Annotated in this window: 60 protein-coding genes and 1 pseudogene (2 of these 61 cut by a window edge); 36 read left to right on the top strand and 25 right to left on the bottom strand. The window is 48.1% G+C overall.

Going from position 1 to position 55388, the window contains the following annotated elements; genetic code table 11:
* The 5 genes from ACPUC7_RS06220 to ACPUC7_RS06200 all read left to right on the top strand — a co-directional run.
* Positions 1–1310: the 3' portion of a ParB family protein gene (locus ACPUC7_RS06220; protein WP_494922176.1), read on the top strand. The gene continues 217 nt to the left of window position 1, outside the view; the window shows 1310 of its 1527 coding nt (coding positions 218–1527); the start codon falls outside the window, past its left edge; it ends in the stop codon at positions 1308–1310.
* A gap of 48 nt (positions 1311–1358) precedes the next feature.
* Positions 1359–1943: a DUF2857 domain-containing protein gene (locus ACPUC7_RS06215; protein WP_091003683.1), complete on the top strand. Its 585-nt coding sequence runs from the start codon at positions 1359–1361 to the stop codon at positions 1941–1943.
* Positions 1940–2194: a ParE family toxin-like protein gene (locus tag ACPUC7_RS06210; RefSeq protein ID WP_154181861.1), complete on the top strand. Its 255-nt coding sequence runs from the start codon at positions 1940–1942 to the stop codon at positions 2192–2194. Before ACPUC7_RS06215 ends, ACPUC7_RS06210 begins: the two co-directional genes overlap by 4 nt.
* A 90-nt stretch (positions 2195–2284) precedes the next feature.
* On the top strand, positions 2285–3469 hold the full coding sequence (locus ACPUC7_RS06205) for an STY4528 family pathogenicity island replication protein (protein WP_494922385.1): 1185 nt from the start codon (positions 2285–2287) through the stop codon (positions 3467–3469).
* A 100-nt stretch (positions 3470–3569) separates the two neighbouring features.
* On the top strand, positions 3570–4262 hold the full coding sequence (locus ACPUC7_RS06200) for a PFL_4669 family integrating conjugative element protein (RefSeq protein WP_494922175.1): 693 nt from the start codon (positions 3570–3572) through the stop codon (positions 4260–4262).
* Between the two features lie 106 nt (positions 4263–4368).
* Here the strand turns inward: ACPUC7_RS06200 and ACPUC7_RS06195 are convergent, their stop codons facing one another.
* On the bottom strand, positions 4369–5883 hold the full coding sequence (locus ACPUC7_RS06195) for an SIR2 family NAD-dependent protein deacylase (protein ID WP_494922174.1): 1515 nt from the start codon (positions 5881–5883) through the stop codon (positions 4369–4371).
* 488 nt (positions 5884–6371) lie between these two features.
* The gene (locus ACPUC7_RS06190) at positions 6372–6662 is read right to left on the bottom strand and encodes a hypothetical protein (RefSeq protein WP_494922173.1); all 291 of its coding nucleotides are present in this window, start codon (positions 6660–6662) and stop codon (positions 6372–6374) included.
* Between the two features lie 26 nt (positions 6663–6688).
* Between ACPUC7_RS06190 and ACPUC7_RS06185 the strand changes: the two genes are divergently transcribed.
* Positions 6689–7180, top strand: coding sequence for an STY4534 family ICE replication protein (locus tag ACPUC7_RS06185; RefSeq protein WP_494922172.1), 492 nt, complete (start codon positions 6689–6691; stop codon positions 7178–7180).
* Between the two features lie 24 nt (positions 7181–7204).
* Here ACPUC7_RS06185 and ACPUC7_RS06180 read toward each other — a convergent pair whose 3' ends face one another.
* The 3 genes from ACPUC7_RS06180 to ACPUC7_RS06170 are packed head-to-tail and all read right to left on the bottom strand — an operon-like array spanning position 7205 to position 10889.
* On the bottom strand, positions 7205–9187 hold the full coding sequence (locus ACPUC7_RS06180) for an exonuclease SbcC (protein ID WP_494922171.1): 1983 nt from the start codon (positions 9185–9187) through the stop codon (positions 7205–7207).
* A complete protein-coding gene (locus tag ACPUC7_RS06175; protein ID WP_494922170.1) occupies positions 9184–9690 on the bottom strand; it encodes an ABC-three component system middle component 4 in 507 nt (168 codons plus the stop codon). The genes ACPUC7_RS06180 and ACPUC7_RS06175 overlap by 4 nt, the downstream gene beginning before the upstream one ends.
* Positions 9687–10889, bottom strand: coding sequence for an ABC-three component system protein (locus ACPUC7_RS06170; RefSeq protein ID WP_494922169.1), 1203 nt, complete (start codon positions 10887–10889; stop codon positions 9687–9689). Before ACPUC7_RS06170 ends, ACPUC7_RS06175 begins: the two co-directional genes overlap by 4 nt.
* Positions 10890–11218: 329 nt before the next feature.
* Between ACPUC7_RS06170 and ACPUC7_RS06165 the strand changes: the two genes are divergently transcribed.
* The 5 genes from ACPUC7_RS06165 (at position 11219) to ACPUC7_RS06145 (ending at position 16089) form a co-directional block, all read left to right on the top strand.
* Positions 11219–11965 carry a TIGR03759 family integrating conjugative element protein gene (locus ACPUC7_RS06165; protein WP_494922168.1) on the top strand — a complete coding sequence of 249 codons (747 nt, stop codon included), beginning with the start codon at positions 11219–11221 and terminating at the stop codon, positions 11963–11965.
* Positions 11944–12579, top strand: a complete 636-nt coding sequence (locus ACPUC7_RS06160) for a transglycosylase SLT domain-containing protein (RefSeq protein WP_494922167.1) — start codon at positions 11944–11946, stop codon at positions 12577–12579. Before ACPUC7_RS06165 ends, ACPUC7_RS06160 begins: the two co-directional genes overlap by 22 nt.
* On the top strand, positions 12576–13082 hold the full coding sequence (locus ACPUC7_RS06155; RefSeq protein WP_494922166.1) for an integrating conjugative element protein: 507 nt from the start codon (positions 12576–12578) through the stop codon (positions 13080–13082). Before ACPUC7_RS06160 ends, ACPUC7_RS06155 begins: the two co-directional genes overlap by 4 nt.
* Positions 13083–13243: 161 nt before the next feature.
* Positions 13244–15328, top strand: a complete 2085-nt coding sequence (gene traD, locus ACPUC7_RS06150; protein ID WP_494922165.1) for a type IV conjugative transfer system coupling protein TraD — start codon at positions 13244–13246, stop codon at positions 15326–15328.
* The gene (locus ACPUC7_RS06145) at positions 15328–16089 is read left to right on the top strand and encodes a TIGR03747 family integrating conjugative element membrane protein (RefSeq protein ID WP_494922384.1); all 762 of its coding nucleotides are present in this window, start codon (positions 15328–15330) and stop codon (positions 16087–16089) included. The genes traD and ACPUC7_RS06145 overlap by 1 nt, the downstream gene beginning before the upstream one ends.
* 250 nt (positions 16090–16339) lie before the next feature.
* Here ACPUC7_RS06145 and ACPUC7_RS06140 read toward each other — a convergent pair.
* Positions 16340–17352 (bottom strand): annotated as a pseudogene (locus tag ACPUC7_RS06140) (IS110 family RNA-guided transposase).
* 225 nt (positions 17353–17577) lie between these two features.
* Positions 17578–18498 (bottom strand): NmrA family NAD(P)-binding protein, encoded by a 921-nt coding sequence (locus ACPUC7_RS06135; protein WP_494922164.1) that lies wholly within the window; start codon positions 18496–18498, stop codon positions 17578–17580.
* Between the two features lie 90 nt (positions 18499–18588).
* On the opposite strand from ACPUC7_RS06135, the gene ACPUC7_RS06130 reads away from it, so the two are divergent.
* Positions 18589–19131 carry a TetR/AcrR family transcriptional regulator gene (locus ACPUC7_RS06130; protein ID WP_494922163.1) on the top strand — a complete coding sequence of 181 codons (543 nt, stop codon included), beginning with the start codon at positions 18589–18591 and terminating at the stop codon, positions 19129–19131.
* Positions 19132–19485: 354 nt separating this feature from the next.
* Here ACPUC7_RS06130 and ACPUC7_RS06125 read toward each other — a convergent pair whose 3' ends face one another.
* Both ACPUC7_RS06125 and ACPUC7_RS06120 read right to left on the bottom strand, forming a co-directional pair.
* Positions 19486–19815 carry a hypothetical protein gene (locus tag ACPUC7_RS06125; RefSeq protein ID WP_494922162.1) on the bottom strand — a complete coding sequence of 110 codons (330 nt, stop codon included), beginning with the start codon at positions 19813–19815 and terminating at the stop codon, positions 19486–19488.
* Positions 19816–20023: 208 nt separating this feature from the next.
* Positions 20024–20545, bottom strand: a complete 522-nt coding sequence (locus ACPUC7_RS06120; protein WP_494922161.1) for a type 1 glutamine amidotransferase domain-containing protein — start codon at positions 20543–20545, stop codon at positions 20024–20026.
* Between the two features lie 256 nt (positions 20546–20801).
* Here ACPUC7_RS06120 and ACPUC7_RS06115 point away from each other — a divergent pair, with 256 nt between their 5' ends.
* On the top strand, positions 20802–21194 hold the full coding sequence (locus tag ACPUC7_RS06115) for a YgiW/YdeI family stress tolerance OB fold protein (RefSeq protein WP_494922160.1): 393 nt from the start codon (positions 20802–20804) through the stop codon (positions 21192–21194).
* Positions 21195–21528: 334 nt separating this feature from the next.
* On the opposite strand, the gene ACPUC7_RS06110 is transcribed toward ACPUC7_RS06115, so the two are convergent.
* On the bottom strand, positions 21529–22569 hold the full coding sequence (locus ACPUC7_RS06110; RefSeq protein ID WP_494922159.1) for a CAP-Gly protein: 1041 nt from the start codon (positions 22567–22569) through the stop codon (positions 21529–21531).
* Between the two features lie 559 nt (positions 22570–23128).
* On the opposite strand from ACPUC7_RS06110, the gene ACPUC7_RS06105 reads away from it, so the two are divergent.
* Positions 23129–23404 carry a biofilm development regulator YmgB/AriR family protein gene (locus ACPUC7_RS06105; RefSeq protein ID WP_494922158.1) on the top strand — a complete coding sequence of 92 codons (276 nt, stop codon included), beginning with the start codon at positions 23129–23131 and terminating at the stop codon, positions 23402–23404.
* A 433-nt stretch (positions 23405–23837) separates the two neighbouring features.
* On the opposite strand, the gene ACPUC7_RS06100 is transcribed toward ACPUC7_RS06105, so the two are convergent.
* Both ACPUC7_RS06100 and ACPUC7_RS06095 read right to left on the bottom strand, forming a co-directional pair.
* Positions 23838–24047, bottom strand: coding sequence for a CsbD family protein (locus ACPUC7_RS06100; protein ID WP_494922157.1), 210 nt, complete (start codon positions 24045–24047; stop codon positions 23838–23840).
* 283 nt (positions 24048–24330) lie between these two features.
* Positions 24331–24636 carry a hypothetical protein gene (locus tag ACPUC7_RS06095; protein ID WP_494922156.1) on the bottom strand — a complete coding sequence of 102 codons (306 nt, stop codon included), beginning with the start codon at positions 24634–24636 and terminating at the stop codon, positions 24331–24333.
* Positions 24637–25219: 583 nt separating this feature from the next.
* On the opposite strand from ACPUC7_RS06095, the gene ACPUC7_RS06090 reads away from it, so the two are divergent.
* Entirely contained in the window at positions 25220–26380 is a 1161-nt protein-coding gene (locus ACPUC7_RS06090) for a diguanylate phosphodiesterase (RefSeq protein ID WP_494922383.1), read from the top strand.
* Between the two features lie 96 nt (positions 26381–26476).
* On the opposite strand, the gene ACPUC7_RS06085 is transcribed toward ACPUC7_RS06090, so the two are convergent.
* Positions 26477–26785 (bottom strand): hypothetical protein, encoded by a 309-nt coding sequence (locus ACPUC7_RS06085; protein ID WP_494922155.1) that lies wholly within the window; start codon positions 26783–26785, stop codon positions 26477–26479.
* A 171-nt stretch (positions 26786–26956) separates the two neighbouring features.
* On the opposite strand from ACPUC7_RS06085, the gene ACPUC7_RS06080 reads away from it, so the two are divergent.
* From ACPUC7_RS06080 to ACPUC7_RS06065, 4 genes are all read left to right on the top strand, one after another.
* Positions 26957–27196 carry a hypothetical protein gene (locus ACPUC7_RS06080; RefSeq protein ID WP_494922154.1) on the top strand — a complete coding sequence of 80 codons (240 nt, stop codon included), beginning with the start codon at positions 26957–26959 and terminating at the stop codon, positions 27194–27196.
* Positions 27197–27248: 52 nt separating this feature from the next.
* Positions 27249–27419 (top strand): hypothetical protein, encoded by a 171-nt coding sequence (locus ACPUC7_RS06075; RefSeq protein ID WP_494922153.1) that lies wholly within the window; start codon positions 27249–27251, stop codon positions 27417–27419.
* 37 nt (positions 27420–27456) lie between these two features.
* On the top strand, positions 27457–27711 hold the full coding sequence (locus ACPUC7_RS06070) for a hypothetical protein (RefSeq protein WP_494922152.1): 255 nt from the start codon (positions 27457–27459) through the stop codon (positions 27709–27711).
* Positions 27712–27795: 84 nt separating this feature from the next.
* Positions 27796–27993, top strand: a complete 198-nt coding sequence (locus ACPUC7_RS06065; protein ID WP_494922151.1) for a hypothetical protein — start codon at positions 27796–27798, stop codon at positions 27991–27993.
* 307 nt (positions 27994–28300) lie between these two features.
* On the opposite strand, the gene ACPUC7_RS06060 is transcribed toward ACPUC7_RS06065, so the two are convergent.
* The 3 genes from ACPUC7_RS06060 to ACPUC7_RS06050 form a co-directional block, all read right to left on the bottom strand.
* On the bottom strand, positions 28301–28579 hold the full coding sequence (locus ACPUC7_RS06060; RefSeq protein ID WP_494922150.1) for a hypothetical protein: 279 nt from the start codon (positions 28577–28579) through the stop codon (positions 28301–28303).
* Between the two features lie 67 nt (positions 28580–28646).
* Positions 28647–28889, bottom strand: coding sequence for a regulatory protein YcgZ (gene ycgZ, locus ACPUC7_RS06055; RefSeq protein WP_494922149.1), 243 nt, complete (start codon positions 28887–28889; stop codon positions 28647–28649).
* A gap of 348 nt (positions 28890–29237) precedes the next feature.
* Positions 29238–29420 (bottom strand): con-10 family general stress protein, encoded by a 183-nt coding sequence (locus ACPUC7_RS06050; protein ID WP_494922148.1) that lies wholly within the window; start codon positions 29418–29420, stop codon positions 29238–29240.
* 384 nt (positions 29421–29804) lie between these two features.
* On the opposite strand from ACPUC7_RS06050, the gene ACPUC7_RS06045 reads away from it, so the two are divergent.
* A complete protein-coding gene (locus tag ACPUC7_RS06045) occupies positions 29805–30005 on the top strand; it encodes a biofilm development regulator YmgB/AriR family protein (protein WP_494922147.1) in 201 nt (66 codons plus the stop codon).
* A 198-nt stretch (positions 30006–30203) separates the two neighbouring features.
* Here the strand turns inward: ACPUC7_RS06045 and ACPUC7_RS06040 are convergent, their stop codons facing one another.
* Positions 30204–30533 carry a hypothetical protein gene (locus tag ACPUC7_RS06040; RefSeq protein WP_494922146.1) on the bottom strand — a complete coding sequence of 110 codons (330 nt, stop codon included), beginning with the start codon at positions 30531–30533 and terminating at the stop codon, positions 30204–30206.
* A gap of 501 nt (positions 30534–31034) precedes the next feature.
* Here ACPUC7_RS06040 and ycgZ (ACPUC7_RS06035) point away from each other — a divergent pair.
* The 3 genes from ycgZ (ACPUC7_RS06035) (at position 31035) to ACPUC7_RS06025 (ending at position 31933) form a co-directional block, all read left to right on the top strand.
* Positions 31035–31289 (top strand): regulatory protein YcgZ, encoded by a 255-nt coding sequence (ycgZ, locus tag ACPUC7_RS06035; protein WP_494922145.1) that lies wholly within the window; start codon positions 31035–31037, stop codon positions 31287–31289.
* 39 nt (positions 31290–31328) lie between these two features.
* Positions 31329–31613, top strand: coding sequence for a biofilm development regulator YmgB/AriR family protein (locus tag ACPUC7_RS06030; protein ID WP_494922144.1), 285 nt, complete (start codon positions 31329–31331; stop codon positions 31611–31613).
* 68 nt (positions 31614–31681) lie between these two features.
* A complete protein-coding gene (locus ACPUC7_RS06025; RefSeq protein WP_494922143.1) occupies positions 31682–31933 on the top strand; it encodes a biofilm/acid-resistance regulator YmgB/AriR in 252 nt (83 codons plus the stop codon).
* A gap of 285 nt (positions 31934–32218) precedes the next feature.
* Here ACPUC7_RS06025 and ACPUC7_RS06020 read toward each other — a convergent pair whose 3' ends face one another.
* From ACPUC7_RS06020 to ACPUC7_RS06000, 5 genes are all read right to left on the bottom strand, one after another.
* Entirely contained in the window at positions 32219–32422 is a 204-nt protein-coding gene (locus tag ACPUC7_RS06020) for a hypothetical protein (protein WP_494922142.1), read from the bottom strand.
* Between the two features lie 1212 nt (positions 32423–33634).
* Complete coding sequence (locus tag ACPUC7_RS06015; protein WP_494922141.1) at positions 33635–34969, bottom strand: MFS transporter; 1335 nt, start codon at positions 34967–34969, stop codon at positions 33635–33637.
* Between the two features lie 52 nt (positions 34970–35021).
* A complete protein-coding gene (gene denD / locus ACPUC7_RS06010; RefSeq protein WP_494922140.1) occupies positions 35022–35996 on the bottom strand; it encodes a D-erythronate dehydrogenase in 975 nt (324 codons plus the stop codon).
* Between the two features lie 17 nt (positions 35997–36013).
* Complete coding sequence (locus tag ACPUC7_RS06005) at positions 36014–36805, bottom strand: shikimate dehydrogenase family protein (protein WP_494922139.1); 792 nt, start codon at positions 36803–36805, stop codon at positions 36014–36016.
* Positions 36798–38417: an acyl CoA:acetate/3-ketoacid CoA transferase gene (locus tag ACPUC7_RS06000; RefSeq protein WP_494922138.1), complete on the bottom strand. Its 1620-nt coding sequence runs from the start codon at positions 38415–38417 to the stop codon at positions 36798–36800. The genes ACPUC7_RS06005 and ACPUC7_RS06000 overlap by 8 nt, the downstream gene beginning before the upstream one ends.
* Before the next feature lie 255 nt (positions 38418–38672).
* Between ACPUC7_RS06000 and ACPUC7_RS05995 the strand changes: the two genes are divergently transcribed.
* The 4 genes from ACPUC7_RS05995 (at position 38673) to ACPUC7_RS05980 (ending at position 41821) form a co-directional block, all read left to right on the top strand.
* Positions 38673–39128: a MaoC/PaaZ C-terminal domain-containing protein gene (locus ACPUC7_RS05995; protein WP_494922137.1), complete on the top strand. Its 456-nt coding sequence runs from the start codon at positions 38673–38675 to the stop codon at positions 39126–39128.
* 70 nt (positions 39129–39198) lie between these two features.
* Positions 39199–40290 (top strand): LacI family DNA-binding transcriptional regulator, encoded by a 1092-nt coding sequence (locus tag ACPUC7_RS05990; protein WP_494922136.1) that lies wholly within the window; start codon positions 39199–39201, stop codon positions 40288–40290.
* 54 nt (positions 40291–40344) lie between these two features.
* Positions 40345–41274, top strand: coding sequence for a dihydrodipicolinate synthase family protein (locus tag ACPUC7_RS05985; protein WP_494922135.1), 930 nt, complete (start codon positions 40345–40347; stop codon positions 41272–41274).
* Between the two features lie 382 nt (positions 41275–41656).
* A complete protein-coding gene (locus ACPUC7_RS05980; RefSeq protein WP_494922134.1) occupies positions 41657–41821 on the top strand; it encodes a hypothetical protein in 165 nt (54 codons plus the stop codon).
* 242 nt (positions 41822–42063) lie between these two features.
* On the opposite strand, the gene ACPUC7_RS05975 is transcribed toward ACPUC7_RS05980, so the two are convergent.
* From ACPUC7_RS05975 to ACPUC7_RS05965, 3 genes are all read right to left on the bottom strand, one after another.
* Positions 42064–43581, bottom strand: coding sequence for a recombinase family protein (locus ACPUC7_RS05975; RefSeq protein ID WP_494922133.1), 1518 nt, complete (start codon positions 43579–43581; stop codon positions 42064–42066).
* Between the two features lie 327 nt (positions 43582–43908).
* A complete protein-coding gene (locus ACPUC7_RS05970) occupies positions 43909–45651 on the bottom strand; it encodes a UvrD-helicase domain-containing protein (RefSeq protein ID WP_494922132.1) in 1743 nt (580 codons plus the stop codon).
* Positions 45648–47762 carry an ATP-dependent nuclease gene (locus ACPUC7_RS05965; RefSeq protein WP_494922131.1) on the bottom strand — a complete coding sequence of 705 codons (2115 nt, stop codon included), beginning with the start codon at positions 47760–47762 and terminating at the stop codon, positions 45648–45650. Before ACPUC7_RS05965 ends, ACPUC7_RS05970 begins: the two co-directional genes overlap by 4 nt.
* 100 nt (positions 47763–47862) lie before the next feature.
* On the opposite strand from ACPUC7_RS05965, the gene ACPUC7_RS05960 reads away from it, so the two are divergent.
* The 9 genes in view from ACPUC7_RS05960 to ACPUC7_RS05920 are tightly spaced (at most 46 nt apart) and all read left to right on the top strand, a layout consistent with a single transcriptional unit that may run on beyond the window.
* Entirely contained in the window at positions 47863–48207 is a 345-nt protein-coding gene (locus ACPUC7_RS05960) for an integrative conjugative element protein, RAQPRD family (protein ID WP_494922130.1), read from the top strand.
* A complete protein-coding gene (locus ACPUC7_RS05955; RefSeq protein WP_008107119.1) occupies positions 48198–48440 on the top strand; it encodes a TIGR03758 family integrating conjugative element protein in 243 nt (80 codons plus the stop codon). Before ACPUC7_RS05960 ends, ACPUC7_RS05955 begins: the two co-directional genes overlap by 10 nt.
* A 46-nt stretch (positions 48441–48486) precedes the next feature.
* A complete protein-coding gene (locus ACPUC7_RS05950; RefSeq protein WP_494922129.1) occupies positions 48487–48864 on the top strand; it encodes a TIGR03745 family integrating conjugative element membrane protein in 378 nt (125 codons plus the stop codon).
* A gap of 10 nt (positions 48865–48874) precedes the next feature.
* Positions 48875–49237 carry a TIGR03750 family conjugal transfer protein gene (locus ACPUC7_RS05945; RefSeq protein ID WP_200538992.1) on the top strand — a complete coding sequence of 121 codons (363 nt, stop codon included), beginning with the start codon at positions 48875–48877 and terminating at the stop codon, positions 49235–49237.
* Positions 49234–49890, top strand: coding sequence for a PFL_4703 family integrating conjugative element protein (locus tag ACPUC7_RS05940; protein WP_494922128.1), 657 nt, complete (start codon positions 49234–49236; stop codon positions 49888–49890). The genes ACPUC7_RS05945 and ACPUC7_RS05940 overlap by 4 nt, the downstream gene beginning before the upstream one ends.
* Positions 49890–50753 carry a TIGR03749 family integrating conjugative element protein gene (locus ACPUC7_RS05935; RefSeq protein ID WP_494922127.1) on the top strand — a complete coding sequence of 288 codons (864 nt, stop codon included), beginning with the start codon at positions 49890–49892 and terminating at the stop codon, positions 50751–50753. Before ACPUC7_RS05940 ends, ACPUC7_RS05935 begins: the two co-directional genes overlap by 1 nt.
* Positions 50743–52233: a TIGR03752 family integrating conjugative element protein gene (locus ACPUC7_RS05930; RefSeq protein ID WP_494922126.1), complete on the top strand. Its 1491-nt coding sequence runs from the start codon at positions 50743–50745 to the stop codon at positions 52231–52233. The genes ACPUC7_RS05935 and ACPUC7_RS05930 overlap by 11 nt, the downstream gene beginning before the upstream one ends.
* Positions 52234–52244: 11 nt before the next feature.
* Entirely contained in the window at positions 52245–52658 is a 414-nt protein-coding gene (locus ACPUC7_RS05925) for a TIGR03751 family conjugal transfer lipoprotein (RefSeq protein ID WP_494922125.1), read from the top strand.
* Positions 52658–55388: the 5' portion of a conjugative transfer ATPase gene (locus tag ACPUC7_RS05920; RefSeq protein ID WP_494922124.1), read on the top strand. The gene runs 74 nt beyond the window's last position; 2731 of the gene's 2805 nt are visible here — the first part of the coding sequence; it begins with the start codon at positions 52658–52660; its stop codon lies off the right edge, out of view. The genes ACPUC7_RS05925 and ACPUC7_RS05920 overlap by 1 nt, the downstream gene beginning before the upstream one ends.

Below are 55388 nucleotides of genomic sequence, written 5' to 3'. Positions count from 1 at the left end.
GCGGCCTCGATACCGTGCCGAAAGTCACGCTCGATCCCGACAATCCCGGCTCTTACATTTTCAGTGACGGCGGCAACACGCGTTACCAGGCGCTGAGTGAGCTGTGGGCAGAGACGCATAGCGAACATTTCTACCGCGTGCATTGCCTGTTCAAACCGTGGCCTGGTCGCATCAAATGCGTGATTGGCCATCTGGCTGAAAACGAGCTGCGCGGCGAGCTGAGCTTTATCGAGAAAGCGATCGGCATCCGCAACGCCCGCCAAATCATTGAAGATGAATCGGGCAAAGCGGTTTCCCTGCGCGAGCTGGCCACGGCGCTAACCGAGCAAGGCTATCCGGTTAGTTACTCCAGTCTGAGCCGGATGGACAGCTGCGTCCGTCATCTCTATCCACATTTACCGGCGCTGCTGGAATCCGGTCTTGGCCGCCCGCAGATCAACGCCTTGTTGGTGCTTCGCAGCGATGCCGAGAAATTATGGAATCACTACGCGGCTGAAGCCAAACCGGAAGTGACGTTTGAAAACGTGATGACCAAAGTGTGCCCGCATTTCAATTCGCCGGAGAGCTGGTCGTTAGAGATGTTCCGCGACGAGTTTATAGGCGAACTGGTCATCGCGTTGCCGCATCCATCGCTGAACTATGACCGCTGGCTGATTGAGCTTGATCCCAGTGAGCAAAACCGTCGCCAGCTGTTTGGCGAACCTGAACCGGTTGCGCCGCAGCTGCAGCAGAAGAACCAGCAGCCTGAACCGGAAACAGCACCGCGCGCGCCTTCGCCGGTTCGCAAGCCAACGCCACCACCAACCACACCAGGTGTTGCCACTGGCAACACTTCCGAACCGAATTCCACTGTTGCCACTGGCAACACCTCCGAGCCGGATTCTACTGTTGCCACTGGCAACACATCTGGCGCGGTTTCTACTGTTGCCAGTGGCAACACTCAATCAGCTGCACCGGATTTCTGGTCTATCCCCACTCTGCAGGATGACGCCGATCACCTGCGCAATATCGCCTTTCGCCTTGCCTTTGAGCTGGCCGATTCGGATAGCGATGGCGAAGCCGTCATACCGGATAACAGTGCTGACTCGGCGGGCTATCGCATTGATGAAGAGCTCAGCGCCTCGCCGATTTCATGCCTGCTTTCCTCACTGGCAGGCGGCGCATGCGATGAGGACTTACCGGACCTGATGCGCGAGCTGCTGATTGGCAGCAGCGATGCCGAACCGCGCTTTGATGATGCCTTGACCCAAACCTTCATGAAGTTAATCCGCTCGTTGCGGCGGCTGCGTGAGCTGCAGCGCCAGAGCTGAGCGGCATGTTTAGTCGATTGAGATTACTGAAAACCGGAGATCACGATGATGAGTAACAGCTTGTCTCAGGCCACCAACGGCCTGCTTACCCAGTTAGTGATGGAACTCAAGTCAGGCTACATCCGCCGCTGCGAAGCGCTGGGTTTGATGCCAGAGGAAATGCAGATGCTTCATGGCCTCACCATTGAAGATCTGCACTACCTGATGAACAGCCCGGTGTCGGTGCTGACCTTCCGCATTCACCACGAAAACCTGTCGCTGATGTTGCAGCAGGCACGACGCGAGCAAAGACGCCTGCAGCGCATCGATCGCGCGCTGGCGCTCAACGGCTCTATCGAGTTGATGCAGCACTACTTCGGCCTTTCCACGGTGGAAGTCGCCGCGCGCCGCCGCATGGCAGGTATTGAGGTGCGTAAGGGGCGTGGCGTGGTACTTAACGATGAAGACAATGCCGAGATCTGGCGCAAGTGGCAGAAAGCCAGCATTGACGATCCTGACAGCGCCGATGGCCTCGACGTGATGATGCTATGCGCTGAGCAGATGGATTTGTCACTGACCGCTATCTGGCACGCCGTACATGGCTGGCACAGCAACAAAAAGCCAGAGCCCGCAGCAATGCGGAAGATGGCATGAGCCAACGCAACCAGACGCTGACTGATGGACTTGTCGCGCCGGTCAACGTGCCAGAGCCTTACCGCCGCAAAGCGGTAAGGCAACTGACGCTGTTCCGGTGTGGCAAGAACAACTTCACGCGCATCAAAGCGAATGGCGCGGACTATCTCAAAATCGACATTGGCCTGTTCTGGCGGCTACTGAGTAAAAACAGCGGCAAAGACTGGGAACTGATGACGCATGAGAGATACAGCAAGGCGATCTGGAAATAGCGAGTGTTGTCACTCTGTATCCCACGCGGGGTGCAGCAATAACAGCATTCACCCGATGGCACGTAGCGATCGGTGGCAAAAGGAAATGACATGAATCTCCCCTCTGACAGCTTAATCGCTTTCACGATGGAAAAAATGCAGGCGCGCCTGGCGGAAAAATCCAGTGACGATGGCGTCTCGCAGTTGCGCAGCGGTTTGCTGTATCTCGGCAATGTACAGGATGCGTACCCGCGTCAGCTGCTGCTTGATACGCGGCTCTCACCGCTCGATAAAATGGCGTGGATGATGATCAGGCTGTACGCACAGCAGAATCACGGCGCAGTATTTCCCAGCTATGACGAGCTGCAGCTGCAGCTTGCTTCCCCGCACAAAGGCAAGGCGTCGCGTGAGACGGTCAGCCGCGTATTGCTGATGTTACGACTCACTGGCTGGCTCAGCCTGTGCAAGCGCGTTCGCGACGATCAGGGACGCGTACGCGGCAATATCTATGCGCAACACGACGAACCGCTAACCTGCTGTGACGCCGAAATCATGGACCCGGCATGGCTCGATACCGTCGCTGAAGCATGCCGCAGCAGCAATAAAACCATCAAGCAAACCGCATTGCAGGTGCTGGATGAAATCAAAAATGACCCGCAGATGCGTCACTGTAAAAGTCATATCAGTCAGATAGAAAACCGCCTGGGCAAGCCACAAACGCCGCAGGAAATGGCCATAACCAGGAAGCTCTCTTCCCCGGATTCGGTTTCCGAACCGGGTATAAAAACGCCGAGTTCGGAAGCCGAACCCAGCATACCGGCGCATTCAAATTCACTGAGTTCGGTTTCCGAACCCTCGCTGATACCAAGGCTTCGGCCCGGAGTTCGGAATCCGAACGGTAACGTACGTTGTTTTACACAAGGTGTGAAAAAAAACACGTATACACCGGCTGTGCCAACATCGGAAATCATCCCCGAACGCCACCGGCAGCGCTTCAGCCAGAAAGATATTGCCATGCTGGAGCAGCGACTGGCTGCTTTGCCCGCTGAACAGTCACAGCAACTGCTTCACCAACTTGGCCATAATCTCGATGCCGGTTCAATCCAGAACCCAACCGGCTGGCTACTGACGATCATCAAAAAAGCGAGAACCGGTCAGTTCACCCACGTTGCTAATTCGCCGTATGTCACTGCACCGGCCAAACAGGCACATCCTGAACCAACGACGAGATCTGCTAGCTCCGCTGCTGACATTGCCGGGATTGTGCAATCGATAAGGCAGCGGCTGAACAGCTAGCGAGCCAGATAACTGGCATTTGTGTGAATGGTTTTACGATAGATGTTGCCTCAACGCTCCTGAAAACTGGCGAAGCATCATCAACTATATGGAGTGGGAAATGGCTGAAGAAAAGAACGAAACCGATACGGCCAAAGCAGGCGCGTTACGCTCCTCTTTGACCATTGAACTGCACTCGCATTATGCGATTCGACTATGGGAAGGCCGCAAACGCCAACCTGATGACCTGCGTGAACGCGGCAGACCACAAATACTCAGCATGCCGCGTGTGATTCAGCGCGCCGGTTTGATGAGCCGTGACGCTGAAGGCGACAATCCTTTTGCAGATATGGCGCTGTTGAAGCTGGAAAACGCGCTGGATTTGGCGACCACAGAGATACAGAAGTTAGTGGATGAGCTGGAGGCGACGCTCAAAGCTATCCCCGCTCGGATCTCATTGACGGATGTGTCCTCGGTGTCGCCGCTCAATATTGGCGTGTTCAGTCGCACGCCGCTGGGTTATCGCTGCGTATGGCTGCTGGTTGGCTACGATCAACTGGCGATGAAGGTGTTTCAGGCATCCCATTACGGCCTGATCAGCGGCAAAGAGCGCGATGAAATGCTCAGTAATGGCGGCCATCTGGTGCGCAAAGTGTATGGCGTCGCGCAGCATTACCGTTCGTTCGCCGTAACGCGCGCCGACCTAGAGCAGAAGACGGCGATTGCCAGCGAAGCCGTCAAGTTGCTGGGCGACGTTGATCTGGAGGTGATGACGGGAAAAGTGCTCTCAACTTTTTCACCTAAGAAGTATTAAATTCATTATGCATTCAAAGTTAAAAATTGTTATTGATAGGATTGCATGATTTATTAACCATTTCAAAAAAATGCCACACCAGATAATACTGATGTGGCCATTGAAATTAACTCAATAAATCATCAATCCTTCTTTTCTGTATATCATTTATATCTTTGGCTTTTTTTAACTCCAAAAGCCATCTTTTATCGGTTGACCTGTAAGATAAATCCCCATCACTTTCCAGTCGATGGATTATATCTCCGATTTCATTGTTACTAAGCCAATCAATTCTTTTTTCAAATATACTCCAAGTTGCCCAACACTTTCCTATCTCTGAAGGAGATGACCAACGTAGAATGCCGATAATATGGTCTAATTTTTCATTATAAGGTTTACTATCTTTTACAGGATGCAACTTCAATATATTTTCAAATGGTATAGCAGCATAATTGAAATCCCATACCCCACTAGTCTTTGTACACATTTTTAAAACAGCGTCATAAAATGCTAGTCTTGTATGCTCGTCAGGATATCCATGCTCATTAATAATTGTTATTATAATCCCTACAAGTGAATCAAGCTCCCTATATGGAATTATATTGTCGGGTGACAACAACTTCCCATCAAAATTCATGTAAAGTATCGGGTTGTTCATTATTTCAACAATGGCTTTAATTAAAGCATCGCTCGACTCTTTCTTTTTGAATTGCGCTTTCAGATCTTCAGCAGGGTATTTTTTTCCTTTAACCACAGTACCCATAATTACTTTTAATTTATCAATGATACTCTCATGCTCGAGTTCAAACCGACTTGGTGTATCTTTGAATTTTTTATACTCCTCTGCTAAATCATGCAGAAAATCCTCGATTGAGGATTTAATCAGATGTATATTTTTTGTTTTAAATAAATACTTGGTTTCGTTGAATACTTCATCCTCAACTTCAGAGTGAATAACCATAAATGCAGGGGGGCTGTTATCACCTAAATGAGCTAGCGCCTCTTCATATAAAAATCCAATATTTGGATCTGATAAACTATATCCAATAAAAATTGGAGACATTTCTGAAAATAGCGTATAAATCTTTCTATTTAAATATGTATCTTCACGTTGGAACGAAAAATATTGGCTTTGAGATACCACAATAGATTCAGGCTTCCCCATGTCACCATGAATTTTGAAGATATTCCTCCCTTTAGTAGAAACTTTAGGAAATGGATCCTTCCTTATTATTTTATTGGGAATATAGTCAAAGATCTCCTCAAGCACAGAGTCCCAATTAGTCGTTACAATCACATTTGGAGTAAATAACTTAAATCTTTTAAGCCACTTTGGCTCTTTATAGGTAGTACGTAAATCTGAAATAGATTGAGCAATCAATGAATTAAAATGATACTCATCTAGCCCTGATTCACTTCTTGAATATGAGAGAAGTAATTCTGCAGCACGTAGCGGTTGAGTAGTATTTAATTTGAATGGGTATTTAATTTTTTTTCCAACTTCATCTAAAACACTTCCCCATGACGGATAGCCAAAGTTATATGAAAACCCAGAACCTATCCATAAGAAATAACTTTTAGAGAAAATAGATGAAAGTAAACTCTTTTTTTTATCAGCTGGTAATTGTTCTAAACAACTCATGCCGTACAATCCTTAATTAAAATTATTGAAACCTAAAGCATAGCCATGTGCTTTAAATTAATTAAATCAACCACCTAGATTAGGTTTGGGAGTCGTAAGAAGTAGTTTGTAATGGTAGCTTTATAAAGACAACCATAACGTACATTTAGCACAATGGATTGTCCACTGTCAGTTTCATTTTTAAAGCAAGATTATTTCATTGTTTTTTGAAAACTTTAAACCCTGTTTCCTATCTGATAATGTTAACAGGCTTCGATGTAGCACCCCGTGACTGCGGGATGGTTGGATGTCTTTTACGGGGACAGAAAATCATCAGTCCGGCAGGCAAATCACCGCACATCCGATTTGGTCTGTAAGGCGCACGCCCTCCGTGAAAACCGCGCCGGAGCTTCAACTCCCGGAGTAACGAATACACCACCGGTCTGCGTGCAGGCCCTGAGCGCTGGCAATTGCTGGCGCTTTTTTATTTTCATCTCCGCAAAACTACTTTATCGCTGACGTCCGCTTTTAGCGGCAGGACACTGGAACGGCATTATTGTTGTTGTCTCAACAACCAGCCAATGTTTCAGCAGCCTGAGAGAAACGCTTACGCGGTTGCCATCTAAAACTTCATGACCTGAGAGAAGTGCTGCTTTTGCAGTGGTCGATCCGCTCAACCTCTTAATGCGGATATCACCTGTGAGATGAGGTTCTTTGTACTGACCAGCCAGCGCGGCATAGCTATCCGCGCTTCCTGACGGAAAGCATTTATCCGTCAGGGATGAATGTTTCTCCGTCACTATTTCCCACTCCTGGAGTAAACATCATGACTGCTACCACTACCAATAACGCTGCAAACAACGCCAATACGACATCTACCAAAGCTGAATACTTCAATCTCAACATCAAGGGCCTGGGTTATCTGAGCAACATTCGCAGAATTGAAACCCTCACTGGCAGTTTCCTCTGCGTAGTGATTAATGCGCTGAGCGGCCCCACTGACAACCCTACCTATGTGCGCTTTGATGCCACAGTCGCCGGTAAGGAAGCAACGGATCTTATAAGCCGTTGCCAGAAAGCCGTTGATGAGGACCAGAAAGTGCTGCTTGGGTTTACTCTCAGTAACCTAACGTCTGACATTTTCACGCTCAACAAAGGTGATCATGCAGGCGAACAGCGGGTTAGCCTGAAAGCCAGATTGATTAAGGTCGATTGGATCAAGATTGGTCAGGTGATGGTTTATAAAGCGGAGAAATCAGAATCATCCCCGCCCAAAGTTGATAACGACCAAAAGACCTATGCTAAGAACTCTTTCTAAACTAAAGCCCCTTTGGGGCTTTTTCTAGGCATCACCATAATTAATGTCGTCAATAAGACCAACAGGCAAATCATTTTCTTTTTTAGAGCTATAATGAGCAACTGTGATTGTCTTAAGCCTTTCCGATAAAGAGTCCGGCACATCATTGTCAACGACAATAATTTGACATGGACACTTTTTCTTCTCTGCATAATTGCATATTTCGATTAAGGAGTTATAAATATTTTCATATTTTTCCGGATCTGACACCCCCTCTTGTACATCATCTCTTAAATCCGTATGCTCGACATATTTATCCTTGAGGTTTTTCCCCAAATATTTACCAATTGTATCAAGCAAAAGAAATCTTGGATGATTCACCTCGTTATCAACTGAACTTTTCAATATGGATGACATGTGGCCAATTGTAATGATGGTTCTTAAACCACCAGAGGTAATATTAAAGTACTCCCTACCTCTAACAATTGGAGAGAAATGTTTATTGTTTATTCCTATTTCCTTTCTATTTTTTATTTTGACATTTGTTAGAAACCCCATTAATTCATCAGCTAAGTATGATAAGACACCATCAATGCTAGGGGCTTTCTCTCTTAACAACTCAAGTTTGTCAGTAATGGTGGAAATATTATCAGATATTGTATTTTGCTTTGATAAAAGATCTTGTTGATGATTTCTAACCCTTAGACTTGCAACTAAACTTTCTCTTTTTTTACTAACTGAAGTCATTTCTTTCAATAAGGAGTCACGTTGAGTTAGGTAAGGAGTAACAAACCCAGCTGTTTCCGTATCAATCATTTCACTTACTTTTAGCAAATCCACCTCAAGTTTAGCCTTAGCTATCAAAAGCTCTTTTTGCTCACCGGATAACGAATAAATGAGTTCCTCTAAGGATTTCTCCCTTTTTATGAGAGACATTAACTCTTCATCCAGAGCTTCAGATTTAGACTTAACATAACCGCCATCGGTTGACTCAAGAATAATTAAATTATCACAAACTGGACAATTACATTTAACATTTTTTAATAAACCTATTTTTTTATTGGCTAAATGTATGGCTTTAATCTTTTCAATGTCATTAGAGTAGTCATTACGCAAACGCAAATACTGCTCTCTCTTTCGCTCAAGATCATCAATGGACTTTAAAGTGACTTTTAGCTTTAAATTAAATTCAGAATGATAAGTCTTTAGTTCTTTATAATTATCAGAATTTGCCAACATATTGGCATTTATTGAATCCAATTCATGTCTTATGGATTCATGTAAAACATCACATTCCTCTATTGCATCATCTAATGAAGGAATACTTTCGTACCCTGTTTCCCTTAAGAACTCAGAGACATTTTCATATTTCTTCTTTAATGACTGAAGCTCTGATCTTTTTGCGGAAAGCAGCATTTCAACATCAGAAATGTCAGTATCGAGAACATTATACATATATTTGAAAACTTCTTTAGTATACGTATATTTTGCCCAATCACCTAAGCCAAGTAAGTTTTTACTGCCCATGTCATCTTGATTTACGTAGGCGAATTTCATAATATTTCTAAAACTTAACCTTCGAAACTGACTGTTAGCCTGTGTTGGCGAAACCTTGAGGTTTAGTCTAGGGAAATCAAGAGCGTCCATTAGGAAGTCAGAAAAAATCCCATCTGGAGCAGAACTAGCTGAGAAGTTAGGTGAATATTTTCTTGATATAAAGCTTTCACGCTTTTCAAAACCACATTGATAAACCTCAATATAATCTAATGGTTTAAATATATCTCGGACAATAGTGTATGGAGTATCATTAATAATAACTTCAAGGGCTGCATACGAAACAGAGGATATCATTTCGTCAGCGAGTTCTATTTTACTTGATCCAAGTAGATAGTTGATGAATTCGAGTATGCTGGATTTACCTGTATCAGAGTCACCATGAATAATATTCAATCCATTTTCGAATTTAACCTCGTAATTTTTTCTAATACCAACAAGGATTAATCTTTCAATTCTCAAATATGATTTCATTTTGACACCTTGAAAACTTCATTTAAAAGTGAGTTTAACTTCCCAGATGTAAGTGATTTTATTTTATCTATGTTTTTCGCTAGTTTATTTATTTTCAAGAAGAATTCGCCATCTAACTCTTGATAAATTCCCTCTCCGTATTCAGTCAATGAAAAAAATGATACACCGTCAACTTTTGAAACATTCAACATTCCAAGCAAGGCTAATTTTTTTAGCAAAGACTTTACCTTCATAGAATCAAAAAGCATATCAACATTTAATGATAAGCTTTTCATTGTAAATGTCTCTTCCATAGCAATAGGAGCTGATTTTTTTCCTGTCAAGAGTAGGATGTCTTCTAGCTTTGATGGATTCTTTATTAAATACATAAATATTTGTATTTTATTTTTATCCAGCAAAAAAACGCCATTTTTATTTTTACTTAGCGTAGATAGAATGATAATTAAAATAGCTATATTAAGATTCACCTCTTCATCTAGAGGAATAAATGGCAATGCGTTCATTTTTCTTCCTTAAGAACTCCAAGTGAATCAATAGATGTGTCTGGAGACCATATTATGTCTTTATCAAGTTTGTTCGCTAATTGATGAAGCATTCCCTTTTTATGAACGCTGTCTAGCGTTTCCAACAAAGAAATCAACTTGCCTCTATCTTCATCCTCAATTCTTTTATTGACCGAAGCTAATAAATGGTTTGCTGAACTCTGGTTAGCTATGGAATTATGGTATTGTGTTTGATAGATTTCTCTTATTTTTCGGTACAAGCCACTTAAAATTTCACGATCACGATCGCTTGTGAAAACGTTTCTTGCCAGTTCCGCATTGTAATAATATTCTTTCGCATGATTAGCAATATCACTGTGTACATCTGCCAATATCATTTTTAGTACAAAAAATTCCTTATCGTACTGTTTTTCATCTTTGAACTCATTTTCCGATAATAACAGGCTCGATTTCTTATTAATATCTAAGGCAAATCTTTTAACTAAAAGATAAACATTTGCATCCCTATCTTGAGGTTTGCAAATTGATATATGATCTTCTTGAACTGCTATCGATTCTTTAGCTGATACTTGAACAGGAATGGCACTTTGTTTAACAACATAAGTATCATAGCTTCCATATAAGTATTTTGTTTCAGGTAGCTTCACTAAAGCCGCCCAGCGGCGATTCAATAAGTCTGTTTCTTTACTAAAAACACTTAAATCTCCGAGTTGCACATTAGATGAAATCATACTGCCCCATGAGGCTACTTCAGCTCCCGAATGAGGAACTGCGAGAGATACGAAACCCGAAATGTTTGGCTTAATATCTCTTTCAATCATTTTTAGAATACATGACTTAGCTATTAAACCGCCCATACTATGCGCAACAAATATGACGTTGTGATATTGAGATAAGTTTATTTGACACTCAGCAACCAATAACTCAGATAACTCGTCTACAGGAAGGTTTATTTCTTTTTTTGTGATTGATTTAAACATCCTTGCAAAAAGGTTCCGGGCTTTCCCATAGGTATTTGTGAAGTTTGTAAAATACTCACAACAAGCTATGTCAAATGAATTCCCCAAATCTTCATCTTCCGCAAGCAAATTAGGGAAAGAAATCACATCATTATAATTCCATGTACTACTTCCACCTTTCAATCCATGTATGAATACTATCGCGTTCTTTGCGTTATCTTTTTTTATCCATTCAATCATTTTAATTAATTCCCTTTTTAGAGTGAAGTTTGTTTTAGTGGGTTTCTCACCATTTTCTAATCTTATGGAAAAGTAATCAATTGAAATTTTTTTACACTTATGCAAAAGAGGCAAATTATAATAAAATCAACAATATATGCCAAAGCCCCTAATGCAAGCCCAATGATAACCATGCTGGAAACTTAACATTTACGTGCTGTTTTAGTGCTTTTAATGAATATTACTTTGAACGTCGCTTTAATTTTTTAGTTAAGATTTTGATTATTGATAACGATTTAAACTTTCTAGTTAGATAATCCAATGGTGTTTTTTTTACCAAAGGAGAATTTATGAAGCACAATAGTGAAAACCAAAAAAACAAGAAGTACATGTACAATTTTATTTTCACGTTTCTCACTTTGTTGATAATACCTAAGACCTCTTTTTCCAATGAAATAACTAGCCAGTTAAACTCCAGTGTAAAATTAACAAACCCTGAAGAAATCGGTACTGAACATAGCTCTACATTGGATTTGAGTAAAGTTGAACTCGGAAGACTTGAGTATTTGAAGAGAGGATTGCGAGGTATTCAATCACCCAATTTAGATCCGATTAGTGTTTTAGGAATTGAAGCCCGCAACGACGCCGAGCGCCGCCATTACGCAGAACTGTGGGTAAAACAGGAGTACGAGCGCACCGAAAAAGAGCTCAAATTCCAGCGCGAAGTTGATGCGGCCTGGAAGCGCTTAATGCCCAACATGCTACCGGTCAACACGGGTAACGCAGCAGGCATCGCACATGACTCAGGCGGTCGCTTAGCGCTGTTCGTGCGCGAAGCAGATTGCCAGCGTTGCGATGCCCGACTCTCCGCCGTTCTCGCCGATAAACGTCCCGTTGATATCTATCTTGTCGATAGTGAAGGCAGTGATCAGAAACTCCGTAACTGGGCGCAGCAGCACCGCATTCCCGCCGAGCTAGTCCGCGAGCGCCGTATCACCCTGAACCACGACGCAGGCCGCTGGATGCGCTATGGCAATGGCATCATGCCGGTTCTTCTCCAGCAGGGGGAAAGTGGATGGCATATCGCAGCATTCTAACCGCTGCTTTGTTGTTGAGTGCCGCCAGTTCTGTGGCGTCAACCAGCATGCAAAGCGTGCCACTGGGTTATCAGAAAGTCGCGCTGCAGCATGGCGTTCCTGCTGAATCACTTTACTCACTGGCGCTGGCTGAATCATCGCGTAAGCTGCCACACGGCACGCGCCCTTGGCCCTGGACAATCAACGTCGCGGGTAAAGGCTACCGTTATGAAAGCCGACAAGCGGCCTGGCAGGCGCTGCAGCAGTTTATGAAAAGCCATCCGCTAAAGAGAATCGATGTCGGTATCGCGCAGGTCAATCTCGGCTGGAATGGCCATCGCTTCAGCTCAACGTGGGATGCGTTTGATCCTTATATCAACCTGAACGCAGCGGCGCGCATTCTTCGCGAGTGCTGGGAACGCAGCCCCGGCAGTTGGTTAAAAGCGGCTGGCTGCTATCACCATCCGGCTGGCGGCAAACCGGCTGCGCGCTATCGGCAAATTGTCAGCGAAAAGTTGGCCTCCCTCTCGCCTGCTCAACCTCGTCCAATCACAACACAGGCACCCGCCAATATCGCGAGTAACAAAATACCTTCAACCGAAATCATCTGGACAGAACCCCGGAGGCAGCAATGAACAAATTGATGCTGGCTGGCGCGATCGTCGCGTTGCCATTTCTCTCGCATGCAGAACTCAACGTTATCGCAGATCTCGGCGGTCAATCGGCAGCGCCGTTCTATGAAGGAATTAACGCTGAGCCTCAGCCGCAACAGCCATCAATCCAACCTGATTACAGTGAAGGTTCAGTGTTGCCAGTGGCAACACCTGAACTCACTCCCGGCATCATTGAGCCGCGCGCGCTGAAACTGCCAGGAATTGGTGCCCTGTTTCTGGTAGGCGATGATGCTCAATCGCAAGAATGGCTATCGCGAAACGCTGAACTGCTCAGCCATCGTGGTGCGGTTGGGATGGTGGTAAACGTAAGCAGCTCGGCATCCTTGCAGCAGCTGCGCCAGATTGCGCCCGCTCTGCAGCTCGCACCGGTATCAGGTAGCGATTTGGCGCGCCGCCTAAAGTTGGAACATTACCCGGTGCTGATCACCGAGCATGCTCTGAGCCAGCAGGTTTCAGCTCAGTGATGGGATTCGCCGGATTGCATGGAATGCCCCATGCAGCGCTGATGCTCCTTCCACTGTTCTTCATCCTTTCTATGGCCCTGCTGCGTGCTTACTGGTGCTGGCACAATCTGCATCACTCGGCACTCAACAGGTCTGAATCCTGCCAAAAGTGAGTCACTGCTATGAGCGATCGCTATGTTATTGAAGCGCTACTACGTCCTGCAGTTGAGTTCAACACCACGCTGGTAGCCGCCACCGCCAGCTATGTTTGCGTTGCAGCGCCCTGGGCTGTCGCGCTGTCGCCATCGGTTAGTTATGTCACCGCGACCGGCTTTGCGGTACTGGCCGCCGTTCGTGCCCGCCAGGGATTCCAGGTGATCAGATATCGCAGAAACCTCCGCCGCTTGCCGCGCTATGTCATGACCAGTCGCCAGGTGCCAGTAAGTAATCACCGGCTGTTCCTGGGGAAAGGTTTTCTGTGGCAGCAAAAACACACTCAGCGCCTGCTCGATACGCGGCGGCCAGAAGTAGAAAAGTATGTTCAATCAGCGAAGCTCTATCAGTACGCGCGCAGGCTTGAACGCGCGAGCGAGCATTCTATGCCCTGGCTGTCATCAATAATTTCAGCCGATACGCCACTGAACCCAGTTCGCCCGCTTCCACCGGTTGGAGGTAATCCGGCGCTGCATGGCATCGAACCGAATGAGCGTGCTGTATCGATGGATCTCCAAGATCGCGTTGGGCATACGTTAGTGGTTGGCACCACGCGCGTTGGCAAAACGCGCCTGGAAGAGTTGCTGGTTACGCAGGATATTCGGCGCGGCAATATCACCATCGTCTTCGATCCCAAAGGCGATGCCGATTTGCTAAAACGCATGTGGGCAGAAGCGCACCGCGCCGGTCGTCAGGATGACTTCCACGTTTTCCATCTTGGCTGGCCAGAAATCTCAGCGCGTTATAACGCGGTTGGTCGCTTCGGGCGTGTGTCGGAAGTGGCTTCGCGCATCGCTGGTCAATTAGGCGCTGAAGGCAACAGCGCCGCGTTTCGCGAGTTCGCCTGGCGATTCGTCAACATCGTGACGCGCGCGCTGGTTGCGCTTGGCCAACGCCCCGACTACTCGCTGATCCTTCGATACGTCACCAACATTGGCGAGCTCTATCAACGCTATGTGGAACATCTGGTTGATAAACATCTACCGGAGCTGCGCAGCAAAATCGAGAATGGCAGCAATGTGCTGAAGGAGAAAGATCTGCCGCGTAATATGCAGGGGCAATCAAACGCCACGCGCATCTGGGCAATGGAGCTGGCGCTGAGTTCTGAAGCTGGTAAAAAGCTTTATGATCCCATCCTTGAAGGGTTGCGCTCTGCAGTACGTTATGACCGAACCTACTTTGATAAAATCGTCGCGTCATTACTGCCGCTGCTGGAAAAACTCACCACCGGCAAAACGGCGGCGCTGCTCTCACCTGACTATGAAGACCTTGATGATCCACGCCCAATTTTCGACTGGCAACAGGTGATTCGCCAGCGCGGCATCGTTTATGTCGGTCTGGATGCGCTCTCTGACAGTGAAGTAGGCGCAGCCGTTGGCAACAGCATGTTCGCTGATTTGGTAAGTATCGCGGGGCATATTTATAAGCATGGCATCAATGACGGCTTGCCGGAAAATGGCGACCGCAAGCTGCCGATCAGCCTGCACTGCGACGAGTTCAATGAATTGATGGGCGATGAGTTCATTCCGCTGATTAACAAAGGCGGCGGCGCGGGCATTGAGGTGACGGCGTACACCCAAACGATTTCTGACATCGAGGCGCGCATTGGCAGTAGCGCAAAAGCCGCGCAGGTTACGGGCAACTTCAACACGCTTATTATGCTGCGCGTGCGTGAGAACCGCACAGCCGAACTGCTCACCAGCCAGCTGCCTGAAGTGGATGTGTATTCCAAGACGCTGGTTTCTGGTTACACCGATATCACCAACCAGGAGCAAGGCACCGATTTCACCTCCAACACTCAGGACCGCGTGAGCATGGTGAAAACGCCGATGCTCACTCCGGCTGACATCATCAACCTGCCCAAAGGTCAGGCGTTCGCCCTGCTGGAAGGCGGCCAGCTGTGGAAGATTCGTATGCCGCTGCCAGCTGCTGATAAAACCGATTTGATGCCGGAAAGCTTGCAGAAGATCGCTGCTGAGATGCGCCGCAATTACCGCACCAGTGAAGCGTGGTGGTCTGGTGCTGCTGGAGTAGAACCGCCGGGAGGTGAATGATGCCGCCACCAAACTCTTCAGCATCGCCAGCACGCGTTCAGCAGCCTAAAGAGCATGGCTTTCTGTTTAATCTGTTATGGGGATGGCCGTGGAAGCTGGTCGGCATGCTGCTGGCTTCGCTGTTTTTCAGCTTGGTAATGGAGTACATCGGCATTGCGTTCTTCTGGCCGGAACAAGGCGCGGCACATAGCCAGCAGGTGATGCAGATCGAGAGCGACTATCTCTCTACTGAGTTCACGCGCAGCCTGCTGCTGTCACAGCCCACGTTAACGGTCACTGCCTGGGTAACACAGGTTTATCAGTGGCTGGTTGTCGATAGCGGCCTGCAGGGATGGATTGCCCAGCAAAATCAGGCAATGGAAAGCGGCGGGAATGTAGTCGCTTCCGGTTTGAGTGCCGGTAGCCGCTGGCTGGCATCGGCACTGCGGGAGTATTTACTGGCAACAGTTTATGTCGCGGTGGTGACGCTGATTCGTGTGACGATTTTGGTGCTATCGATACCGCTGTTTCTGATGGTAGTGCTGGTCGCGATGGTTGATGGTCTGGGACGGCGAGATCTGCGGCGCTATGGTGCGGCATATGAATCCAGCTTTGTTTATCACCACGCCAAACGCTTCATAAAACCTGCGTTCTATGTGCCCTGCATGGTGTATCTCTCGTGGCCATCGGCGGTGTACCCAAATCTGCTGTTGCTGCCTGCAGCGCTGATGCTGGGAATGGCACTGGCGGTGCTTACGGCATCGTTCAAGAAATATATATGAGCACCTCCCGTATGCCGGACAGTGGTGATGATGACAGTTAGGCGATTGCAGTTATATATCCGGCCTTGTTGCATCAGCTTGGGCTGATGCGGGCCCTAATGAATTCCGCTGGCGCACGCCTCATTACCTCTGCGAACCCGGAGTTCGATACTTTTTTCAGGTATAGTGCGCCACGGTCCGACCTGTCTGTCATTACGTACGACTACCCGCGCAATCGCAGGAGACTTATCAAGCAAGAGCTCTTGAACCGCTACACCGTGTCCGGCGGCGTTCTAGTATAGGGCGTCTTGTGAGCCAGAACCGCCCAGATGGTTCTGGCCATTTTGTTGGCCAGCGCGACGGATGCCACGTTCACAGGGCGCCTCCTGAGCAGACCTGTTACCCACGATCCCGGCTCATTCGCATTCTGGATAACGCTGTGCGCGCCGTTGATCAGCAGCTTGCGCAGGTATTTATCACCGCGCTTGCTGATGCCCTTCAGGATAACTTTGCCGCCCGTGCCGGTTTGTCGTGGGACCAGCCCTATCCACGCAGCGAACTCCCGACCGGAACGAAACGCACCGGCACTTCCCATGGCGGCAATGGCCGCCGTGGCGGTCAGGAAACCAACCCCGGGAATGGCGCTGATGGCCCTGACGCCCGGATCGTCTCTGCTGAGCGATTTGATCCGTCGCTCAAGTTCAGCGATCCTCTGCTCAAGATGTTCAATTTCTGCCAGCTGCTCACGCAGCGTCTCAATCAGTTCGCCAGGCAGACGCACTTCCAGACGTGCCAGAATATCAGGCATGCTGCTGAAAAGGCTCGCTCTTCCCTTACGCATAATTTCGCCATACTCAGCCAGCAACCCGTGCAGCTCATTGACCTGCATCTGCCTGGACTTGACGAGGAGAAACCGCACCCGGTGAAGGGCCAGCATCGCCTGCTGGGCCTCCGTTTTGATCGCCACGGCTTTACCCGGCTGCTGAACGGCGCGCCAGATGGCTTCAGCGTCCGCCATATCATTTTTGTTTCGTATGTTGAACGCTTTCACATAGGCTCCGGGCATCAGCTTGACCTGGTGACCAGAAGGCTCAGCTGACGCGCCCAGTGATGCGCGCCGCCGCTGGCCTCCATACCGACCAGGCAGGATTCCCGGTTCTGAAAGAAGCTCAGAAACGAGGCGCGTTTAACCGCCTTATTGATCACTTCTCCGGTTTCAGTATCCACATAGTGAAGCTTAATAACGTTTTTGGCGATGTCAGCACCTACGACCATGCGTTTCATGCCCAGCGACTCATTAGCGAAAGGTTAGAGAAATTATGGATGCGTAAAGTTGAGAAGATTGCGACACAGGCTACAAGGCAGGAAGGTATCCTTAGCTGTTAAAGAAAAGAACAATGAGCAGTCCTAAAAAAGTTTTAAATGACCTGTGTCGAGGCCTTATCGCCATTGAAGAGTAACTGAATGGCTGCTTTGAGCGAAAAGCGGACGCAATGAGTCTCAGGTCACTCATGAAACTTCAAACTTATCTTTGTGTAATGTTGCCCACTCGTGGAAAGTTAAGGTGCTTATGCCCACTCTGTTGGCCATTTCGGGTAAAGCCGGATAACCGACTTCAGACTGCCATTCCTGGGAGTTTATCACGCCAGGTCGGAACCCCATTTCAAGCATGGCCTGAGATTCTGCATATTCATATTTCACAGAAAGTCCCGTTATCTGCTCCAGTTCTGCAGCTATCTCAACTGGCGTAGCCAGAGTGTCTGCCAGCTCAAGTTCACATCCATTCATGACCTCGGGATTTTCTAAGGAAAAGCGCACTGCGTATCCCAAGGTTTCTGAGGATATCCAGGCTATTCTTACGTCTGGTGGCACACGGGAAATCAGGCGGCCTGAATCAAGGCCGACAAACATTCCCGCTGCTTTAGGAGGAAGTAAGTTCTCCATAAACAGTGCAGGCTTCAGGATTGTGTACCTTTCAAATCCGGCCTTTCTGACCTGATCCTGAACCGCCATTTTGTCATTCCAGTAGTTGGCGGACCATTTATCCGATTTAAACCAGTCAGCATTTGCATGCTGACCCGCTCCTGAAACGGTAGTCTGAATAAAGTGTCTTACCCCACTTTTTTTCGCCGATTCGATCAGAGATTTAGATTGCATGACCTCTGCATGTTGGCCTGAAGGGTCAGTCAGTTGTAGTGAAAACACTGCTTCTACACCTTGTAGGGCTCGATCCAGTGATGGCTGGTCTTCAAAGCTGCCCTCAGCTAGTTTAACCCCCATATCACGGAGTAATTTAGCCTTACTGCTGACTGCATCAGTGGTAAGAGCACGCACATGATAACCGCCGGAGATAAGGTTTTTAACCACACCGGCACCCTGCATGCCTGTGGCCCCTGTAACAAGTACAATACGGGAATGATTGTCAGACATAGTTCCTCACTTGCTTAATCGAATTTAAAATCATAAAGTGGAGGAAATGATCCACTTTGTCAAATGTAATGATTTAACTAGAGGCCAGTTATGAGACGAGATGCAGCCGAGCGTCGGGAAAAACTCCTTGATGCTGCAGAGATTGAATTTTCGCTCCGCGGGATCAGTACACCGCTTGAATCGGTTGCTGAGCGCGCCGGAGTAGGGCCGGGAACGTTTTATCGAAATTTTCCAGACAGACAGGCTTTGTTAAATGCATTACTGGACAGATCGCTTACGAGAATGGAGTTCAGAGAGAATGAGACTGATAGCGTTTATTCAACCTGCGAACTGCTCGAACATATTGCACAGAATCTTGTAACAAGCCCCGTTCTCTCTGAATACTGGCGCTCTACTGGGAGAGATTCTAATGCGGCAAATCTCGCGCGTGAGCGTTTTGTCAGCACAGCAGAAAGGTGTCTTGCTGAAGGGTTAAAAAAAGAGAATCTTCGTCATGACCTGATAGCTGAAGATTTCCCACTCATATCTTCGATGCTTGGGGCAATACTGTGTGGAAGGGATTTAAAAGAGCGTGAAAAAATAAAAGAACGTGTTTTGTCACTTCTCTATAATGGTCTTCTCAGCAGAGACTAATGAGCGGATTTTTCGGGTTGCACTAAGTTTGTGAGTATCTTCCTCCGAACGTCCGCTTATGGCACACTGCTGCCGTTCAGATCGGACTTCGTCATGAGATGCGAGCTATACGCCAATTTTAGTTGGCAATGGTCAAGTATTTTGCAAACGGTCGCCAAGTAAAATGCAAATGGAAGTCAAGTCAGGTGCAATTACGCACACATAGTGCAGGTCAAATCTTTGCCCTTAAATGACGGCTGGGTCGGATTACGATAAAAAGCCCTGCGAAAAATGCTCGCAGGGCTTGTCAGAAGCGATCCAGCGTTAATGCCGCTGAGTGAGGGCATTACTACTTATGGCGTGAATAGTTCGGTATTAATGCACCTTAAAAAATGGTGCAATTAATGGCGAGTTCCACCCGGAAAGTTGCAGAAGCAATTGGTCATCTTGTGATGTTGTATCAGACGCCACAAAAGTGCCAGTGTAAATACCGTCAGCAACAGCGGTAAAGTTCAGTGATGACTGTGCAAATCTTGCCTTAAGTGTATTATTTCTACTATCTGTGGAGTTTATGAACGCCAACTGAGTGGTATGAACAGTACCAGTGACTGCCTTGCCTCTTATGTCTTTAAGCGTAACAGTTACTGAGATGACATCCCCTGCAGAATAAGACGCTTTGTCAATGCTCAGCGTGGACTGACTCATATTGTGTAGTGGTTTAGTGAATTTGGCCGCCTGAACATAGGGGCTAAGTCAGCCTGAAGATATCTGGCCAGCTTGCGTAAGGCAGGGGATAAATGCCAACCTAGTTATCTTCTTAACTTACTGATATTCAACATAAATAACAATTGTATGTACTGGAGGCTGCCAGCTGCTCCGCCGTTAAGCCCCCAATAACATGTTTTGATGGTAATCAGATCGAGTTCAGGATTCGTAGTGCTTCACGATTAAAAGCCGGTAAATCCTCAGGAGTGCGGCTGGTGACAAGTTTATCGTCATCAACCACAACTTCCTGATCATAAAAATTAGCTCCTGCATTGCGTAGATCAATGGCTATTGCTTTAACAGAAGTCATTTTACGACCGCGCACAGCGTTGGCGCTGATTAACAACTGAGGACCATGGCATATAGCAAAAACAGGTTTACCGCTGGCGACAAATTCATGAGTGAATTTCACAAACCGGTCGTCACCGCGCAGCGAATCAGGTGAATGTCCCCCTGGCAACAGCAGCGCATCGAATTCAGCAGCGCTAACTTGCCCAATGTCCCTGTCGATGACGACTTCAGCCTTGCCTTGCTTGCCCTTAATTATCTTACCCGCCTGCATCTCAATGGTCACTACCTCATGGCCTGCACTGGCGTATGCTTCTGCGGGAGAGGTAAACTCTGAATCTTCAAACTCGTCGGTAATTAATACAGCTATTTTCTTGCCCATATTTTCCTCTGAAGCTGGCTAAGGATAATTAAACTCATCAACATTTAATTCTGGACCCAGATTATAAATATGCAAGCCAGGCGGCAGAATGGTGATTTCATATTCCTTCCAAATTTGGTATGTAACAGGCGGGTGTTCATCGCATTATTTTTATTCCATTAAATATTTGTCCCCGTGAAGACAGAATTTCGCCTTGGGTAAAAAATCTATCAAATTGTGCCAGGCTTAAGCAGAACAAATCACACAGGAAACGGGTATGAATAAATTTTTATTGGTAGCATTCATGCTGTCGCTTGGCTTTGCATCATATGCTGAACAGGGCGGATTTGAATCCGGTAAAACTCCGCCGCCACAGCAAAAAGAAGACGCAGGCTACAAAGGTTCAGAAGATACAGGTGAAACGCCAGTGACTCTCATTAAAGACTTTCGTCAGGGCGGCTATGTCACCCTTGAGGGGAATATTGTTAAGAAAATCAGCAGTGATGTTTACGAGTTCCGGGACAGCTCTGGAGTGGTAAATATTCACGCACCTGCTGCGGCATTCAGAGGTAAAACCTACAGCGCTGAAGACAAAATCCGCGTCAGCGGTAAGGTATTTGGTAAAGGGGATACAGCGCATCTGGAAGCATCCCGCATTGATGAGCCGTGAATTATAACACCTTTATCCATTAACAATTAGGGTAAAGGTGTTTGCCAGAATATCGGCGTTAAAATCTAAATATGTTTGAATTGTCTCTCTGATTTTTCTAATTGAAGCATGACGAATCAGTTTGATATTGACTTTACCCCCCCCCCTGAATCTAAGCATTCAGATTATTAGTCCCAAAACATTATCTGGTTACTTCATCGCGTTATTACCACTCAATTCACCTCATTTATGGTGAGCTGGGCTTACTTAACTTTCAGCAAGCCCCCGAAATTTTGGTTCAGGTTACGGTTATGATCAGCTGGAATCAAAATGTCGATATCATAGCAAGCGGATGTCAGGCGCGAACCCGACGCTTCGAAGGATGGGTGTTGACTCCCCACAAGCCGGCAAGCGAACTGACAATCGCACCTGCCAGTAAACCGATGAATGACCAGAGCGCGATTTTAGCGCCTGCACGCGCTGCCGCATCAGCCTTCTCTTTAGCCTGCTTCTTAAATTCAGCATATTGGGCCTTGGCCTCGTTAAGCTTGTTCTCAAGTTGTTCCATGCGTCCGTTGACTTCCTTAACGGCCTGATCACGTGCCTGAATGAAGTTATCAACTGCTTTATCTGCTTCCTCAGGGGTCAGCTGTGTGTTATCTGCCAGCGCTTTTTTAACCTCGTTTCTGTCTACGCCTTTATTTACGGTATCCACACGCGATTTAAGCTTGTTGCTCAGGTCACCCAATATTGCATCGCTATTGCCGGGGTTTATGGCCAGATCTTTAACTGCTGATGCAAGATCGTCACCTGCCGCTTTGAGCTGCGACTGCAAATAGTCGGGCTGAAGCTCTTTAATATTACTTTTTCGCAGTGCATCGAGAACCTGCTTGTCTGTCTGTTGGTCCGACAGCTGCGTGTCAAGGCCCAGCTTATCAGCAATATTTTTGCCCATATCTACCGTCATTCCAGCGGCTTTACCGGCCGCGCTTCCCAGTCCGCTAACAGCAGAACCCGCAGCAGAGGCTGCCGCACCGACGGCGTTACCAGCCATGTGCAGGATGCCCCCCGCCGCAGCGAAACCCAGCACAGATGCCACGAGCAAAGCGGTGGCCCATGAAAGAAAGCCATGTAATGTTCCATCAACGCCCGCCAGCCTGCCTGCTACAAAACCGCCGCAGGCGAGACTCAGCACGATCGAAACGACTGACCAGATAAGGACGGCTTTGTCGGCTCCGTTAATAACATCTTCAGACTGAGGTGAGAGCATAGACAGGCCAAGGCTTGTTCCAAGAGTCGTCAGCAGCAAAGATATCGACATCACCGTTACCACACCTGCAATGATGCTGCCCCACGAAACGCGTTTGTTTAACTCTGTATCATTCGTAAGTTCCATCGTCTTCTCCATAAACAATACATGACAGAACGGCTGTCACCGGGCATAGATTGAGCGTAGTAAAAGTTTTCATGATTGTTTGCGGGCTGACCGGAGCTTTTCTGAATGCACCCGCCAATTAACCGGCAGATCGTTCATTGCCGGGCTGTATATGCATTACGGTTTATTGAATCTCGCAACGTAAGGGGTAATTCCAGCATCCTGGAGAGGATGAAACGTAAAGAGGAATGCAGCAAATCAACGCTATCAGTGCAAATGTCTGAAGACTGCGTTTGCCAGGTGTTGAACGTGATTACAGAAGGTTAATCCGCTGCAAATAGCTCTGTGACGGGGATACGAAAAGCGTTGCTGGCAATAAATAGACTGCTCACAAAATTATTTCCCGGGCGAGTATCGGGAAAGAAATTATGCGCTAAATTTATTGTTGCACATGTTAACCATGGGGTAATGGCATTAACAATGCAGCGCAAGAGATGTTACGCGCCTGAAGTGAGAAACCGGCCCCGTTGTAATTCATTACGCAGAAATCACCAATAAAAAAGGAGAGGTAATTCATCAAATGTCACAGATAACATCCGGCGAAACAGACGTTACTTATCATCTCCTGGATACAGGTGCCACGCATTCGGCTGAGGCGGCTCTTGTTTACTCTGCTGCAGATCAACTGGCCAGCGAGGGCAGGACTGTTACCAATAGCGCTATCATCTTATTCCTCATTGCGGAGATTGAAAGCACGTTTGATCCAGTTCAGGTTGATGCGTTGATTAGCGCATTAAAACTGGTCGTGCACGTTACCCCTGGTGAAGAAGAACGCTGGGCATTTTTCAACTGGTAAATTGCTGCTGCAGAAACTCAGCGTTCAATACGTTCAGGCGCCATGCAGTCGTACCACCCTGCCCTGCTGGATAAATTACATGGTGTTCAGCGAGCAGTATCCTCAGTGGATTACAGGCAAAATGAGTAGTTCACCCGGCCGCCTTAATTGCAAAACTTATGCTGAAGGAATCAGGCGCCGCAAGATCATTACATAAAAAATATTTCACCCATCATTTCCGGGTAATACGTCGAAAAAACATTCACTCAATTTATAATGGATGCTTTATATTACAATATTTAATGTGTCGGAATTAATGCATTTCGCGCATCCGGAATTTGCATTCACTAATATACAATATTGATTAATAAAAAAGGCCCCAGAGGGGCCTGAAATGTTACAGGGTAGAATCAATTACTCAAATGAGGGGAGAGCAACAGTAACGGGTACCTTGTTACCAGTTGTATTTATTGTGATCTTCCCACTCTTTTAATTCTTTTTCAGCCTGGTCTTTACCGTAACCATAACGCTCCTGAATCCGGCCAACGAGTTGCTCTCGTTTACCTTCGACCACATCCATATCATCATCTGTCAGCTGGCCCCATTTTTCCTGGACTTTACCTTTAAACTGTTTCCAGTTTCCACTAATACGGTCTTCGTTCATGATTTCCTCCGTTAGTCATGATTCATTAAAAAGTGTAGTAGACAGTTACTTAACGTCAACCTGTTCGCCAGTGAATGAAGGCTTTTATTGAATTACATCACAAAGACGTACTGTACAGACAGAATAAGATAATACAGCCCATATCACTAGATGTTTGATTCCGGCTGTTCCTGGAGTGATTTAATCCTGACAATCAATAATATCATATTTGAATAACGTCTTAATTAAGGTTAGCTACGCCAGATGGAGAATCTGACGTAGCCGCAGGCAATTTGTGCTAACCCTAAACAATGTTCAGACATACATTATTCTTCGCTATCAGAGAGGGCAATCTGATGGTGCCGTCTGGCGGGAAGGTGCTCTTGCCAGCACCCTTGTTATGAAGCATCCAGGTCGCATCGGATGCTTCTCTGATGCTGAGCGGGCGGAAATCATTGAGCCAGTCTAAAGCCTGATGGATGACTTTAATACGTGCAGACGTATTGTCTCCGGAAAGCATGGTGTTAAGTTCATTAAGAAGTGTATCAACAGAAATCTCTTTATTGTGTGAGGCGAGATTGACAGCTGCTTCTCCAAGAATTGTAGTCACGGTCATGTCCTCGCTAATATTCACTTCAGTACCTCCGTCATTGAATCATATTGAACACGCTTTAATTGTAGAACATTACTCCGTGCCAATTTAAACTCTAATTACGGGCGTTAATCTGAATTTATCATTTTCCTGAAACGCAGATTAAAATCTTAACCTCAACTTACTGAATTCATGGTTTTTATTTTCATTTATTTTATGTTCACCTTATGCTTATCTGGATTTTTGATTGCTGCTTCATTTTCTATGGGTTTTACAGGTAACATGCTCAGTTAATATACTGATTAGGTGTGTGGTTATGATTTTTCTCATCTCCATTAAACTGTGTGAGACGCAAAGGATTGAAGTTGATATTTGTTTATTTTCTTTTCTACTTTTCATCTTATATTTCATCGGAATTCATAATGCGTGGTTTTAATTAATGCTAGTCTATTTAATGAAATATATCCACCTCATGCGGGCATCAGTAAATAACCGAAGCGCAATGAAGACGATTCAGAATTATCATGGCAGGCGCAGGTTTATTAATTTAATTCCCGCTGCTATGGTAACGGAGGACAATCTGAACAGTACGGACCGTATAATGCTGACAACAATAATTTACCGCAGTCACCTTTGTGACGACATCCCCGTAAAAGTTCTGCCGGCCATGGTAGAAAAAGCCAGCAGCCTGAATACGCGCCACAACGTTACAGGCATACTGCTTTTCAACGGCACACATTTTTTCCAGATCCTGGAAGGCCCGGAGGAAGGCGTACTTGAGATTTACGCGCGCATCTGCCAGGACAGCCGGCACCACAACGTAGTTGAACTCATGCGTGATTATTCTCCTGCCCGCCGCTTTGGCAACGCAGGTATGGAGCTTTTCGATCTGCGTGAGCATAACCAGTCCACCGTGCTGCAGGCGGTGCTCGATCGCGGCACCTCATTATTCAGGCTGACCTACAACGATCGGGGGCTCCAGTTTCTGCGGACGTTTGTCGAAGCGCGCGAAAAGGAGAATTACTTCGAAGTTCTGCCGCCTGAATACTGGGATTTTATCCCGGACGATGCAGGATTGCTCTCCTCTGCCGGTGACATCCAGTTTCGCCCCGTTGTTGACCCTCTGGGGCGCAAAGTCACCGCGATTGAAGCGATTCCCGACAGCCGTGATGAAGATACCTGCAGTGATACGCGTCATGAGCGGAACCTGAATGCCGTCAGGCGTGCCCTGCTCAGCGCCGGCCAAAACGCCCCGGACGGTATGACGCTTTACATCAGCATTTTGCCGATGACGCTGGTTATCGTTCCGGACGCAATCGCCCGGGTCACCGCCAGCATTCGCGAAGCGGGCCTCTATCCTCAGCAGGTGATCCTCGGGGTGAGCGAAACGGAAGTGATTTCACAACTCGACGCGTTTTCCCAGGCGGTGAAGCAGCTCAAACAGGTCGGCATCAGCCTGTCGATTGATAACTTCGGGGATGGCGCTGCCGGATTATCGCTGCTGGCGCATGTGCAGCCGGATCGGGTAAGGATTGATGCCGGAATTGTGCGTAACATCCATCAGAGCGGCCCCAAGCAGGCTGTGGTTCAGGCTGTTATCCGCTGTTGCTCAGCACTTGAAATCAATCTGATAGCAGCCGGTATTGAGCGTCCTGAAGAATGGATGTGGCTGGAAGCCGCTGGCGTAATTGATTTTCAGGGAAGCCTGTTTACGCCGGATGCCGCACGGGTTGCCTGGCCTGAAACGCGCGAAGCGGGTTAATCATCCTGCCATGTGAATGAAAGCTTACCGGTGCAATTAACCTGACCGGAGCTCCCTCCGACAGAACAGCGCTGCCGGAGGGAAATGTACAGCCTGTCAGGCAGGCTGCGAGGGCTGAGAGGCCGGGGTGGTTTTAATGTAGGCGAACACACTGCTGACGCTTTTATCATTCCGGCGCTTACGTTTTCCGCGATTAGCTTTTTCCAGCCAGGCGTTGAAGGCTGCGGTCATTTCTGCGGCCTGCAGTGCATCCGGCGTGCGGAAAATCAGTAAACGACTCAGGGTCTGGCTGGTGCTGTCGATGGCATAAATTTCATTGTCATCCTGCCGCTTAACGTTCTCAATTGCTGTAAAATCCATGTCAGGCCAGCTTTCCAGCTTCTGGATAAATTCACAAAGTTGCATATCAGTTTTTCAATCCTGGATGTTATTTTTCTCTGGTCCGTCCAGATTAGTATCAGGCGACAAATTTGCAAATTGCCCGCAGAAAAAAGACAAAAATATTACAGCCGGAGGACTGAATGGCGGATTCACGCGCCATTATGACGCTGGCCACGTGCCCGTAAGGAGTAGAGCATGCTAAGCGAAGATCAGCTTCGGAGTATCGCGGATAAACAGGAAGCATCAGCATCTGAAATTGCGCTGATGGCGCAGGAGATCCTGCGGTATCGTCAGGCGCTTGCAGAGCCCTGGGCTATCGTGGAGCCTCTGGGCGTTCAATACGTTGAAGACGGTAACGCTGCAATGATCTGGCCAGCGCGCTATCGCGAACGCCATGATATCTCGTTATACCGTCTGGATATCACTGAGGCTTAGCAATCCGTTATTTAAAGGTGTCTGATTCGGAAAGCATAGTGAGCAGAGTCGCGTGAAATTTTTTTCATCCGTTGCGGCAAACCTGATGCTGGCGGCTATGATTAAGATGATTTCTATTCCCGATGCAAGCTGGTATTTCCACTCCCCGCGTAAGCGGGGCTTTTTTCATTCGGCGGAAAATTTATGCATGGGCGCCGGTATCCCTCAGATCCAGACATTATGATATTATTCCGCACAGAATATGCATGCGGACAGATAAAATGAAAAATGACTTTGATGAAAAAATGACGGAAATCATCATTGGTGAAGCCATAACCGCGCTTCTGGACGCCAGTGCGGCAGTCAGCTGGTCCGCCTTACTGGAAAAGCTTCATTCCGCGCTCGATGCCGAAACGGATGAGCACCGGATCCGTGCAGGCCTGCGCGCCATTGATGAAGTCAGGAAGGAAATGATGCTGAACACGCAGGGTGTCAGGGATGCCGGCGCAGCAACTGAACGGAGTAAAATGCACTGAATTTTTATCTCACCTCTACAGACGGTCTCCCCGGTATACCCCAGACAACAAACTGCCACGCTGAGTACACAGAGCGGAGGTCAAGTGAACGATGACGTCACCCTTGATGAACTTTACGCCGTTATAGGAATTGTCGTCGCACGCCTGCTCCGGCCCGATCAGCACCTGACACTCAGTGAAATCACAACCGCTCTTCACCAACTCGGTGAATCGTCCGCCAGTGGTGACATGCGTCGGGTCTGTGAGCATGCTATCCGGATGCTGGTTAAGCAGATGCACTGAGGCATGAAGCGCCTGCCACTCATCAGCGTTCCGGGAGCCAGTAAATCCAGCCTGCGTAATGGCCCTGACCGGTAAAACGTCTTTCAGACGTTTTGGCGACGCTCAGCACAATTCTCCTAAAAATGAGATATAACGAACGGGAACGGGGCGGAAACACGATAGCAGGATGGGGGTCTCTGGCGAGCCGCAGTTCTTCGCAGAATTCGCTCGATCTTGCGTTAAATCTACCAATGAACCCGGGACTTGCGTGTGATGGGGCGTTAAACGCGGTCAAGGCATTCCGCGGGCTACCTAGAGCATTCAGAAACTAGGGATTATTGTCGTTATCACTGTCTGAGGACTGGCTGCTATGCGTCTGAAAACTCCCGGCGTCAGCGGTATTCCAATTATCTGTACAGCGGGCATCCAGTTCCGTAATAACTTGCTGCATAGCCGCAATGCGTGCAGGGTCCCGCTCGTCAGAGACTGCTGCACTGAGCTGGTTAACCAGCGCTTCTGCGCTGATCACATTGTTACGGCTGATGAGCGCCACTGCGGCCTCACCAAGTACGGCGTCAGCCAGGGTCAGGGGTTTGGAAGTCTGCATAAGTCTGCGTTAAAGTAATAATCAACGATGACTGGGAAGCGTTGCCGGCTGACGTTACTTGATAGCTTCAGCGATCAAACAGCAGGCTGATAAGCGCGTGATAATGACGCTGTTCTTCCAGGCTTGCCGCCACTTCCAGACGTTTTAAAAGTCGGGAGCATATCGCCTTACGGTTAAGATTTATACCCGCGCGAAGGATTTCGACAACAATCTGACCCAGCGTCTCCTGCTGTGTCGGTGCTGAAGCCTTGCTGAAATAGTGTGCGATGTCGCTTGCCGTGTCGGGAAACTTCGAAGCATTCTGGCGCATGATAAGTCTCTCACTTTACTTATTCATTGGATGCGTTTCGGGTATAAATTTAGACACCCCGCTTAAACTTGTACAGTGATTTTGCTTTTGTACAGGTTTTTATTTTTTGCAAAAAGTGCTGCTGGCGCTAATTATCAGCCATGTGTGATTCAGAGATAAATGGGTTATACGTCAGAGGTACATCGTTACGCCTGCACGTCAGTGCTTACTCTGGCCAGTGAAAGATAACCGCAAATCAAACGATGCCGGCAACATCCCGCGTTGAAAATTTACAGTAAACTGGCCGTCATCTGAGAGGTGCAGGCGGCATGCCAGCTTGGGTAACGCCGCCTGATTCAGATGTGAAGTTTACTCCTCCTTGCCAGAACTTCGGCGACTAACCAGCCCTCCCTTTCGGCCCGCCTCAACGGCCCGCTGCCGGTCATTTCTGAAATTACCACCGCTGACTTTCCCGCCCTTCCTGCCCGCTTCGGAAGCCCGGATGGGGTCTGCGGCAAAATTTCCGCTTCCTCCCCGCTTTGATTCAGTCATCCTATTCTCCTTAACGTATGGTCTATGCAGCCGCTGCTGTTCGTGCGTCGAATCACAAGCCTCCTGCAGGATCTGATGCTGCAGGTACTGCGGAGCTAAATGCTCCATGAGAGTATAATCGCGAAAAGGAACAGTTGAATTTATGGTCCGATACGGCAAGCTTTGCTGGCGAGACGGCGTGTAACATTCACCCGCGTGAGTTGTTTCTGCAGGCATGCCGTTTCGCAACGCAGTTCACTCCGGTTTCATCGGGAATTGGTGGCTCAGATGAATCATTGCTGTACTCCCGGATGCACTTGGTTTACTTTGCGCTGGCCCTCACCCTACTTTAATCCCAGGTCTTCAATGCGACAGGACGAAACTCCCCCCAGGCACGACGCCGGGATGAACGGCTATTTCAGCCGCGTAACGCACCCATATCAGATTGAAATGCTGGGCAGGATCACCGTTGAGATATTGCGGCAGGATCGTCGTCTGACGCGCACCTCGGTGTGCCTGAAACTTATAGGTCGTCTGGACGCCACCGATGACGAAGAGGAGGCCGGACATTTGCGGTCCCTGCTCGGGATGCTTTTTGGTCGCTGAATGTCTGCATACCTGCACGGTTCATCAAACGCAGAACGCCAGTTAATCGGCAGGCAGAAGAGACTGATATGTCGCTGCGCTATCGCCCGTTTTTGCAACGGCTACGAATATACCCGCACTGACGGTTAGCCTGGAATCGCTGCAGAACTGCCCGAAACAGCTTGAAGACTGTCTCTGGATTGGTGCTTGCTGTGATCGTTATCCAATACCGGGCCCGGCCGAACTTTTCCGCATTGCCCTGGCAACTTTCGGCGGCATATACGTTCGGATTTTGGCACGCTGACGCGCATGCCTTATCACCTCAATCCACCGGTAGTCGAGCGTGGTAGAGGCGTAGTTATTCAGTGCGTCGAGCAGCGCGGTCCATGCGTTTTTTTTCTGCTGCCAGTCACGTCCAGCAGAGCTTCCGACCTCGTTAACGATAAGGTTCACCTTTCTTTTGACGTCTTTCAGGCAGGCACCTGACTGATGGGCCGCCGCCAGCTTACAGATTTCCCTGACGCTCCGGTTGATGTCAGTTTCATTCATGACGTATTACCCCTGAAATCAAATTAATTTATGGCGTGTTATCGCATTTATTTTGTTGTACGACCCTGAAGCATCTGCTGCAGGTGTCATTCACTGACTGTTGTCTTATTGTGACGAAAAAAATATAGCCAGCGTTATCAGGCTGGTCCAGGAGGGGTAAGAAACCAGCAGCTCCCGACAGCAACGCTGAATTTCAGACATTACGATTAGTTCCCGCATCTGACTCCGCTGCCGGCGGCGTCAGAACTGGTTTCACCATGCTGGAAATAGGGCTGCGTCCTGCATTAAGCTGAGTGGTAAAGAAAATGCCCGTCATCCTGAACTGTACAGATTATTGACTTAAGCTGGGCAGCGACAGAATTATCTTCCAGATAATTTTTGTTTCTTATCATGCGGTTACATTTAACCGTAAACTCATCCTATTCTGAAAGTTAAATAACTGTACAATTTGAGTGAGTTTGTATAACTTTACCTTCTAACAGCCTGATTAAATTATGAACAATGGAGGTATTTGTGCAGCAGAACGTTCCAACGCCTGGGTCGGCGAGCGATATCGCCGCTTATTTTAATCGTGCCACTCAGCCTTCTCAGCAGGAAACCCTCGGCAGTATTGTGGTCGAAATCCTGCGCTCCGGGCGTAACCTTAATCGCAAGGCGATCTGCACTAAGCTGCTTTCACGCCTTGAGCTGGCCTCAACTTCAGAAGAAGAGCACCACTATCATCAGCTGATAGCCCTGCTCTTTGGCCGGGAGTGAACGTCAGCTATGTGAGCCCGTAACCGGGCCGAGAGTTATATGAATAAAATCGATGATGAAAAGCTCTGCGATATTCTCATCGGCGAGGCCGTAATTGAATTGCTGAGCGATAAAGCCAGAATTTCGCGTCGTGCGCTCCTTACGAAACTTCAGGCTATGCTGGAAGGTGAAAAGGATGAATTGCGCAGACGCGCCACAAAGCTCGCTATCAGGGAAGTAAGGTCTGAAATGAATTCAGACGACGCCCTCAGGGGCGGAGACAGGGACAACGTGGTCAGCTTCATGAGAAATGAACGTAGTGATGATGACCAGACAAGACACTGACCCCGGATTACGGACACAGGCTTGCGCGCTCAACAGCAGCACTCCGCAAAGCCTATTAAGGAAACATCATGCAGCAGAACACGAGTGAATCAGATCTACAGTCCTACCTGCAAAGCACTGGCGATTTATACGCGCAGGAGAAGGAAGTCATCGGCATTATCGTTAAAGCGGTACTGGCTGACAGAGGTAAGGTGACGAACAAGGCGATCATTATGTATCTCATTGCCGAGCTGGAATCCACTACGGACGCTGAACAGCTTGACGTGTTACGTAACTGCCTTGAAATTGTCGTAGGCCGCACGCCGGATGACGAAGGCTGATTGACTGCCCCTGCGACGCATCAGTGATGCAGGGGCTAATTCCAGATCCCTGCACTACCCCTTGCTCACCGGCTCTCCGGTCTGCGTGCTGACGTGATGCGCTTGCGCAGCATCTGAATCAAATCCCCCCTGAGCTGCAAACACAGAGCAAATTGCAGCCAGAGCCAGCGTCAACGGCACATAAAATTTCATCGTCGTTTCCTGCATCGTTATTCAGAACATACACTTATCCTGGCACAGACATGCATCTGCGCTTAAGGATGAATCTGAATACGTGAAAATAATCTAGTGCTGCATGCGGATCAACACACTCAACGCCTCACGGCATTTTGCGCGAGTGGATTCGCAGGCGGATTCAAGGCTGAGGGCATGCAGAGCGGCAATAATATCGTGCAGGCTGAAGGGCTCCCCTGCAGGCAGGAGCTGTCTCACGACATGCCCGATCAGGGCATGGATATCTTCGGCTGGGCCGGTTTGATCGTAACTCAATTGCGCTCCGCTTATTGTATATATATACAGTGTAACACCGGAACAATCTAGTTTTAAAGTAATATAGTTACTGATGGGAGCAATCAAAGATAGGTTATTCAAATGGGCTTAGTTCAAGCACGAAATAAATAACATTGTGTGAATTCATTTGAGGGAAATGATATTGCATGGAACGTAGTAGCGATATACCTAAGCCGTTTCAGGTGCCTTTTGATGAAGTTGCCATTTTAGATTGTTCAATCAAAGTTGCATCAACATAACATCCGTTAATCTGTATTCAAGACGTAATTACGCTGAAAAAAGGCGCAGAACCTTTTCAGTGCAAAAAAATGAAGTCGTGCTCTGCAAAAAATATCAACGCTGTCAGTCAGCCACTCATCGCAGTGCCATTAAGGCCGGCAACGCATCATCTGGCATGTACCCTTTCCGCTTTCTGCAATTACCGGAAACCCGGCGTCAGGGGGAACTGACGGTCCGGAACACAACATAGGGTGTCCTATCACCATGAGCACCCCATTATCCAGGCGCAAACGGATCCTCTGAGGATCCGCACTCCCCGTCCCCCGCCTGCTGTTTTGTTCTGCTTTATGGTATATAGCCAGAAGTCGGAAAATCACGCGGGATCCCTCCGCGGATTATTGCGGTGGCCCGCGCCCGTCAGATGGGCGAAAATGGGAAGATTAAGACCTGGCGTCGCTGTGTGAACTCTGAGGAAGTTGCAGGGGTTAATTCCCGCCAGATTTCACGTAGCTTCATCAAAGGAGACAGCGCTTTTATGTCACGACCGTCCTTATACGGCCAGCCCGACCTGCTGCCCTCGCAGCGGGACTACGGCCGCGCGCTTGCGCTGCGGACTATGGCTTCGGCTTACACTGAGCTGCCCCGCTACCTGCTGGCACCGAAGTGTGCGGCCTGCTGTACCACTAAGCGGACGAGGTAACGGTCCGCTATGAGCGATCAGCGGACATTGCAAACAGTAATTTTGTGTGAATTATAGGGAGCAGGTCACATAAGACTATGTCTTACTGATGATGTGCCCGGTTTAAACGTGGTCTATTTCAGGAGGCTATTACACAAGGATGCAGAGTTTTTGATGTGTAGGTGTGCTTTATGTTTTAACTGAAGCATCCTCTTTTAAGTTTAAAGATTTGAGCTGAGATTAGATTATTTTCATATTGAAAGAGCTGGGGAAATCCAGCTCTAAGGTTGTTATTAAAGTGAAATTTTATTGTCTGACAAAGAATTTATCTCAGCCTTTGTATCCCCATCATTTTCATTTAATGGGCCATTGATCGTATGACCTTTAGTCTCTCTAACAAACCAAAGTAAAACAAAAGCCACTATAGCTGCGCCAATTGAAAATGCCGCGATTCCAAGTGCAACGGTGATGTTGATATTGTGAATCGTGCTCAGCACAATAAATGGAGCTATCCCTCCACCTACAACACCCACGTTATAGAGGAATCCAACACCCGTGGCACGCACTTCTGTCGGAAGACTCTCCGTCAGGATGGTTCCCCAGATACCGGATGAACCGACAAGGAAGAAACCAGCAAAGAATGCACAGAACATTGCTAAAGGAATAATGGCCACTACGTTCACCAGGAGCGTAACGAACAGGACGCCGACGCCGATCATCAGTCCAAGGCCTAATCGACGACCAAATCGTTCTGCTATAAATCCGGATGCAAAGAAGCCTATAACCTGTCCCAGCGCAGAAGACATGGTCAGCATAGTCACATGTGCTGGGTCGAAATGCAGCCCTTTCAGGTAAGTAGGAAATAGTCCCTGGAATGGCCATGACCCAAAGCACAGCACCAGCATCAAAATCGCTAGATAACCAACCCGACGAGGATGATCTCTGAATAACTTTATCGCTGGATTATCGCGCAAAGAGGTTTTTGCCTGACCTTGCGCAGCTCGGTTCCGTTTCCATACTTCCGATTCGGGTACACAAAAAATAATGAATGCGCCGAGAACAATCGCCGGGACAAGTCCTACGAAAAACATGCCGCGCCAGCCAAACTCTGGATACACAAAGCTGTAGGCCAGTGCTGCACCGATTGCACCAATTCCCCAGCCGGTGTCCAGGATGCCGATGCCGATTGCGCGGTATTTTTCAGGCCATGATTCAGCGACCATAGTTGCACTCAGAGAGAATCCAGGGGCCATACCAAAGCCAAGCAGCAATCTGAAGACCAGGAGCGACGCAAAACTCCAGGATACGCCAGTCAATACTGCACCGGCTGTGAACCAGGCAAGAGTGATCAGGATAGGGATTTTTCGGCCTACTCGATCGCTCCAGCTCCCAAATGCCAGTCCGCCAATCCAGCGGACGGCGTAGGTTACAAATAACAGTAACGAGCTGGTCTCAAGACTGATATCAAATTCTTTTGCGATGTCGTTCAGAACAAACGTTATGGCCAAAAAGTCGACAGCATCAAAAACCCAAACCCCCCAAGCGGCAATAAGAACTTTCCATTGCGGCCAGGTAATATCACGATACCAGGGCAGGGATGGTTTTGATGAGGTTGCTGATTTTTGCATATAAACCTCTTAATTATAGTAGGACTGCAGGTAAGTATTTATGACTTCTGTTTTACTGTATTTTGGTGTTTTTAATATGTAATGAGATTATTTCCTGAATATTCTTGTCGGCCTTGAAACCCAACAGTAATCCTTTTTCTGTTGTAAAGTTTCCAGGCCATGAATTCACGATTTTTTGGATGTTTTTGTCTGCTTTCAACGTTACTAGCGACGCGGTTTCCTTATTGGACATCGTTTCCAGTGCATCAAGCATTTCAGCAACGGTTACGGTTAATCCAGGCATGTTGATGATTCGATTATTGCCTAGCTCATCACTGTTAAGTGAAAGGCCGTGGATCAGGTTTGCAACGGCTGTTTCAGGCGCCATGATCCACAGTGGAGTATCGGTCTCTACCGGGCAAACTGACTCAATTCCACTCAGTGGTTCGCGGATAATGCCGCTTGCAAAGCTGGAGGCTGCTTTATTTGGTTTACCCGGTCTTACCACAATGGTAGGCATGACGAGACTTCGACCGTTGATGAAGCCTCGGCGGCTATAGTCATTCACCAGCAGGTCAACGATGGATTTCTGCGTACCATACGAGCTTTGTGGACGGTTGATCCACTGGTCTGAGACTGATTCTGGAAGGCTTCCACCAAAAGTTGCGACGGAGCTGGTTGTCAAAAACAGGGGACAGGTACCAAGATGGCGCAGCCTCTCCAGTATATTTAAAGAAGCAAGCAGGTTTGTGCGCAAACCGAGGTCAAAATCTTCTTCAGCCTGGCTTGAAACTACAGCAGCGAGATGGATCACTACGTCGACATTGCTATCCAGTATCGTTTCCAGTGTTGCCGCAGCGGAAATATCACCAGCAACTGGCTTTACGCGGACATCATTAAAATTAGAAGGTTCGATCATATCGAACGCTATGATTTCACTGACCGTTTCTTCTTTCCCGTTCAAAATTAACGGATCATTGTTAGCTAATAACGCTTTAATAAGTTTACTACCAAGGAAGCCCGCAGCTCCTGTTACAACAATTTTCATTTTCCGCTCGCTCTCTTTTAATTAAAGAATTCCATCAAAGCTTTCATCTGACCGCTGTGCATATCCACGCCGTCTACCCATTTACAACCGCACGCTTTGGCGTGTGCGATTAACGCAGTTCCGTGAGCGCGAATGATCACGTCACCAATTAATACATCCGGTGCCAGCATGCCGAGGGTTTCCGGCATCGCGCTGGAGTCATTCATACCTACAGGTGAGGCGTTAATGATCATCTCTGCATCTTGCCAATGGCGCTCATTAGCAATGAAACGAGTATCTGGACAGTGCTGGCCGAGCTGGGACGCTATCTCTTTAGCCTTGTTGTGGTCAGGATCAACAAAGTTGATTTCAATCGCGCCTGCGTCAGCCAGAGAAACAGCTATAGCCATTCCGGCACCACCAGCGCCGTAAATTCTTATCCGTTTGCCAGCTACAGACATGGATTTCTGATGGAGTGCATTCATGAATCCAACACCATCAAACATGTCTGCTGACCAGCTCCCATCAGGCTCACGTCTGAGTGCATTTGTTGCTCCAGTCCGCAAGCTACCAGGCAGCAGGGCATCAGCAAATTCCATCATGCTGATTTTATGAGGGATAGTGACAAAGAACCCGGCAACATTGTCAGCAGCTTTTAAGCTGAAGATGGTCTCCTTCAGATTCTCAGGTTTCACATTGAGCGCAACGACAACGCTATCAATATTCGCTTCTGCCAGCATGTCATTAAAAAATGTCGGAGTTTTCACCTGAGCTACAGGATGTCCGAGCATGAAATACACTCGGGTACGACCAGAGATGACGTTACTCATCGTTTCGCTCCAATTTCTCTACCCAGGCTTGTAAGCGTGGGGAGCGGAAGAGCTGCGGACGACTGTCAATTTCTTCTTTTAGATTCATTCTGGATGGAGAGAAAATGCGAGCATCCATTTGACGAATATTTTTCGCAACAGCCGGGCGGAAATCCATATGTGCGAAGATGTCACGTTCGATGTCTATACCAGGCGCGACCTCAGTCAGCTCCAGTCCACTGTCTGTTAAGCGGAACACTGCGCGTTCTGTGACAAATAAAACGCTCTGCTTTCTCTCGCGCGCCATTTTTGCACTGAAGCAAACCTGTTCTAACTTGTTGACGAATTTCTTGTGCTTACCTTCTTGTCTGATTTCAGTTTTTCCATCTGGCCACTGTACATCCAAGCCCCCGGCGGTAAGTGTGCCGTTGAATACCATGGTTCGGGCGTTCTGGCTGATATTAATGAACCCGCCTACGCCAACAATCACATCACCAAACCGGCTTATATTGACATTGCCTTCTGCATCGACCTCAGCAAACGACAGGAATGCTACGTCTAGTCCACCGCCATCATAAAAATCAAACTGATAAGGTTGATCGATCATGGCCATAACGTTCTGTCCGCCACCCGAATCTCGCCCGGTAATAGGCGCGCCGCCAATCATGCCCTGTTCATTTGTCAGGATGACTGAGTCAAGCAAATCTTCTTCTGCAGCTACAGATGCGAGACCTGTTGATATACCTGCACCAAGGTTGCACACAGCATTAGAATAGAGTTCCATTGCTGCACGACGTACTACAACTTTACGTGGGGTGAATGGGAGAGGAGGGATATGATCGAGTGGAACCCTCAGCTCACCTGAGTAGCATGGGTTGTAAAACGTGGCATAGGTTTGCGGCTGATCGGGAACGACCACGACGAAATCGACAAGGATACCAGGAATTTTGACCTGTTTAGCGGGTAAGGTACCGCGCTTAGCCATGCGTTTAACCTGAACGATGACCGTACCACCTGCACGGCGGGTAGCCTGTGCCATGGCCAGCATCTCGCCAAGCACGGCCTCCTCTTCCATCGTGACATTTCCATCCTCATCAGCTGTCGTGCCGCGAAGAAATGCGACATTTACCGGAAGAGGGCGGAAAAATAACCACTCTTCACCATCAATCTCTTTAAGCTCGACAAATTTTTCTGGCGTAGATGGCGATTGTCTGCCTCCCTGTTGCCGGGGATCGACAAAAGTATTAAGACCGGTTTTAGTCAACAGTCCCGGACGCCCTCCCGCCATATCACGCATCAATTGCGATAACACGCCCTGCGGAAACGTCCACGAATGAATTTTATCTTCAGCGGCCATCTCCATCAGTGATGGTGAATCAATCAGAGCACTGGTAATCGATCGCGCTGTCAACCCTTCTTTGGCCAGATGATCTGCGCCGAGTGAAATACGGTCTCCGACACCGACAATGCTGATTGCCGTGAGATTCTTTGGCTCCTGATGGTCATCGAAATGCTTGCCTAATGCAGAAAGCAAGGCTTCGGGAACGGCATGACCGCCTCCCGATCCGCTTATCAGCACTGCGTCATTATCTTCAATCAGCGTGGCTGCCTGAGCTGCAGTAATCACTTGCATAGACTTTTCTCCTGAACCTGGTGACTAAAAAAATTTCGTTAGAACAGTATTACGCTACAATGTAAGCGCATGTCAAAATGTGATGTGATTATTTTACAAACTGTGATTCAGATCATAAAATTAACGATAATTTAACGAAATTTAATTGTAATCACATGAATAATAACGATTTATAAAAAATGCAGTGTTGGGGGTTGTGAATGAATTGTGTTTGATCCTAAAATGTAAGCGCTTATCATTTATGAGGAAGACGAGATGGGGATCACAGGCGTAGAGGTTGGACAGAGTTATAAGTTTGCTAAAACCGTAGGTGAAGCTGACGTAGTTTTATTTGCCGGACTGACGGGGGACTTCAGCGATACGCACATCAATGAGCAATACATGCAGGAAACCTCCAGCATCGGTACTCGTATTGCCCATGGCGCTCTGATCATTGGTTATATCTCCACCGCATCAACAATCAGCATCGCTCACATTATTCATCGTGACGACATTACCGAATTCCCCGTCACTCTCGGTTACGACGGTATTCGATTCCTGAAGCCAGTGCTGTTAGGGGATACAGTCACAGTTACCTACACCGTTGAAACTATTGATGAAGAAAAACGACGTAGCATCGCTGACGTGAAGGTTATTAACCAACATGGTGAACTGGTAGCGGTGGCCAAGCACATCATGAAGTGGTCAGGCAAACTTTCTAATCGTGCCTAAGCGGATGCTGCTGTCAGCGGTTTAATGTTATGTTTTACACCGGAAAATATCCTGATCAGGAAGTGTATGGATGACAGATAAAACCGGTGTTAAGGCAAGTGCCGATGTAAGAGCCAGCCGCACAGTGGTGCGTTCGGGCACGGTAACTCTTGAAGATGTAGCGCACAAAGCTGGAGTGTCTACAGCAAGCGTATCGAGAATGATGCGTGACCCCGTTTCAGTCTCGCAAAAAATGCGGGACAAAATTGATGCCGCTATCAATGAACTTGGATGGGTTCCTCACGCTGCTGCTCGTGCGCTTGCAACCAACAAAACGCGAACTATAGGCGCCGTTTTTCCGACACTGGATAACGAGCACTTTTCAAAGGCTACGCAGGTAATACAGGAAGAGCTTGAGCTTCTCGATTACACGCTGCTACTGGCATGTTCGCAGTATGACCCGGATCGTGAGCTTCGCCAGACACGGAAGATGCTCGAACGAGGGGTCGATGCCCTCATCCTTGTGGGAGATGAGCACCACCCGGCGTTGTATCCGCTGATCCGTCAGCGGAACATTCCGTTTGTCAGCACATTTACCTGGCGTGAAGGCAGTGAGCCCTACTGCATTGGTTCTGATAACCAACGGGCATTTTATGACGCAACGCGCTACCTGATTAAGTTAGGGCACCGGCGCTTCGGCATGCTGGGACAAACATCAGAGCATAACGACCGAGCCGCCGCTCGCTTGCGTGGAGTGAAATTTGCTCTGGAAGAAGAGGGACTGGCAATTCGTCCCGCCCACTATCTTGAAGGATTCTGGAGCGTAGCGGAAGGACGAAAGCTATTCCGGCAATTGATGGCTGTGGAGCCCAGACCAACAGCGGTTATTTGCGGAAACGGTTCTTTTGCAATGGGTGCATTGCTAGAAGCTTTATCAATGGGCATCCGGGTGCCTGATGAAATCACACTATTTGGTTTTGATGACTTTGAATTAATGAAAGAGCTGCCGGTACCCCTCAGCACTATTCATATTCCAAGTGAAGAAATTGGCCGTAAGGCTACGCAATATCTGATGGCCCAACTAGGGGAGATTCAGCTTGATGTCGACTGGTCTGTGCACTCGCGCTGTGAGGCGGAGTTCATCATCCGGGAGTCGTCAGGCAATCCCCGCGAAGACGTTTAGTCATAGCATCAGGGCATCAGGTTTTCATCTCATTCAGTTAGATAAGGTAAAAACATGAAATTTAATGACGGTGTACTTGTTGCCAACCTGATGCCATTCAACCAGGACTTGTCGATCAACTGGGAAGCTCTGGCCAAACACACAAATAAATTGCAGGCCATTGACGGAATTCGCGGATTTGTAGTCAATGCCTATGCGGGTGAAGGCCCTACACTGACGCTTGAAGAACGTGTGCGGGCAGTGTCCCTTCACCGCGAACTGGCGAGGCCGGACCACGCTATTCTTGCTTGTGTGCTCGATATGTCCACCGAAGGCGCCATTGCGCAGGCAAAAGCCTATAAAAAGGCTGGAGCAGATGCCCTGCTGGTTTGCCCGCCAGTGGTATCTGGCTGGAAGGCCTCAGACAGCCCTCACGTCGCCGTTGAATACCACAAAGCGATTGCCGCTGCCGTGGACTTGCCGATTTTCCTGTTCCAGTTGTCAATCGGGGATTCTGTAGCCTACTCACACGACTTGTTAATGACGCTTGTTAAAGAAGTGAAGAGTATTGTTGGCGTAAAAATGGCGCAGGCAAATGACGCCGTGCGCTACGATATGGATTATCTCGGTTTGCAAAAGATTGGTCGGCCGATCGTGGCGCTGCCTTCGGTTGCCAGCAGCATGTTCCATAATCTGACTACCGGGGGTGAAGGTATTCTAACCGGACTTGCCACCTTCGCACCTCATGAGATGATTGAATTATGGCAGTCGATTAAAACTGGCAATTATGAACGCGCGCGAGAAATTCATCTGCAGTTGGCAGAATTGAACCATCTGATCTACGGTCATCCGTATGTTGATTTACATACGCGCTATAAAGAAGTGGCTTACCAGGCTGGTGTGATCCCAACACCTTATCTCCGTGGACCACAGGTCAGGGTTACTGAAGAAGAACGTGAGCAATTACAGGCAGCCTTGAATAGAGCTAAGATTAAACCACTTTGATAGTAAAACACTTATTTAACCGTTGACATGGTTATGGGACGGAAAAGCCATTCGTCCCTTATTTATTACGAGCTTTATTAAGCGTTATCAGACTCAGTTCTAAAAAGTACCAGACCTCCTACGCGATGGTTGATTCGCTGCAATGCTGACTTCCGCTTTTGGCACAAAGCAGTCGTTCAGATGTAAGGCTTTACGCCAACTAATTAGGCAGATTTAGTTGGCGATGGTCAAGTAATCTGCAAACGGTCGCCAAGTAAAATGCAAATGGGTAGTCAAGTTCGATGCAATTACGCAGTTCAGACTCGATTGAAAAGATGTGTATGTTCACTGAACAATTTATCCATCAAGCCGAAAATATCCCTCTGCAGAGAGGAAAGAACATATGGCATCCGACAATACCAAACGTCAGTTACCCCGCGAGCCTGCGGGCGGCGTAAGCAGTGACGGAAAAAACACGCGTAATGATAAAAGAAATGCCGACTGGAGCGCCGAAATGGAGCGCGAGCTGCAGGAACTCGCGAAAAAATGGCCGGGTTCATGGCAGTAAAAAACCCGCCATCTTTTCTTCGCGGGCAACAAGCTTTTACGTTCAGAGTTAACGAATCTTATGCCAGGACCAGCAGGAACTGGTAAGCCTTCATTCTGGAATGAAACGTACCCGACGCAAGTTTGTAACGCTCCCTTTTAGCATAAAAGCTTTTGGAGATTAGCGATTGTCCGGATGACAATACTCAGTACAAAGTTGACCAATACTAGTCACTCATTATAAATAACTGCTGCATCAGGGAATTACAAAATCACTTCATCCTGTTCCAGAAAGGCCATAGCTTCAATAATGGATGACCAGCCAACTTCACGGGTCAGTGGATAGTTATAAATCTTCATGCCGTTGAGTAGGAAAACGTCACAGGTCTTCGTTCCGGTATCAATGCGGAGCTCTCGTATCAGGCTGCGGGCAACGAGTTGACATGTTTTTCGGTCCTCTATGTCAAGCACGTTCAGCTTACTGGCTACCCGTAAATTCCTTTCTTGCCTCACTTCAGCCATATCCCATTCCAGAGCTCTAATTTCTGCCGAAAGAGCCCGGGCGCGTTCGCTGAGTTCTGCAACATCCGGAGCGCATTCAATTGCCGTGATCACTTTCTGAAGTCTGGCTGAAAGATCAAGATGGCGGGCAGTATTATAACGGTCTGCATCCGCCTGGCTTTGACGCATATCCATACCGGCTGCGCCGTTAACCAGCCCGTTAATCAAACAGCGATCAGTGACGTCTCTTCTTAGAGCAGGATACGCACAGCGCCCCTGACGGCGCATTGAGCCATAGTAGCCATACCCTTTGACGGAAATGCCAGTCAGGATCATTGCATGCCCGCAATGCTTGCAACGCATCAGGCCGCGGAAGATATTAATCAGAAAAGGATTGAAGTTGCTGTCTTTACGGCTTTCCGGCACGTAATACATCAGCTGTGCACGTTCGAATTCTTCCGCGCTGATAATTGGAGGATAGTAGCCGGAAACCTCATCCACTCCGGAAACCGTTATCCTGTGAGAGGGCACCAGATAACCAATAACCGCTTTTTTCCGTATCAGCCGTTCTATTGAGGAAGAGTTCCAACCGGAAACCTTTCCTTTTAGATTTCTGACTCCCTTCTCATTGAGTGCCCGACTAATTCTTACAAAAGACATTCCCTCAAGTCGCATGCGAAAAATGGAGCGTATAACATCCGCTCTTTCCTCCAGAACATCGAAACCATTGCGAGCTGCATTCACCTTAAGCCAGTATGGACATTTCGCCGTCATAATCTTTCCGGTTTCAGCTGCATCCCTTCGCTTATCAGCCCAGACCGCGCAAAGGCGCCTGGACTTAATCTCACTTTCTTCATTTGCTCGCTGCGCAATCAGGACGGCTTTAATTATGGCATAGGGATCGTCAAGCGATTCCCGTGTGTAATGTGTCCCGTCACTCAGTGTAACGACTTCCACTCCTGCTTTCAGTATCGTGCGCAGGCGCTCGTTTGCATCGCCAATTTTTTCTCGTGAAAGTCTGTCAAGGCTTTCAATCAGAAGCACACTTCCGCTGCTAATCAGGCCTTTCTCAACAGCATCCATGAACACTGAAAAAGCACCCCTGAGTACATTCTGACCCCGCCAGGCGCTAAGGCCCATGTCTTCATAGGTGACGGGGTCGAGAAAGTAGTCGGGGTGCTGAAACATCCACTCATCGATTAACTTTTTCTGGCGACGGAGTGAATCTCCCTGAACCTGCTGAAGCGAAGAAAACCTGAGATAGGCGATTGCTCTGTTCATTTTGCTTTCCGCATGTAGCGACCTGTAAATTATAGGTGGGTTAAGCAAACAGAGTTCTTAATCGTGACGGGGCGAAAAACACTCAATATAATCATTAAGTTATTGATTAGGATGAGTGTCCCGCTTCCAATGGGCAGGTATATCATGATGTCTGCCATGCCTACTTTTGTTACTGGTGGGACTGGCACCTAGGGTAAAGGTTTCGCTGCTTCTGGTGGTGGGAGGTGCTCATACTATTATCTCTAAGCTGGACGACAGCGTGCAAAGCTCGACTTTGTGCGCTGTCGTCAGCAGGCAAGCCGCAGGTGCGGCGCGGCAGAAGACATATCAAATTTGCTCTGTGGGTACATAATTACTACCTTTCTGTGTTTTATGTCCTTTCTCAGAGATAAAATACAGATGCTTTCTAGCCCTAGAAGCGATTACATATAGCAATCTTCTGGCAATGTAATTTTGATGATCATCGCTACAGCCGATTATATCTCCCCAATGAGGTACTTTGCCCTTCAATAAACCAGTGCAAATAACAACATCATACTCATCCCCTTTTGTTGAATGATTTGTAGTTATCTTCACTCCCGCAGGGCTTGAAAAGAACCTTGGTAAATCAGACGATGTATAAGTGAATGAATACTTTTTAATCCGCTCTTCGGTTGAGGTAATTAGACTATTTTTATTATTTTCCCCTAATGAATTTAACAATTCAATACTGCTTTGCCTACAAAAAGAATCGATTAAACTTTCAATCCAATCACATATACTATCTTCTTGAATTGAGATTGAGTTAATGTTTTTCAGTATTTTATTAGGAAGGAGAGTGGGTGTTACTCCATAAATCTCCTGAAGATTTTCAGATAGCCTTAAAGAAATATGCCCTCTGAAAGAGTATGATTCTGGGCTTGGAGGCGTCAGATATAACTTAATCAAGTCCAACCAAATGTTGTCCTGATTTTTAGGTATGGGAGATATCAAAAAACCATTAATTTTGAACTTTGTATCTAATATGTCTATTTCTTTTGATAAGCTATGAACGTCGTACCAACTTGAGCATAGTATAACTATTTCTCTTTCACTTATTCCTTGCTGCATATGGATATGAACAATATCGGAAACATACCTTGCCAATTGATTTAACTCTATATTTTTTTCAAGGTGAATAACTGAAGGGAAGTTTGCCAATTTTGATAGAGAATTTATCTTGTAACCAGAGTCTTGGTACTTGGAGTAAAAATCTACGATTCTTTGACTGCTTCGGAAACAGCCGGTGAGTTTCAACTCAGTAAGCGTTGGAAATCCGAAAAATGATTGTAGTTCTTTTTTGTTTTTAACCTCAGCACCAAGACCAGTATAGATGGCTTGCTCAATATCACCGATAAATGTGAATGTCGTTTTTTTTGAAGAGCTTATCATCCTAACTATTTCATATTGTATGCTATTAGTATCCTGATATTCATCAATTAGCATGTGATAAATTAAACCACCTAAGCGAATCGCTATTTCTTTATTCTCCATTAAGAGTTTATTACTAATATTTAAAATCAAATCAAAATCTATTGATTTGATCTCCCTCAAATAGGAGTGATACGCCATGACAATTTTATATTCAATGGTTCCTAATTCATAAATCGGTTGATAGTTAGCATTAAGACCAGTTACTACTGGGTTTTTCTCCTTGTAGTTAAATTTCTTTTTAATCTCATCTACAATTAACTCCCTCTCGTACTCGTCAACTATAACAAATCCCTTGCAAAGCCTTTTTATTTTATTCTGGTTAGGTTTAATGATCCATTTCAAACAAAATGAGTGTATTGTTCCTACCCATAGTGAATTACTGGAAATGCCAAACTCACCCAATCTCTGTATGATTGTATCTGCTGCAATATTTGTATAGGTTATAGCCACGACAAGTCTTTTTCCAAAACCCAAATGTATCTTGTTATCAATAAGATAAAATAGTTTTGAAACTAAAGCCTTGGTTTTACCAGAGCCTGGGCATGCTGTTAGCAGCAAATTATCAGTAAACTCGACTGCCTTGATTTGTTCTTTTGTTAGATTCTTGTATGGCATCATGCCTCCCAAAATTTAATGAATGAGTCATGATACCATTCTTTATATGCCTGGACTTTTTCTGCAAAATCTTCCCTTGAGTTAACATCGTTTCTGTATTCTTCAGGGAAAGATTCAAGATTAAACTCCATCATTTTCTTATATATTTCATCTAGGTTTCTTTCCGATAAAGAGAACTTTATGGCTTTGATAATATAATCCGGGATCATATTACTACAGTCAATGTAACTTAGCATTTTTGTAGCGCACCAACCCTTCCCAATTTTATTTGCAAGACTTAGAACTCTTTTATATCTGATAGCATGATTGGCATCTTTAATTTCTGCAATAGCTTTTTCAATTGTTGCCCCTTGCACATACTCTTTATTTATCACGCCTTCAAATATATCAAAGTTGTCATCATATGAAACCAGTTCAGTTTCAAAAGTATTTTGAGAATAAAAAACGCTTACGTACTCGTTATCCTCTATATAACTATCTAATGCTTTTTTCCTAGCCGCACCACTTTCCTCAGCATTGATTAGATCTTTTATATAGCTAGCAGAAAAATTAACATCTACATTTTTAACAAAAGCTGCATCAAGATCTGTTAAAATTGCGCAATATCTCCTGATTCTGTTATTGTGAAATAAATCAGCTATATGTGTAAAGACAGTGCCATCCATCTTTATTAATGTGATTCCCATTTCATCCAGACTCAAACCAAGTATTTTTTTTACCATACCTGGAATTAGTATCAATTCTGCATCCCCTTCAACAAGTATCACACTCTTTGCAAAGAGTATGTCACTTCTTATAGCATCGAGATAACGCTCAATTGAAATTCTCTTTTCTTCTGGTATTCCGTTGGTGGGATGAAAGACATCTGTTTTACCTTCATGTCTGGAAAGTATGTTCATTGACGAAATCTTCGATACTGAACTTATTTGTGTCGAATGGGTTGTAATGAAGACTTGAGTGTTTTTAAAGTTAAAGTTATTGAATAGTGTTTTTTGAATATGGTTATGGATATGTGCTTCTGGTTCCTCTATAAGTAAAAAGTGAGTTATATGCTCCTCGCTATCGCGTGTTAGCTCATATTCATATAGCTTTAAAGCCAAGTATATTAAATTCGCGCCACCTAAGCTAAGATCTTCAATCCTACCTGTACCATTATAATTATGCGAATCTTCAACAATTAAACCTAATGATTGAACAAGCTCTGTAAAATCTTCAGGGAGTTGAGATGATATTTTTATTTTAGGAGAATATGTTGAGCCCACCGTGTTCAATAATGAACTTGATATTTTTTCGCTGAGCGTCTGAATTTGCGGTATGTTCGTTATTTTTTCATTAATTTTAACCACATCTTCTACTACTTTTTTTTCATCGTCGATTTCTTTACTTTTTAGTGTTAGTAATCGATATAAGGGGTTTGTCTTATAATACTTTAGATCAGCCACAACATTTCTTAGGGCTTTGACGTATGTGCACGCAATTTCATTGGTGATTGAGAATAAATTGGGTTTTTTATTTCCTAAAATCTCACTATCTTCTTCATTAGGATCGGGAAACTTATAATCAGAAAAATCGCCTGCTAATGAGTCATAAACTTTCTTATCGGTAAAGTCCGCCTTGGTTCGAACAAATGATATAGCCTCATACGTTTCCCTAGATATTTCATTTGATTTTTGGTAACTAATGACGTCAATTTCCCGCTGAAATAAATTGTCCGACTTACAGGTTAATGAGTAAAGTTCTTGTCTATATTTATGCTTTGGTCTGTATATGAAAGTATAAAACCCATCTGAAGCAAGTTTTCTTTTGCCCTCATTGTTGATAATGTAATTGGCTAAAACTTGAGAGTCTTCGCTTTTGCTAAGACCATCAAAATGAATTGTAATGATGATCCAGTGACCAAAAGGTTCACCTATACCTCTGTAAAAGTCATCCTTATCAAGAAATTTCGAATTAGATGGCAGGGAATCGTCTAATAATAACCTCATGGCCTGAAAAACATTTGTTTTACCAGAGGCGTTCTCACCGATGATTGAATTAACCTCATCCTTTATAAAATTGAACTTTGCTCTTTCGAAGTTTTTATAATTTACAAGAGATAAGCTTTTTATATACATAGGTAAATCCTTTTGATTAATTCATTGGATGGTTATTTATTTAATATTTGTTACTTATGCCGAACTCTGTTTTTTTAGAAAAAACGGAAGAGGTGAACATATGAATATCAGAACCACTCCTAAGTATCAACGAGTTATGTTTGTTGTTTCTGTACTGGTAATGTTTCAGCCATACAATGCTAATGCTTCAGAGTTTGACGAGCTCGCCACAACCCAGCGCCTGCTCGATCAAGTCCAGCTCTCCCTCGACCGCGCCCGAACCGTCGCCGCGCAGTCTGACCCCAATAACCGCCGCCGTTACCTGTTCGATTATAAAAAAGCCAATGAAGACCTCAACACCATGCGTGCTGGCATCGACCGCTACACGCAACCTTCGCGTGCGCAGCCAATTGATTACGGCAAGGTCAGCGGCGATTACACGCGAGGCCGTCCGCTATGGCGATGACTGCCGCGCAGATCAACGCGTTTAAAACGGCATCCGGCAACATTGATATTAGCGTTCTGTATCTGGTGTCCGTTGGGCTACTACTGTGCGTGCTGTTTCTCTGGGCAGCTTGGGCGGCGGTAGATGTCTGGCATGGCTGGGCAAACACCAAAGTCAGGGATGCCGCGCTTGCCCGATTTGTTATCCGTTCTGTGGCTTTACTGATCGTCTGCATCTGGATGTTCGCCAGTTAACGCAGACATTTTCGAAGTGCTTTTACCCGTCGAAGAGGAATGTTCCATGAAATCAAAGTTAGTTCACTTGTCTCGCTTCAAAGACCGTCAGGCCATGCGTCTGGGTTCCGGGTTGATTCTGGCCTGGTTGTCCTGCAAACCGGCACTGGCCGATCTGCCATCCGTTGAAGCACCGGAATCCAGCGGTGGCACCGGCCTGATGGGCCAGATCAAAGGTTATGCGCAGGACTTCATTGTGTTTGCGGGTTTGCTGGTCTGCGCCGTGGCATTTATCAACGTCGCAACCAGCGCGGTGCATACGTTCGTTGAAGTGCGTAACGAGCGCGCTACCTGGACCAAGTTTGGCTCCATCGTCGCAACCGGCGTCGTGCTGCTGGTCGCGACTATCTGGCTGCTCGGTCAGTCTGCCGAAATCATTCTGTAAGGGGATAAGCGTGCAGACCATCCGTTTCCTGCCCGATCGACTGAATGCCGAACCTGTCGTGTTTCGCGGTTTCACCACGCCGGAATTGGGGCTGGCGGCATTAATTGGATTAGCGGTTGGCGGCGTGGTGTGTCTGCCGTTTTTTCCACTGGTTGGCTGGGTCATCATCCCGACCGGGATGCTGCTCATGCCGCTGCTACTCATAGCGTTTGGCGGGCGCTGGATGGCCCGCCTTAAACGCGGCAAGCCAGAAAACTACATCTGGCAGCGGCTGGAGGAGAAAAAACGCCGGATGGGCTATGGCGATCGTTCTCTCATCATCAGCTCACACAGCTGGACTCTGCGCCGTACACCGAAGGGAGCCGGAAAATGAGCCAGTTCCGCAATGCTATTCAACGCAGCGATCAGCACATCAAATCGCTGCGCATCGCCTGCGCTTTCCTCATTCTATTGGTGCTGATCACGTCATCTGGCTGGATGCTCGCGCCACGCAGCATGACCATTCATAACCCGCCAGACTTGCGCACCGGCAGCACACGTCCCTGGTGGGAAGTGCCGCCGTCATCGGTTTACGCCTTTGCTTTCTATATCTTCCAGCAGCTCAACGCTTGGCCGAAAAACGGTGAGATCGACTATCCCGCCAAGATTCGGGCGCTGTCGCCTTACCTGACGCCGGGCTGCAAAGACTTTCTGGAACGAGATGCCACCGAGCGCACCAACCGCAATGAGCTTATTGACCGTGTACGCGTGGTGTATGAAATCCCCGAGCGCGGCTACAGCACCAAAAGCGTCACAGTGCGCGACCGTGACAACTGGGTTGCGCAGCTGGATTTGGTGGCTGACGAGTATTTCCACACCGAGCCGGTGAAGCGCGCGATGGTGCGTTATCCGATGAAAGTTACCCGTTGGAATGGCGATCCCGAAACCAATCAGTTTGGCCTGGCGCTGGATTGCTACGACAGCGTTCCGCAACGACTCGGAGCCGCACCACCAGAACCTAAGCCTGAGCATAAGGGGATGTTTTGATGAATACGCTCACCAGATTGCATGTTGCCTGCAGGCTGATGTTCGCGGTGTTGCCAGTGGCAACACTTACGCCGAATCCGGTTCAGGCAGTTGAATTGATGAAATGGGAGCGTATCCCGTTGCAGGTCACGCTCAAGGTTGGCCAGGAGCGCGTGGTATTCGTCGATAAAAATGTGCGCGTCGGTATCGCGCCAGCGCTGAAGGGCAAGCTGCGCGTGCAAAGCACTGGCGGCGCGGTGTACCTGAAAGCGAACGAAGCATTTTCCCAGACACGCGTTCAACTGCAGGATGTGGAGAACGGCGAGATCATCATGCTCGATGTCACAGCTGGCGCGAAAGGTTCAGCCGAGCCGGTAAAGCTGGTTTATGAAGGTAGTGATAGCGAAGCCTCTGTTAATCCAGAGCAAGCCAACACAGCCAAAGAAGAGAAGAAAGTCAGCTACTCCGCGCCGCTGCCAGTGCTGCTCACGCGTTACGCATCGCAGCGATTGTATGCCCCGCTGCGCACGGTTGAGCCGGTTCCCGGCGTGCGTTCGCTGCCGCTGCAATTACCCAGCCGCATTACCACGCTCTATCCCGCTGAACCTTTAGATATCCAGCCCATCGCCGCTTGGGCGGTGCAAAGTCAGAACGTAGTAGCGTTTCATGTGCGTAACATGACCAGCCGCAGAATCATTCTCGATCCTCGCTCTCTACAGGGCAAGTTTGTCTCCGCCACTTTCCAGCATCGTTTTCTTGGCTTAGTCGGCACGCCTGAAGACACCACCATGCTTTACCTGGTAATGGATTTGCGCCCCGAAAACGCATTGATTCCTGAGGCGAAGGTGAGCCGCAAAGCGCGAGGTAAACAGCATGCAGATTAAATCTAACACGCTGGTCAAAGTGCTGGTGCCAGTTTTCCTGCTCGCGGGCGTCGCGGTGGGCATGAAAAGCTGCAGCATCAAAAACGAGACCGAGAAAACCAGCGCCACGCCAGAAAAGCCCAAAGCGCTGGCCGATCTGACGCCTGCCGAACTTAAGGCGCTGGGCGTCGAAGGTGATACGCCAGAAGATACGCTGCGTACGCTGGTTGGCACGCTCAAAACCATTCGCGGCAAGCAGGAAACACTCGACCGCCAGAATCTCGACCTGGTGAAAGAAAATGAGCGTTTGCGTACACGTAACCAGAACGTTGCCGGTCAGGTTAACGAAGCGGTTTCGAACTATCAGAAAATTGCCGAAGACCGTCGCCAGCAGTTGCAGCAGGAACAGCAATCCCTGACCAGTAAAGTGCAGGAACTGAGCAACCAGCTGGCCAAACGCATGGCATCTGATAAGCAGGATCAGAACAACAGCGATATTCCCCTAGGGCTCGGACTGGAAGATGTTGCCAGTGGCAACACTAATGATGGCGTGATGTGGGTTTCACCCAGCGACCAGCGCAGCAGCGGCGCTGATGCTGGTACGACTAACGGTGACAGCAAATCAGTCATGGGTGCTTTTCCAACATCGTTCCTCGACGATAACGCGCTCAGTAAGAGCAAAAGCAACTACGAGCAAAAGGTAAAAGGCTACTCCAACAGCCAGAAAGAGGAGGAAAGCACCGAGCCGGTTTACACTCTGCCGGAAAACTCCACGCTGATTGGCAGCAAAGGCATGACCGCGCTGTTGGGCCGTGTGCCGATTAATGGCACCGTTACCGATCCTTACCCATTCAAAGTGCTGATTGGCCGCGACAATCTGACGGCCAACGGCATCGATTTACCCGATGTTGAAGGCGCGATTGTTTCCGGCACAGCATCTGGCGACTGGACGCTCTCCTGCGTGCGCGGCCAGGTGAACTCTATCACCTTCGTCTTCAGTGATGGCCGGGTGCGCACGCTGCCGCGCCCGGATAACAACGGCAAGAGCAACGGCCAGGATGGTGGCAAAAAGCAGGATGGCGGAATTGGCTGGATTTCGGATGAAGCCGGAATTCCCTGCATCAGCGGCACACGTAAATCCAACGCATCAACTTATCTGCCAACGCTCTTCACGCTTTCCGGCGCAGCCGCTGCCGGTGAAGCGCTAAACGAAAATCAGCGTACCGGGCAAACCAACGCTTACGGCGGTGTGACTTCGACGCTAACCGGCGATGCCGGACAGGCGGCGATGGGCAAAGCGATTGCCGGTGGCGTCGGCGATGTTTCCGAATGGGTGAAACAGCGCTATGGCCAGACGTTCGACGCAGTGTATGTGCCGCCCGGAGCGAATCTCGCCGTTCACATCACGCAGCAGCTGGCGATCGATTACGAAGATAAAGGCCGCAAGGTGCGTTACGACTTCAGTGTGCCGGGTAATGCCGCGCGTATTGGACTGGATTAAGGGGATTGCGCATGTACAGAGCATTAATGCCGGTCGCGTTCGCCGCGCTGGTTTCGGTTATTTCAGGCTGCAGTACGTCAAAAGATGAAATGCTGCCAGCGGGCGACAGCAACATGCTGGAGCTGTGGCAAGGCAAAGGTGCGAGCGGTTCGGCTCAGCGCGGTGCGCAGGGGCGTGAAGCGCTGCGCCGACCGCTGAGTGAAACGGAAGATCAGCGTGCTGACAAACTCGACCATTCATACAGCCGCACGCAGGAAAGCGAGATCACGCAGCAGTTCCCGCGCCTGCCAAATCCCGACATGGTGATGTACGTGTTTCCGCATCTTGCCGGTGGCAACTCGCCGGTTCCCGGCTACAGCACGGTGTTTCCGTTTTACAGTCAGGTGCAGTACGCCTTGCCGGGTGAGCGCACGGAGGATCTGTAATGATGTTTTCCCTGTTTAAAAAGCCCACCCCGGAAGACAGCAGCATCCCCGAAAGCAGCCAGCCGCAACCACTGCCGCGCCCTGGCAAAATGACGGTGCAGGATGAAGCGGCGCTGTATCACGCTAAACCTTCCATCATTGATTACCTGCCGTGGGCCGAATATTTGCCGGAAGATAAATGTCTGTTGCTCGATGATGGCGTTTCGGTTGGCGCGGTTTATACCATCACGCCGATTTCGTCCGAGGGACGCACCGCCGCGCGCCTGGAGGAGATCCGCGATCAGGTGGAAGATGCGCTGCAGGACAGCCTGGAAGAAGACGATATATCCCCTTGGGTGGTGCAGTTCTTTTGCCAGGATGAAGACGATCCATCGCCCTATCTGAACACGGTCAAAGAGTACGTAAAACCCTGGGCGCGCGGCACGGAATTTACCAACGCCTGGCTGGGTGAAACCGAACGCCATTTGCGGGACATCGCCATTCCAACAGGTTTGTTCCGCGACACGCTGGTCACTGGCCAGCCATGGCGCGGGCAGCAGCGCCGCACGCGCATGGTGATTTATCGCTGGGTGCCGGGTGCCAGCAAAGGTGTGAAAGATGTTCACGCGCTGCCGCCCGTCACCATGCTGAATCAGGTTTGCGACCGGCTGGCGGCATCGCTTGGAGCGTCTGGCGTTGCCTGCAAGCGTCAGACCGGCGCACAAATTCATGAATGGCTGCTGCGTCTGTTCAATCCCGATCCGCAGCACGGCCTGAGCAAAGAAGCGTTTTACGCCGCCGCGAAACATCATGATGCCGAAGCGGGCGAGCTGCCGATGACCAACGATTTTGCCGAAACGCTGTGGTACACGCCGCCGCGTTCCGACAACGAAAACGGCGTGTGGTGGTTCGATGACAAACCGCATCGCGCGATCGCCATTGAGCGTCTGCGCCGCCCGCCTGAACCTGGCATGCTGACAGGTGAAATGGCGCGCGGTGAGCATATTAATGCGCTGATGGATTTGCTGCCCGAGGGCACGGTGGTTTCATTGACCATCGTTTCCCAGCCGCAGGACGTGCTGGAAAACGACTTCATTAAGCTGGCCAAAAACGCCGTAGGTGAAAACACCGAATCCGGGCGCGTGCGTGAGGATGTGCGCGAAGTGAAAGAGTATCTAGGCCGTCGCCACAAGCTGTATCGCGGCGCGCTGACATTCATGCTGCGCGGCAACGATCTGGCCGATCTCAACCGACGCCAGCAAAATATGTCGGCGGTGCTGCTGACATCTGGCCTGCAGCCGGTGCGACCTGAATACAACGTTTCGCCGCTGAATACCTGGCTGCGCGCGCTGCCGATGTGCTTCAACCCGCAGAAAGATCGCCGCCACTGGTATACGCGCCTGACGTGGGTGCAGCACTTGGCCGGTTTGCTGCCGGTGACTGGCCGCGCCACCGGCAGCGGTCATCCCGGCTTCAGCTTCTTCAATCGCGGCGGTGAACCGCTGACATTCGACCCGATGAATAAGCAGGACCGCACGCAGAACGCCCATATGCTGCTGTTCGGACCAACCGGCGCGGGCAAGTCGGCCACGCTGTGCGCGACGCTTTCCCAGCTAATGGCCATTCACCGCCCGCGTCTGTTTATTGCCGAAGCCGGTAACTCGTTTGGTCTGTATGCCGACTATTGCGAAAGCCTTGGCCTGACGGTGAATAAAATAGGCATCCGTCCCGGCTGCGGCGTCAGCCTGGCGCTGTTTGCCGACGCGCATCAGTTGCTAGACCTCAAACCGGAGCAGTTGCAGCTTAACGAAGCCGACATCCCGGACGCCGATGAAGATGATGGCGATGAACAGCGCGACATCCTCGGCGAGATGGAAATCGCCGCGCGCATGATGATTACCGGTGGCGAAAAGCGCGAAGAGGAACGTTTAACGCGCTCTGACCGTGGCCTGATCCGTGAGGCCATTATGATGGCGGCACAGACCAGCTACGACGAATCGCGCCAGATGATTGCTGAAGATCTGCAGGCTGCACTGTTTGCCATCGCACGCGATAACAGCGTGGACAGCAGCGGCCAGCCATTGTTGACCGAGCGCCGTCGCGCACGCGCTGATGAAATGGCTGGAGCTATGTCGATGTTTACCAGCGGCTTCGAAGGCGAGCTGTTCAACCGCCCCGGTACGCCGTGGCCAGAAGCCGATGTCACGCTTATCGACTTGGGTACGCTGGCGCGCGAAAACTACGGTGCACAAATGGCGCTGGCGATGGTTTCCCTGGTGAACACCATCAACAACATCGCCGAGCGCGACCAGTATCTCGACCGCGAAATCGTCTTCGCCATTGATGAAGCGCACATTACTACTACCAATCCGCTGCTGTCGCCATACATGACCAAAGTGGTCAAGATGTGGCGTAAGCTCGGTGCCTGGCTGTGGATGGCGACGCAAAACCTGGCGGATTACCCGGACATCGCCGAGAAGATGCTGAACATGGCCGAATGGTGGCTGTGCCTAACAATGCCGCCTGATGAAGTGGAGCAAATCGCACGCTTTAAGAAGCTGAGCGATGAGCAAAAATCGGTACTGCTTTCTGCGAGTAAGCTGCCGCGCTGCTATACCGAAGGCGTGGTGCTTTCGAAGAAAACCGAAGCACTGTTCCGCGCTGTGCCGCCCAGCCTCTACCTTGCTCTTGGCATGACCGAGAAAGAAGAAAAAGCCGAACGCCGCAAGTTGATGAAAGAGCACAACTGTA

Source organism: Pantoea sp. CFCC18179, from assembly GCF_059412405.1.
This window is presented reverse-complemented; position numbering and strand designations above follow the sequence as displayed.

What these genes read in the sequence shown, in the direction of transcription:
- ACPUC7_RS06215 (WP_091003683.1), top strand. Translation starts at nt 1,359, where the DNA reads ATGAGTAACAGCTTGTCTCAGGCCACCAACGGCCTGCTTACCCAGTTA.
- ACPUC7_RS06210 (WP_154181861.1), top strand. Translation starts at nt 1,940, where the DNA reads ATGAGCCAACGCAACCAGACGCTGACTGATGGACTTGTCGCGCCGGTC.
- ACPUC7_RS06205 (WP_494922385.1), top strand. Translation starts at nt 2,285, where the DNA reads ATGAATCTCCCCTCTGACAGCTTAATCGCTTTCACGATGGAAAAAATG.
- ACPUC7_RS06200 (WP_494922175.1), top strand. Translation starts at nt 3,570, where the DNA reads ATGGCTGAAGAAAAGAACGAAACCGATACGGCCAAAGCAGGCGCGTTA.
- ACPUC7_RS06195 (WP_494922174.1), bottom strand. Translation starts at nt 5,883, where the DNA reads ATGAGTTGTTTAGAACAATTACCAGCTGATAAAAAAAAGAGTTTACTT.
- ACPUC7_RS06185 (WP_494922172.1), top strand. Translation starts at nt 6,689, where the DNA reads ATGACTGCTACCACTACCAATAACGCTGCAAACAACGCCAATACGACA.
- ACPUC7_RS06180 (WP_494922171.1), bottom strand. Translation starts at nt 9,187, where the DNA reads ATGAAATCATATTTGAGAATTGAAAGATTAATCCTTGTTGGTATTAGA.
- ACPUC7_RS06175 (WP_494922170.1), bottom strand. Translation starts at nt 9,690, where the DNA reads ATGAACGCATTGCCATTTATTCCTCTAGATGAAGAGGTGAATCTTAAT.
- ACPUC7_RS06170 (WP_494922169.1), bottom strand. Translation starts at nt 10,889, where the DNA reads ATGATTGAATGGATAAAAAAAGATAACGCAAAGAACGCGATAGTATTC.
- ACPUC7_RS06165 (WP_494922168.1), top strand. Translation starts at nt 11,219, where the DNA reads ATGAAGCACAATAGTGAAAACCAAAAAAACAAGAAGTACATGTACAAT.
- ACPUC7_RS06160 (WP_494922167.1), top strand. Translation starts at nt 11,944, where the DNA reads ATGGCATATCGCAGCATTCTAACCGCTGCTTTGTTGTTGAGTGCCGCC.
- ACPUC7_RS06155 (WP_494922166.1), top strand. Translation starts at nt 12,576, where the DNA reads ATGAACAAATTGATGCTGGCTGGCGCGATCGTCGCGTTGCCATTTCTC.
- traD (WP_494922165.1), top strand. Translation starts at nt 13,244, where the DNA reads ATGAGCGATCGCTATGTTATTGAAGCGCTACTACGTCCTGCAGTTGAG.
- ACPUC7_RS06145 (WP_494922384.1), top strand. Translation starts at nt 15,328, where the DNA reads ATGCCGCCACCAAACTCTTCAGCATCGCCAGCACGCGTTCAGCAGCCT.
- ACPUC7_RS06135 (WP_494922164.1), bottom strand. Translation starts at nt 18,498, where the DNA reads ATGTCTGACAATCATTCCCGTATTGTACTTGTTACAGGGGCCACAGGC.
- ACPUC7_RS06130 (WP_494922163.1), top strand. Translation starts at nt 18,589, where the DNA reads ATGAGACGAGATGCAGCCGAGCGTCGGGAAAAACTCCTTGATGCTGCA.
- ACPUC7_RS06125 (WP_494922162.1), bottom strand. Translation starts at nt 19,815, where the DNA reads ATGAGTCAGTCCACGCTGAGCATTGACAAAGCGTCTTATTCTGCAGGG.
- ACPUC7_RS06120 (WP_494922161.1), bottom strand. Translation starts at nt 20,545, where the DNA reads ATGGGCAAGAAAATAGCTGTATTAATTACCGACGAGTTTGAAGATTCA.
- ACPUC7_RS06115 (WP_494922160.1), top strand. Translation starts at nt 20,802, where the DNA reads ATGAATAAATTTTTATTGGTAGCATTCATGCTGTCGCTTGGCTTTGCA.
- ACPUC7_RS06110 (WP_494922159.1), bottom strand. Translation starts at nt 22,569, where the DNA reads ATGGAACTTACGAATGATACAGAGTTAAACAAACGCGTTTCGTGGGGC.
- ACPUC7_RS06105 (WP_494922158.1), top strand. Translation starts at nt 23,129, where the DNA reads ATGTCACAGATAACATCCGGCGAAACAGACGTTACTTATCATCTCCTG.
- ACPUC7_RS06100 (WP_494922157.1), bottom strand. Translation starts at nt 24,047, where the DNA reads ATGAACGAAGACCGTATTAGTGGAAACTGGAAACAGTTTAAAGGTAAA.
- ACPUC7_RS06090 (WP_494922383.1), top strand. Translation starts at nt 25,220, where the DNA reads ATGCTGACAACAATAATTTACCGCAGTCACCTTTGTGACGACATCCCC.
- ACPUC7_RS06085 (WP_494922155.1), bottom strand. Translation starts at nt 26,785, where the DNA reads ATGCAACTTTGTGAATTTATCCAGAAGCTGGAAAGCTGGCCTGACATG.
- ACPUC7_RS06080 (WP_494922154.1), top strand. Translation starts at nt 26,957, where the DNA reads ATGCTAAGCGAAGATCAGCTTCGGAGTATCGCGGATAAACAGGAAGCA.
- ACPUC7_RS06070 (WP_494922152.1), top strand. Translation starts at nt 27,457, where the DNA reads ATGAAAAATGACTTTGATGAAAAAATGACGGAAATCATCATTGGTGAA.
- ACPUC7_RS06060 (WP_494922150.1), bottom strand. Translation starts at nt 28,579, where the DNA reads ATGCAGACTTCCAAACCCCTGACCCTGGCTGACGCCGTACTTGGTGAG.
- ycgZ (WP_494922149.1), bottom strand. Translation starts at nt 28,889, where the DNA reads ATGCGCCAGAATGCTTCGAAGTTTCCCGACACGGCAAGCGACATCGCA.
- ACPUC7_RS06050 (WP_494922148.1), bottom strand. Translation starts at nt 29,420, where the DNA reads ATGACTGAATCAAAGCGGGGAGGAAGCGGAAATTTTGCCGCAGACCCC.
- ACPUC7_RS06045 (WP_494922147.1), top strand. Translation starts at nt 29,805, where the DNA reads ATGAACGGCTATTTCAGCCGCGTAACGCACCCATATCAGATTGAAATG.
- ACPUC7_RS06040 (WP_494922146.1), bottom strand. Translation starts at nt 30,533, where the DNA reads ATGAATGAAACTGACATCAACCGGAGCGTCAGGGAAATCTGTAAGCTG.
- ycgZ (WP_494922145.1), top strand. Translation starts at nt 31,035, where the DNA reads ATGGAGGTATTTGTGCAGCAGAACGTTCCAACGCCTGGGTCGGCGAGC.
- ACPUC7_RS06030 (WP_494922144.1), top strand. Translation starts at nt 31,329, where the DNA reads ATGAATAAAATCGATGATGAAAAGCTCTGCGATATTCTCATCGGCGAG.
- ACPUC7_RS06025 (WP_494922143.1), top strand. Translation starts at nt 31,682, where the DNA reads ATGCAGCAGAACACGAGTGAATCAGATCTACAGTCCTACCTGCAAAGC.
- ACPUC7_RS06015 (WP_494922141.1), bottom strand. Translation starts at nt 34,969, where the DNA reads ATGCAAAAATCAGCAACCTCATCAAAACCATCCCTGCCCTGGTATCGT.
- denD (WP_494922140.1), bottom strand. Translation starts at nt 35,996, where the DNA reads ATGAAAATTGTTGTAACAGGAGCTGCGGGCTTCCTTGGTAGTAAACTT.
- ACPUC7_RS06005 (WP_494922139.1), bottom strand. Translation starts at nt 36,805, where the DNA reads ATGAGTAACGTCATCTCTGGTCGTACCCGAGTGTATTTCATGCTCGGA.
- ACPUC7_RS06000 (WP_494922138.1), bottom strand. Translation starts at nt 38,417, where the DNA reads ATGCAAGTGATTACTGCAGCTCAGGCAGCCACGCTGATTGAAGATAAT.
- ACPUC7_RS05995 (WP_494922137.1), top strand. Translation starts at nt 38,673, where the DNA reads ATGGGGATCACAGGCGTAGAGGTTGGACAGAGTTATAAGTTTGCTAAA.
- ACPUC7_RS05990 (WP_494922136.1), top strand. Translation starts at nt 39,199, where the DNA reads ATGACAGATAAAACCGGTGTTAAGGCAAGTGCCGATGTAAGAGCCAGC.
- ACPUC7_RS05985 (WP_494922135.1), top strand. Translation starts at nt 40,345, where the DNA reads ATGAAATTTAATGACGGTGTACTTGTTGCCAACCTGATGCCATTCAAC.
- ACPUC7_RS05980 (WP_494922134.1), top strand. Translation starts at nt 41,657, where the DNA reads ATGGCATCCGACAATACCAAACGTCAGTTACCCCGCGAGCCTGCGGGC.
- ACPUC7_RS05975 (WP_494922133.1), bottom strand. Translation starts at nt 43,581, where the DNA reads ATGAACAGAGCAATCGCCTATCTCAGGTTTTCTTCGCTTCAGCAGGTT.
- ACPUC7_RS05970 (WP_494922132.1), bottom strand. Translation starts at nt 45,651, where the DNA reads ATGATGCCATACAAGAATCTAACAAAAGAACAAATCAAGGCAGTCGAG.
- ACPUC7_RS05965 (WP_494922131.1), bottom strand. Translation starts at nt 47,762, where the DNA reads ATGTATATAAAAAGCTTATCTCTTGTAAATTATAAAAACTTCGAAAGA.
- ACPUC7_RS05960 (WP_494922130.1), top strand. Translation starts at nt 47,863, where the DNA reads ATGAATATCAGAACCACTCCTAAGTATCAACGAGTTATGTTTGTTGTT.
- ACPUC7_RS05955 (WP_008107119.1), top strand. Translation starts at nt 48,198, where the DNA reads ATGGCGATGACTGCCGCGCAGATCAACGCGTTTAAAACGGCATCCGGC.
- ACPUC7_RS05950 (WP_494922129.1), top strand. Translation starts at nt 48,487, where the DNA reads ATGAAATCAAAGTTAGTTCACTTGTCTCGCTTCAAAGACCGTCAGGCC.
- ACPUC7_RS05940 (WP_494922128.1), top strand. Translation starts at nt 49,234, where the DNA reads ATGAGCCAGTTCCGCAATGCTATTCAACGCAGCGATCAGCACATCAAA.
- ACPUC7_RS05935 (WP_494922127.1), top strand. Translation starts at nt 49,890, where the DNA reads ATGAATACGCTCACCAGATTGCATGTTGCCTGCAGGCTGATGTTCGCG.
- ACPUC7_RS05930 (WP_494922126.1), top strand. Translation starts at nt 50,743, where the DNA reads ATGCAGATTAAATCTAACACGCTGGTCAAAGTGCTGGTGCCAGTTTTC.
- ACPUC7_RS05925 (WP_494922125.1), top strand. Translation starts at nt 52,245, where the DNA reads ATGTACAGAGCATTAATGCCGGTCGCGTTCGCCGCGCTGGTTTCGGTT.